The organism is Burkholderia sp. Bp9004 (assembly GCF_003858025.1).
Lineage (GTDB): Bacteria > Pseudomonadota > Gammaproteobacteria > Burkholderiales > Burkholderiaceae > Burkholderia > Burkholderia diffusa.
On record NZ_QTQD01000007.1, the window covers coordinates 171,540 to 229,210 of the forward strand.

A 57,671-nucleotide genomic window follows, 5' to 3' on the forward strand; every position below is an offset into this window, starting at 1 on the left:
TGGATCGATTCGCGGGCGGCGACGCGCATGCGTGGCCGGATGCGCGGCCGCTCGCGCGCCGGCTGCTCGATGCCGCGCCCGACCGGTCGATCTGGGGATCGGACTGGCCGCATCCGAACATCGAAGGCGCGGCCCCGGACGACTCCGCACTGCTCGCGTTCGTTCGCGCCTTGTGCGGCGACGCCGCGCTTGCGGATGCCGTGCTGGCCGGCAATCCGCGGCGGCTCTACGGCTGAGCCGAAGCAGTTCGCGAATCGCCGCTCGGCGGAAAAACAGAAAACACGTTCGACTCGCAGTGAACCTCGAGGAGGAGACATGAAGGAAAAATCGAACTGGCGCGCCTGGGCGGCCGCCACGGCGTGCATGACGTTCGGCGCGACATCGCCAGGCGCGCATGCGGAGAACATTCACGTATTGGCGACCGGCGCGCTGCATGGTGCGTTCGAACACCTGGTACCCATGTTCGAGCGTTCGTCGGGGCATCGTCTCGACATTGGATGGGGGCCATCGTATGGCACCTCGAGCGAAGCATTGCCGATGCGCCTGCGCAACGGCGAGAAGGTCGACATCTGCTTCATGATCAAGCCGGCGCTTCAGCAGGAAGTCGACGCCGGTCGATTCGACCGGGCCACGCTGTCGGACATCGCCGCGAGCGGAATCGGCGTCGCGGTGCGCAAGGGTATCGCCGTGCCCGACGTCAGTACGGACGACGCGCTGCGCCGCGCGTTGCTCTCGGCCAAATCGGTTGCTTTCTCCGAAGGGGCGAGCGGCACCTACATCGTCGGCACGCTGTTCAAGCGGCTCGGCATCGCCGAGCAGATGAAATCGAAGAGCGTGCTGATTCGCGGCAAGGAACTGGTCGGCACCGCACTCGCGCGCGGCGACGCCGAGCTGGGGCTGCAGCAGATCAGCGAACTGAAGGTGACGCCGGGCATCGACTTCGCGGGGGCGCTGCCTGCCGACGTGCAGAAGACCAGCGTGATCTCGTCGGCGATCGCCGTGAACGCGCAGGCCGCCGACGCATCGCGCGCGTTCGCGGCGTTCCTGAAGACGGCACCCGCCCGGGCCGTTCTGCAAGAAACCGGCCTCGATCCGCTTTGATCGCGACGGTTCGTATCGATTCACGAGGAGACAATGAAAGCAAACCAGATACTGACGCGGCTCGCGCTCGCCGCCGCACTGGCGACGTCGGTTGCCGCCTGCACCACGCCCGCCGCCGACGCGAACGCGGTTCAACGCACGCTCGTGTCGAAGGGCGACGTCCGGATCGAAACGCTCGCGCAAGGGCATGGCCCGGTGGTCGTGATCCTGCCGTCGCTCGCGCGCGGCGCGGAAGATTACGACGAGGTCGCGCGCATGCTCGCGCACGACGGATTCCGCGTATTGCGTCCCCAACCGCGAGGTATCGGCCGCAGCACGGGGCCGATGCGCGACCTCGACTTGCATGCATTCGCATCCGACGTCGCGCTCGTGCTCGATCACGAGCACACCGGGCCGGTCGTCGTCGTCGGGCATGCGTGGGGCAGCCAGCCCGCGCGCATGCTCGCGGTCGACCGCCCCGACCTCGTGCGCGGGCTCGTGATGGCCGCGGCCTCCGCGGGCAAGTTGCCGCCGGGATCGACAGAGAAGCCCTATGGACGCCTGCGCGAAGCGATCGACGGCGCCGGCGATCCCCGGGTGCCGGAACCGCAGCGGCTGACCTACCTGCGGCAGGCATTCTTCGCACCGGGACACGACCCGAGTGCGTGGCTGACCGGCTGGTATCCCGCGGTACACGCGGCACAGGCCCATGCACGCAACGTCACCCCGATCGATGCGTATTTCGGCGGCGGAACGGTGCCGATGCTCGATCTGCAGGCACAGTACGACGCCGTCGTCGTGCCTAACGTGTTCAAGCCGTGGCTGGGTGAGCGCGTGACCGTGCAGGTCGTCGCGGACGCCGGGCACGCGATGGCGCCCGAGCAGCCGCGCGCGATGAGCGATGCGATCGCGGGCTTTGCGCGCAAGGTCTACGGCACGCGCTGAGCTGTATTCGCACGGACAGCAAGGGGCGAATGCGTTCGTCAATCAACGAGGAGATTCAAATCATGAAGGTATCGAAGCGCGGCATCGTCGCCGCATGCGTGTTGTGGTGGGCGGCGTCCGCCTTTGCATCGTCCGGCGTGGCTGCGGTCGATCGGGAGATCGTCCGGCATGGCGACGTACAGATCGAGGTGATGCGCCAGGGGCAAGGCCCGCTGATCGTGATCCTGCCGTCGCTCGGGCGCTCGGGTCGGGATTACGACGTGGTTGCCGCGCGGCTCGTGGCGGACGGCTTTCGCGTGCTGCGTCCGGAGCCGCGCGGCATCGGACAGAGCAAGGGGCCGATGGAAAACCTGTCGGTCCACGATTTCGCGGCGGACGTAGCGACCGTGATCGAGAACGAGCATCGCGGGCCGGCGATCGTCGTCGGCCATGCATGGGGGAACTTCCCGGCGCGCATGCTGGCCGTCGATCGGCCCGATCTCGTTCGCGGGGTCGTGCTCGCGGCCGCGTCCGCGGGCAAGGTGCCGCCCGGTTCGACGGAAAAGCCGATCAGCGCGGAGATTCGGCAGGCGATCGACGGCGCCGGGGACCTCTCGCTGCCGGAAGCCAAGCGGATCGAATACCTGAAGAAGGCATTCTTCGCACCAGGCAACGATCCGCGGGTCTGGCTCGACGGTTGGCATGTCGCCACGCACGACGCCGAATCGCATGCGCGCGAGACGACGCCGGTCGATGCGTATTTCGCGGCCGGCACCGCGCCGATTCTCGACCTGCAGGCCGAGCACGACGCCGTTGCGCCGCGCCGGTTCTCCAACGTGTTGAAGTCGATGCTCGGCGATCGCGTGACGATCGTGAGGATTCCGGATGCCGGCCACGCGCTTGCACCCGAACAGCCGGACGCAATGGCTGACGCCATCGCAGCCTTTGCGCGGAAGATCAACGCCGCGCAGTGATGATCATGCATGGCGGCTCCGTCGAGCCGCCGTGCATGATCGAGGGGAGTGCGCTGTCCTCCCCCGCAAGCTTTCCACCTGACGTGTGCGGACCTGTCCGTATGCGCATCCCGATACGACTTCGCGTGTCATGTCACGCTCTCCACCCTCCTCAATTTCGATTGTTGCCGCGACAGGGGCGAGAAAATTGGTGCGTCGTGTCGTCACGTTGCGCGATGCCGGACCTTGGGCGGCACTGCGGAGAACCGTCAGGTATCCATATCGAATGTCGTGTGTCGCCATTGATCTCATGTGTCGAACGCGCAAGCGACGGCGATGTGCGAATGACGCCGATTAATTTACGCAACTACATAATAGTCAACGCCCTTGTTTCAAGGAATGAAACTGCGCCATTGAGAGAAATAAGGGATCGTTTATCGTTCTGACTCGAGCTGCGGTTGTCAGCAAATACAGTTCGAGTTCGACGTGAGTATCGTCCGCAGACTATAGATATGCTGCGCGCCGGCATCTCGGTGGATTGCGGTGCGGAGCGCACGTTCCGGAAACCGATGTCGCACCATGAACGGGCACGCGGTCGGCGAGCAGGGGCGAGCGACGTTTCGGCGGAGTTCGATGCCTGCGCCGGCAACTGCGCGACACCGGCCTGATCGCATGGTGATCGGATTCGATGGGGCGCAGATGGCATGTCCCTTGCGCTCGCAGATGCAGTGACATGGCCGATCAGGATCGGCGCACGGACCTCAAAGGTCTGCTGGCGACATCAGATCAATAAGTACAACGATACGAATTTCTGGGGATGGTCGATGAGAAGTCGAAGGATCGAGTTAATCGGAATGCTGATGATTTCAGGAGCTGCCGCCGCACAATCCAGTGCGACACTCTTCGGCGTGGCAGACGCGTCGGTCAGGCGCATTGGCAACGGGGCGGATGCCGCCTATTCGATCGGAAGCGGGGGACTTGCCGCGAGCCGGCTCGGCTTTCGGGCGGACGAGGATATCGGAGGAGGAACGAAGGTGCGCGCCTGGCTGGAGGGCACGGTGAACTTTAATGACGGCACGGGCAATCCGTCCCGCTACTGGAACCGGCGTTCGACGTTGAGCGTGATCGACCGCTACGGCGAACTGCGGATGGGCCACGATCTGACGCCGAGCTATACGTCGTTTGGGGAGTTCGACACGTTTGGCGTCAGCGGTCTGGCCGACCAGGGGAAATTCTATTCGACGGCATTCGGCAGTGGCATCGAGGCGACCGGGCTTTGGGCTCGTGCCGACAACATGATCGCGTATTACACGCCGCCCCGTCTCGGCGGATTTTACGCGCAGGCTGCCTATGCGCTGGGTGGAGGCGAGCGGGCGAAGCGGTATGCAGGCGGCCGCGTCGGCTATGCGAACGACACCGTCAACGTCACGGCGGCATTCGGCGTATTCGACGGTCTGCAGGGGCCGCTCAAGCGCATCGGCTTTGCGGTCAGCTATGACCTCAAGTACCTGACATTACTGGGGTCGGCGGTGCGCAACCAGTATCTGGAAGCGTCTCGGCTGATAGCGCAAGCCGGGGTGATCGTACCCGTCAATCCGTTTCTTTCCTTTCGCGCCAACTTCACGCGTGTGAGTGAATCCGGTGCATTGGGCAAGACCTCGATCGATGCAAATCACGCCACCCAGGTCGCTGTGGGCTACACGTACGCGCTTTCCAAGAGGACGAGCACGTATGGAACGGTCGTGCGACTGAGCAACAAGGGCGGCGATGCATTCGGCTTCGGCACGCAGCCGGTCGGGCGCCTGCTCGTCGGTGCGGAGCTCGGCGTCAGCCATCGCTTCTGAAGTACGGCGATCGATTGTCAAGGCGGCGCATATCGTGCCGGAGCGACTGGCAGGTTGCAGTCCACTTCGGCGAATTTCTCCTTCAGTACCTTTCGGAAAAGGATGAAATCCAGGTGATTCGATCAAGATCCATCTCTGGTGTAGTCGGCGTACTGTTGCTCTCCATTCTGGCAGTGTCCGGGTGCGGAACCTCGCACCCGGAATCCTCGAAGCAGGTCAAACTCGCCGGCGGTGCAATTCCGCTGATCCACGCCGACGGATTGCTGTTCCGCGATCTGGACCGCAGCGGCGTGCTGGAGCCGTACAAGGATTGGCGCCGGCCCGCGGCGGTGCGGGCTGCCGATCTCGTTTCAAGAATGACGCTCGAGGAAAAGGCCGGCGCGATGATGCACGCGAATCCACCGGCAAAAGAGGCGGCGGGCGTGCCGGGAGCCGGCTCGGTATGGGACATGGCTGCCGTCGGCCGCCTCGTGCTCGACCGGCACGTGACATTCTTTCTGAACCGGCTCAAAGCCGACCCGGCGAGCCTGGCGAATCAGCAAAACGCGCTGCAGGCGATTGCAGAGCAGGGGCGCCTCGGGATTCCCGTCACGATCAGCAGCGATCCGCGCAGCCAGTTCTCGTATGCACAGGGTGTAAGCGTCGACGCCGGCGCCTTCACGAAATGGCCGGATCCCGTTGGCATGGCGGCGACGGGCGATCCGGAACTGGTCCGTCGGTTCGCCGACAGCGTGCGCCGGGAATACCTGGCAGTCGGCATCCGGATGGCGTTGTCGCCGCAAGCCGATCTGGCCGTCAATCCACGCTGGCATCGCAGCAGCGGAACATTCGGCAGCGATCCGGCGGCGTCCGCTCGATTCGTTCGCGCCTATGTCGCCGGCATGCAGGACGGCGAATCCGGGATTCACCGGAGCAGCGTCGTGTCGGTCATCAAGCACTGGGTCGGCTATGGCGCGACGATGAACGACGGGGCGGACGCACATAACTACTACGGACGCCTGCTCGATATCGACGGGGTGAACATCGAGCGGCACATTATGCCGTTTACCGGCGCATTTGCCGCGCGGGTCGGCGCGGTGATGCCGTCGTACGGCATGCCTGCGGCGCCATTTCGCGTGCGCGGCAGCGCCGAACCGGTCGAACCGGTTGGCATGGGATTCAACCGAGCCATGCTGACCGATGTATTGCGTGGCCGCATGGGGTTCGACGGCGTCGTACTGTCCGACTGGCAGATCACTGACGACTGCACGCGGGTATGCCGGAACGGCGCGAATCCCGGCGAGAAGCCACAGTTCTCCGACATCGCGATGCCGTGGGGTGTCGAAGCACTCGACAAGGCCGGGCGCTACCTGAAGTCGATCGACGCAGGGGTCGACCAGTTCGGCGGCACGAGCGACCCGGAGATCGTCGTAGGTCTCGTCAGGAGCGGAAGACTCGACGTGTCGCGGGTCGATGCAGCGGTGCGGCGAATCATGACGCAGAAGTTCGAGCAGGGGCTCTTCGAGGATCCGTACGTCGATGCCGGCCGTGCCTCGTCGATCGTGGGAAATGCCGAATTCAGGGGGATCGCACTCGATGCGCAGCATCGCTCGCAGGTACTGCTGAAGAACGGCCGACATCTGCTGCCGGTGAGCCGGAGGATGACGAAGGTATTCGTGTACGGATTCGACGCGGAGGCAATGCGACGGCGCGGGTTCACGGTCGTGCAGCGTCCCGAGGAAGCGGATTTTGCCGTCGTCGGTATGGCGACGCCGTTCGAGATGCTGCATCCGAACTTTTTCTTCGGTGCACGGTACCGCGAAGGCAGCACGCGTTTCAGGGCGGACGATCCGGCGTTCGCCGTGCTTGAGAAAGCCGCCGCCGTCGTGCCGACCATCGCGTCGATATACATGGAGCGCCCGATCGACCTGTCCGGTATCGCGAACCGCGCGACAGCGATCGTCGCCAATTTCGGTGCGGCGCCCGACGCGATCGTCGATGTCCTGACCGGCGAGTCCGGTCCTGTCGCTCGCCTGCCGTACGACCTGGTATGGACCGATCGCCTTCACGAGCAAACGAACGAGCCGGTGTCGTATCGAATGGGTGAAGGTCTTAAGTACTAACCAATTTTGCATTGTTAGCGAGGAACGTATCGATGATATTCAGACATCTCAGACGATGCCGGACGCTGGCCTGCCTGGCGACTGCCGTGGCGATCACGTCCGCCGCAGGCGGTATGGCGTCGGCGGCGGAGTTCGGCCCGCAGCAGTTCATCCCGACGAAAGTCACGCGGCATGCGTCGTTCTATGTCGGCGGGCGGTATGTCGAGAAGGACGGCAAGACGACAATGGACGGACAAATGTATGTCGAGGGCTGGGCGCCCGCACGCATCACGCATCGGTATCCGATCGTGTTTCTTCACGGCCTCGGCCAGACGGCGACGAACTGGATGAGCACGGCGGACGGGCGAAAAGGGTGGGCCGACTACTTTGTCGATCAGGGTTACGTGGTCTACATGGTCGATCAGCCCGATCGCGGCCGCTCGTCCTGGTCGACGGACGCCGATCACCGGTTTCGGGTGACCGACGTCGCGATGGCGCAGCGCCTCTTTACGTCGCCGGAGCGCGACAAGGGGTGGCCGCAGGCGGAAAAGCACATGCAATGGCCCGATGCCGGGCGGCGTGGCGACCCGGTGTTCGATGCGTTCTATGCCGCACTCGTGCCGTCGCTTGCCGACAACGTGCAGAGTGAACTGCTCGTCAAAAATGCGGCGGCCGCGCTGCTCGACAAGATCGGACCCGCCATCCTGCTCGTCCATTCACAGGCGGGCCTGTTCGGCTGGTCGATTGCCGACGCCAGGCCGCAGCTTGTCAAGGGGATCGTATCGGTCGAGCCGTCGGGGCCGCCGTTCCAGAACGCCACGCAAGCGAAACCCGAACTCGCGTGGGGGCTGACGAACATTCCCGTTCAGTACGACCCGCCCGTCACCGATCCGGCGCAGCTGGCGATCGAACAGCAGGACACACCAGACGGAAGGGATCTGACGAAATGCTGGCTCCAGAAGGAGCCAGCCCGCAAGCTCGTGAATCTTCAGCATGTGCCGGTGCTGGTGTTGACCAGCGAGGCGTCCTATCACGCGCCCTATGACCACTGTACGGCGTCATTTCTCGAACAGGCCGGTGTGAAGACGACATTCGTGCGCCTCGACGCAATAGGCATTCACGGCAACGGGCACTTGATGATGCAGGAAAAAAACAACCTGGACGTCGCCGCCGTGATCCACTCGTGGATCGCGAAGACGATGCCATGATGCGTGCGCGCGTGCATTCGGGTAATGAAAGACCATTTGAGGAATCGATCATGCATCGTAAATTGGACAAGTTGCGTTGGCACCCTCTCGTCGGCGCGATACTGGCACTGGGCTGGAGCATCTCGCATGCGCAGGCGCTGCCCTCGCAGCGGGTCGGCGTCGACGGGAAGACGCTCGGGTCGATCCCGTTGAGCGCCGAGTTCCTGGCGGCGGCCGGCAGTCGCGAGCTGCGAATGCGCGAAGTCACCATACAGCCCGGCGGCGTATTACCGATGCACAGCCATCGCGATCGGCCGTCCGTCTCGTATGTTCTGAGCGGGACCGTGACCGAGTATCTCGACGGCGCCCCGGCACCGCGGGAAGCGCTGGCAGGTCAGGCCTACACCACTTCCGGCCCGCGCGCGCACGCGCTGCGCAATACCGGCTCGGTTCCGGCGGTGTTTCTCGAGGTCGACCTGCCGCCCGCCAAATAGCTCGACGTTTGCCGAGACGGTCCGCATACGGCAGATCTGTGCGGACCTATTCATTCCGGTTATAGGTTTCTATCGATAAAAGGTTTTGGTCAATCCCGGGAAAAGTGTTCACAGTGACTGGCATAAACAGGAGACGAGCTTGCACGATGCCACGACGCTGCCGAGCGCCATGTTGATGGTCATGATGGAACCACCGTCCGATCTCGAGGACGAGTTCAACGACTGGTATGACACCGAGCATTTCCCCCAGCGCCGATCGCTGCCCGGATGCATCGCGGCTTCGCGATGGGTATGTGTGCACGGGTGGCCCCGCTGGATGGCGCTTTACGATCTGGCGAGCGTCGACGTGCTGCGAAGCGACGCGTATCGCTCGATGTCGGGCAGGCAATCGACGCCCTGGACACGCCGGATCCTGTCGCGCACGGTGGGCCGACGCCGCGTCGTGGCCACGGCGCTTGCCGAGACCACGGCGACCCAGCATGCCGGATGGGAAACTTCGCGGCTCGTCGTGATGGGCATTCCGGTCGAGACGCATGGCGACGCGCTGGATGTCGCCGGGGGGCTGCAACGCCAACTGGCCTCGTCGAACGAGGTGCTTCAGCTTCGCGGATTTTTCGAATCACGCGCTCAGCCGACGCGCGACGGCCCGCATCAAAGCGCAGTACCGGCAGGCATCGCATGGTTCATTGTCGCGCTCGTCGCGCCCTTGGAGCACGCACTTCTCGACGCGACGCGCCGGGGCGCAGCCGGCCACTCCCTGACGGTATTCAATGTCTATGCGCCGTACCTGCGTGATGTCGGCCTGTCAGCCGACCCGTAAATGCAGATGGGGTTTGTGCCGGATCGGCGTGCCCGATCTGCAACCAGTTCGGCCTTGAAAACAGGATTCCGAACTGCCAGTCAAGACTTGATCGCACAGCTCGATCGCCTCGATCGGACACGCGCAATCTCGCGCCCGACTACGTGCGTATGAATGCCGGATTCGCACCACACGCGCGCGCCCAACGATGCGTTCTCCGGTGCGGTACCCATACCTTTCGCCTACCTTCAAGGAATCTGTCGACATGACCATGCCTTCTCCGAATTCCTCGGGGCATTCACTCAAGTTTTCTCCGCCGCCGCTGGCGGAACCGCGCCGCCCGGTCTTGCGCCTGCCGGCAAACAGCTGCGACGCGCATTGTCATGTGTTCGGGCCGTTCGACCGCTATCCGCTGCCCGACGACCGCAGTTTCGATCCGTCTGCGGCACCCGAAACTGCGTTGCGACGACTGCACGAGCGCATCGGCTTCTCGCGCGCCGTGATCGTACAGAGCCAGGGCCATGGGTTCGATCATCGGCCGATGCTCGACGCGTTGCGTGACGGAGCCGGGCGTTACAAGGGTGTCGCACTCGTTCGGCCGGGCGATTCCGATGAGCTCCTCGCGGAGTACGACGCGAATGGGGTGTGCGGTGCACGGTTCAACTTCCTTGCGCATCTCGGCGGCCGTCCGGATTTGAATGCAGTCGGGACGGTTGCCGCGCGCATCAGGCCGCTCGGCTGGCATCTGGCGATTCACGTGGCCGGGCAGGACATCATCGAGTTTTCGCCGTTCATCCGTTCGCTCGACATGCCGGTGGTCATCGATCACATGGCGCGTCTCGACATCGACGAAGGGGCGGACAGTCCGTCAGTGCGGGCGTTGTGTGCGTTGCTCGATACGGGAAACGTCTGGGTCAAACTGTCGGGCGCAGACCGGATGTCGAAGGCCGGGGCGCCATTCGAGGACACGCTGCCTGTCGCGCGCCGCTTTGCCGAACACGCGCCCGAGCGCGTTCTGTGGGGCAGCGACTGGCCGCACGTCAACCTGAGCCATCCGATGCCGGACGACGGCGACCTGGTCGATCTGATCGCACGGATCGTGCCGGACGAGACGCGCCGCATGCAGATGCTGGTCGACAATCCCGCTCACTTCTTCGGATTCAGGTGAACCCATGGCATCGACGCTCTCCATTGCGCACGACCGGCCGGATGTGACGAAAGACGCCGCGCTTCAGCGCGCGTTGCGCAAGAACCTGATCCGTCTCGTCCCGCTGCTGGCGATCGGCTATTTCTTCAATTACATCGATCGCACCAACATCGGCTTTGCTGCGCTGACGATGAACCGCGATCTCGGCCTGACCGGTAGCCAGTTCGGCATGGCCGCCGGTCTCTTTTTCGTCGGCTACTGCGTGCTCGAGGTGCCGAGCAATCTCGCACTCTATCGGTTCGGCGCGCGGCGCTGGCTGGCCCGCATCATGATCAGCTGGGGGCTGCTGTCGGCCGCCTGTGCGTTCATCCAGGGGCCGACCAGTTTCTACGTACTTCGCGTGCTGACCGGTGCGGCCGAAGCGGGCTTCTTTCCCGGCGTGCTGTTCTATCTGTCGTGCTGGTTTCCGAAAGCGTGGCGTGTGCGCGTGCTGGCGTGGTTTCTGGTCGCGATTCCATTGTCGTCGGTGGTGGGCGGCGTGCTGGCGGCGTTCGTCATGCAACTGGACGGGGCAGGGGGGCTCAAGGGCTGGCAATGGCTTTTCATCGTCGAAGGGTTGCCTGCGTGCCTGCTCGGCCTGCTGACCCTGTGGCTCCTGCGCGACCGACCGGAACAGGCCGACTGGCTGACGCGGGAGGAATCGGCGGCGCTCTCCGAAGTCCTGGCCCGGGAATCGGCCGAACTGCCGAAAAGGAACTTCGGCGCCGTGCTCCGCGACGCGAGGGTCTGGTTGATGGTCGGCATTCTCTTCTGCTATTGGATCGGCATCAACGGCATTGCGATCTGGTTGCCACTGATGCTCAAGGGGCACGGATTGTCGACGTTCTCGGTGGGCCTGCTGTCGGGAGTGCCGTATCTCGTCGCCGCGGTCGTCATGATCGTGTGGGCCAGGCTGATGGAGCGTCACGGCAGGCACCTGCTGCATCTCGCGCTGGCGTGCGTCGTCTCCGCCGCGGGGTTGATATTCGCCGTCGTTTTTTCGTCGCTGCTGCCTGCGCTCGTCGGCATGGTGTTCGCGGTGATCGGGTTGAGCGCGGCGCGGCCGGCGTTCTACAGCCTGCCGTCGCGGTATCTGACCGGGATCGCGGCGGCGGGCGGCATGGCGTTCATCAACTCGATGGGCAGCCTCGGTGGCTACGTCGGCCCGTGGATGGTCGGCGTGCTCAAGGACACGACGCATTCGTATGCACCGGGAATGCTGGCGATGTCGGTGTCGCTCGCGCTCGCCGCGCTTTTGACGTGGGGTCTTGCGGTCTATACGCGACATGAATCGTCCGGAGAGACGAACGGCAACTGACGCATATTCGGATGAAGCCTGCGTGCGCAGGCCTCGATTCAGAAGCGAACGACTGAAGGCGCGAAGAATCGGCATTCGCGTCTTCGCCGGAACCTCAGCGTTCCACCGAAACGCTGGCTTTCTCGCGATCCCACAAGGTTTCGGGGAATTCGGCCGCCTGCTGACGCAGTTTGAACTTCTCGATCTTCTGGCTTGCATTGAGCGGTAGCTCGGACGCGAATTTCACGTAACGCGGCACCATGTAATACGCCATCTTTGTGGCACAGAAGGCAATCAGCTCAGCATCGGGTAACGCATGGCCGTCTCTCAGAATGACACTCACGGCCATTTCGTCCTCGGAGAGATCGGGTTTCACCGCGTAGGCGGCCACGTCGACGACAGCGGGGTGCTGCTGGATAGGTGTTCGGTGGTGGTCGGTGGCGCGGCCACGACAGAGATGCCGATATTGAAACAACACGCTGCCATCTGCGCGCACCACGCGCCAGCTCTGAAGCCGGATTGCCCTGCCTATCCGCCCCCCGCGCCGCCGTGCGAACATGTATCACTCAACAAATCGACACAACCAACAATCTCGTTTCGAGAATATATCCAATTGGTCGCATTGATATCGATTCATTAAATCGACGTCACTTCATTTTCAATTTATAGAACAATAATCATTCTCAATCGAATATTTTTCTATTTATTTTTCGGCATGATTTTCGAACCGCATTTCAAACGGCAAACGTTTGCGCGGCACGATGCAATACCTTGTTCGACAATGCTCAGGAGGAACTCATGGCCGACCCTCAAACGTCTTCCAACCGCGCCGGCGATTTTTCGATTCCGCCCAACACCGATTTCCGCGCGATTTTCTTTGCGAATGCGGTTGAGCAACGGCACACCAAGCTGTTTATCGGCGACAGCAATGAACCGGCCGCGTATCACAAGCTGACGACGCGCGACGGCCCGCGCGAAGCCAAACTGAATTCCGGCAACGGCAAGCTCCGCTTCGAGGTGACGGTGAACGGCAAGCCGTCGGCCACCGACGCGCGGCTCGCGCCGATCAACGGGAAGAAAGCGGACGGTTTGCCGTTCACGGTCAACTTCGGGATCGTCGTATCGGAAGACGGCCACGACTGCGACTACAACGACGGCATCGTCGTGCTTCAGTGGCCGATCGGCTGATCTGACGCGCGATCGGCGGCCAGCCCGCCGGCCAGCGAGCCGGTGCGTCGTTCGACGGCGTGCCGCGCATCCACCTCAACAAATAATCACCGATCATCGGAGACTTCCATGCCTCTTCTTTCAGCGTCGATCACCAGCGCACCCGTGGTGACGTCCGAAACCTACGTCGACATCCCCGGCCTGCATATCGACATCGCGAATGCCGACATTCGCGACGGCAAGCTTCTGGTCACCCTCAACGTGCCGACGCCGTACGCGACCGGCAACAACTTTCCCGGCATCTATTTCGCGATCGCGACCGACAAGGGCGTCGTCGCGGACGGCTGCTTCAGCTACTCGTCGAAAGTGCCGGAAATTACGGGCCGCATGCCGTTCACGCTGGTCGCGACGATCGACGTCGGCAGTGGCGTCACGCTCGTGAAGGGCCAGTGGAAAAGCGTGCGCGGCAGTGCGATGCACATCGATTCGTATGCGAGTATTTCTGCGATCGGCTGCACGGCTGGGCAGTCGTCGTCGGCGGGTAGCGGCACGCCGGGCAATCCGGGCGGCGAAGGCGGCGGCACCGGCACGGGCACGGGTTCGGGCCCGGCCCCGGGCAACATCGGCGTCGGCGGCGAGCGCGACGGTGTCTTCAATCTGCCGCCGAACACCCGGTTCGGCGTTACCGCGCTCACCAATGCGGCGAACGACCAGACGATCGACATCTATATCGACGACAACCCGAAACCCGCCGCCACGTTCAAGGGCGCGGGCGTGGAGGATCAGAACCTCGGCACCAAGGTACTCGACTCCGGCAAGGGGCGCGTGCGCGTGATCGTGACGGTGAACGGCAAGCCGTCGCGGCTCGGCTCGCGGCAAGTCGATCTGTTCAAGAAGTCGTACTTCGGGATCGTCGGCTCGGAAGACGGCACCGACGACGACTATAACGACGGCATCGTGTTCCTGAACTGGCCGCTGGGCTAAGCGTTGGCCGCATTAGGCGAACATCGCCACGCCGTCCGGCGTGGCGATCCGCGGGAACGGCCGAGTCACGCAGGCGCCGTTCCCGCATCGAGCGTTCCGTACGGGTTTCGGCAGCTTGCGTTCCCAATCACCACGCCCATTGCCCCCAATTGGACGCCACCGTACGCCGCGGGAGGGGGCGTCCATACCATTTCCCTCAAGAGCTGTAGCCTCCACAAAACTCGGGGCGGCACACTCGAACCGGATTCGGTGATCTCCTGAACCATCTCATGTCGATGCGCGAAAGTGAGTCGGGCATTCTTATGCGTGTCCATCCGGCTGGGTTCCTGGAAGGTTGAGTGTTTGACGACTTCCAGGAACCCAGACTCAGTTCGGATGAACCATCGATACAACCTATTGAAGCTTCCCAGCTAGCGGGGACATGCGGCGCATTCGGGCGACACGTTGACCTGCGGCACGGCGTCCGGTTCGTGCGATCCATCCGCGACCCCGGCGCTGCTACATCGCCGCACTGTAAAGATGATGTGCGTCGGCCAGTGCGTCGGCGACGAGTTGCAAGCCGTCCCGACACCGCTCCCGATCCTGCGGCCCGCCAAGGCAGATGCGAATCGCCGCCGGCGGGTCGCCGTCCGTCGAAAATGCCGCGCTAGCCACGGCGGCGACGCTCCGACTCCGCAGATATTGCGCCAGGTCCGGCGCAGTCCACTGGCACTCGCGGGGAATCGGCAACCAGAGATGGAAACCGTCGGGATGCGCTTCGAAAGGCCATGCGCCGAGAACGCGGCTAGCGATCGCCTGCCGCGAATGCGCCTCGGATCGGATTGCGGCCAGCATCTCGCTTGCCGTGCCGTCATTGATCCACTGGGTAGACAGCAGCATCGTGAACGGGCTCGGCATCACGGTCGTGGCGCGCAATGCACCGGCAATACGCTGTGCTTCGCGCGCCGTCGGCGCCAGCAGGTAAGCGATTCGCAGCCCGGCGCCGAGGTTCTTCGACATGCCGGTGACGTAATAGGTCAGTTCGGGTGCCAACAACGCCAGGGGTGGCGGTGCGCTCTGCGGCAGCATCGCATAGGCGTCGTCCTCGATGATGGGCACGCTGTAGCGCATCGCGATATCGGCCAGCGCTTCGCGGCGCCTGAACGGTATCGTGAGCGTGCTCGGATTCTGCAGGGTAGGGTTGCAGTACAGCGCCGCGGGCTGTCCGCTTCTGCAGAGCGATTCGAATGCGTGCGGCAACGGACCGTCGTCGTCCCGAGGCAGCGGCTGCAATTGCACGCCCAGTTGCGATGCGATGGCCTTGATGCCGGGGTAAGCGAGTGAATCGAGGCAGATCGAGTCACCGCGGCGCGCAAGCCGGGAGACGAGCGCGACGAGGGCGCTGTGGATCCCCGGGCACACGAGCACGGTATCGCCGCTGCAGCCGGGCAGGCGATTGGCCAGCCATGCGCGGCCGGCGGCGCGATCCGCCGGTGTGCCGCCGAAATCCTGGTATCGCATCAGTTGGTAAGGATCCGCTGCGGCGAATAATGCCGCTGCCGATTGTTGCAGCCGGCCGACCATCTCGGCCGGTTCAGGGGGCATGTTCATCGACATCTCGACGCTGCTGCCGCCCGACAGCGGGACCGTTTGCGTTGGGCCGCGCACAAACGTACCGCTTCCTGCCCGTGTATCGAGCAAGCCGCGTCGGCGGGCTTCCGCATAAGCACGGGCGACCGTCGTGTAGTTCAGGTTCAGCGCGCCGGCGAGATCGCGCAGCCCGGGCAGGCGGTCGCGCGGTTTCAGCCGGCCGGCCGCGAGGTCTTCCTCGATGAGGTCGGGGATCAGCAGATAGGCCGGTTTCCTGCTTTCCAACAAGCGCTTCGACCAATGATGGATTGCGTAATCCATACCCGTTTCCATTTGACGATTCATCAAAACGTTAGCATGGCGCATTAATCGAAAATATATATATCGCCACGTCGAAGCCGACTGATTGCATTGATCGCATCGTGTATCGGATTGATGCATCGATGCACGCTAGACGCGCACCGGTTCACGCGCGCTGCATCAGTCAGGTGCGCCGTTCGGCCCGGACAGGCCTGTTCCAGTTGGATCCGAATTGGGGCACGCAAGGATCGGACCGACTGCAGCGGCATTTTTCGATTGAATGATTGGAGAGTGATTGCATCGGGTCTGCGCCTGGTTGGCATATGCGTTGCGTTAATGAGCTCGCCCGGATTCGAAAGCGTCCGGGAACCTCACTCAACTCATTTTCAGACGGAGCGTGCCATGCCCGCAGTCATTCAGCCTCTGCACAAGAAGGGAGATTTCCTCGTCGACTACGAGGAAAAAGTATTCGAAGACGTGAAGGCGGAACCGGGCGAGAAGGCGCTCGTGACGTTCCACACGGTTGCGTTCGAGGGATCGATCGGCTTCGTGAACCTCCTGCAGGCGACGCGCCTGCAGCGCAAGGGGTTCGAGACGTCGGTGCTGCTCTACGGCCCCGGCGTGACGCTCGGCCTGCAACGCGGGTTTCCGACCCTGGGCGACGAGGCATTTCCCGGTCACCTGAACTTCAACAAGCAACTCGTCAAGTTCATGGAAGAAGGCGGGAAAGTCTATGCGTGCCGCTTTGCGCTGCAGGCGCTTTACGGGCATGGCGAAGCGTCGCTGATCGAGGGCATTCGACCGATCAATCCGCTCGACGTGCTGGATATCCAGCTGCTTCACCGCAAGGAGAACGCGCTGATCATCCACACCTGGACCGTTTGACCGAATGACGGGTGCCATCATGTCCGACAAACGCATCGTCCGGGCGGCAGCCGTCCAGATCGCACCCGATCTGGACCGCGCCGGCGGCACGCTCGACAAGGTCTGCGCGGCGATCGACGAGGCCGCCGGCAAGGGTGTCCAGCTGATCGTCTTTCCCGAAACATTCGTGCCGTACTACCCGTACTTCTCGTTCGTGCGGACGCCGGTCGCGTCCGGCGCCGATCACATGCGGCTCTACGAGCAGGCCGTGGCGGTGCCGGGCCCCGTGACGCATGCGGTTGCCGAGCGTGCGCGCCTGCACGGGATGGTGGTCGTGCTCGGCGTGAACGAGCGCGACCACGGCAGCCTGTACAACACGCAGCTGATCTTCGACGTCGACGGGCGCCTCGCGGTGAAGCGCCGCAAGATCACGCCGACGTTCCACGAGCGGATGATCTGGGGACAGGGGGACGCTGCCGGACTCAAGGTTGCGCAGACCGGTGTCGGACGGGTCGGTGCGCTCGCGTGCTGGGAGCACTACAACCCGCTCGCCCGTTATGCGTTGATGACGCAGCACGAGGAAATTCATTGCAGCCAGTTCCCCGGTTCGCTGGTCGGCCCGATCTTCGCGGAACAGATCGAGGTCACGATCCGCCACCACGCGCTGGAGTCGGGGTGCTTTGTCGTCAATGCGACCGGTTGGCTGACGGACGCGCAGATCGAGTCGATCACGGGCGATCCTAATCTGCAGAAAGCCCTGCGCGGCGGATGCAATACCGCGATCGTGTCACCAGAGGGGCAGCATCTGGCCGAACCCTTGCGGGCCGGCGAAGGGATGGTGATCGCCGACCTGGACATGTCGCTGATCACCAAGCGCAAGCGAATGATGGATTCGGTTGGCCACTATGCGCGGCCGGAGCTGCTGAGTCTTGCCATCAACGATCGGCCGGCGACGACGGTGACCCCGATGGGGATCAGCGGGTCGGCCGCACGCGACTTCGAGGGACATTGCCATGAGCGCGAACGCGAAACCGTCGGTGCAGAGCCGGCAATTGATGACTGAATTGCAGTCGGTGGGGCTGCGCCTCGCGGATCCGAGGGTTGGCGCCGCGAGCCGGCGCGGCGGCGCCGGACCATCCGATCACAAGGCCGTGACGGTCGACGGCGTGACCATCATGGTGCCCGTGCACACGAGCACCGCGTGGGATTCGCCGTTCGTCGCGGCGGCGCCCGATGCGGCGGGTGTCAGCCTGCTCTCGCGCGGCACCATCCCGATCGCGAGCATCAGCTTTCCGTCGAGCCCGCGCTTCTACGCGTTGCAGACGCTGGAGGGCGTGCCGTACTCGCACATCGCGACGCTGCATGGTGCCGATGTGCTTGCGACCACGGTGTTGCAGACCTGCATTCGCTACGAAAGCCGGCGCAAGACCTGCCAGTTCTGCTCGATCGGCCAGTCGCTTGCGGCCGGCCGGACGATCGCACGCAAGACGCCCGAACAACTCGCCGAGGTTGCGCGCGCTGCGGTCCTGCTCGACGGCGTCAAGCACATGGTGCTGACGACCGGCACACCGCCGACGCCGGATCGCGGTGCGCGCGTGCTGTGCGAAAGCGCGTTCGCGATCAGGGCCGCGGTCGATCTTCCGATCCAGGCCCAATGCGAGCCGCCCGACGACGACGCCTGGTTCGACCGGATGAAGGCTAGCGGGATCGATACGCTGGGCATGCATCTGGAGGCCGTGACGCCGGCCGTGCGCGAACGAATCATGCCAGGCAAGGCGAGCGTGCCGCTGTCCCGGTATATGGCGGCATTCCGCGCGGCCGTCGCGGTGTTCGGCCGCGGACAGGTCAGCACTTACATCCTCGCCGGGCTCGGCGACAGCGCGACCGCGATTCTCGACATGTCGCGCGAACTGATCGCGTTGGGCGTGTATCCGTTCGTGGTGCCGTTCGTCCCGATCAGCGGCACGCCGCTGGAGAGTCATCCCGCGCCGTCGCCGGACTTCATGCGGGCGGTGCTCGAACCGCTCGGCGCCATGCTGCGCGACGCCGGCATGCGCTCCGCCGACATCAAGGCAGGCTGCGGAAAGTGCGGCGCCTGCTCGTCGCTTTCGACCTACGAGGGGTGAGCATGTACTGCGCAGAGATGGGACTGGCCGACAGCCGCGACACCTACCGGCCTGCCGAATACCGGATCAAATGGGCGGAGCTTCCTTGGGAAATCGATGAAGCGTACAAGCTGCGCCGGGCGGTGTTCTGCATCGAGCAGGGGATCTTCGCCGGCGACGATCGCGACGATATCGATCGCCACGCGCAATTGCTGGTCGCGGTCAGCTGCTGCGCCGGGCTGCCGGAGCAGGTGGTCGGCACGGTGCGGATTCATGAAACCGTGCCCGGAACCTGGATGGGTTCGCGGCTCGCGGTGCATCCGGCGTTTCGCAGGCAGGGCCGGATCGGCTCGATGCTGATCGCGCTGGCCGTCAGCAGCGCGCATGCCGAAGGTTGCCGGACCTTCGTCGCACACGTGCAAGCGCAGAACGTGCCGCTGTTTCGTCGGCTTCACTGGGACTCGCTCGGCGAAGAAACGTTGTTCGGACGTCCTCATCAACTGATGCAGGCGCAGCTTGCGCACTATCCGCCGTGCGGCACGCCGTTCGAGGGTTTCGTCCTGCGCTCGGAGGGGCGGCAATGAGTGTCGAAGATCGCATCGCAACGCTGCGCGCAAGCCGCGGCTTCCAGCACAAGCACGACATCTCCGGCGTGGTGGCGTCGCTCGCGGCAGCATTGCCGAACGGCGAACGGGATCTCGCACAGGCCGTTGCACTCGGCGACGACTGCGCGGCGATTCCCGACGCGGACGGCTACCTGCTATTTGCGATCGAGGGCATGGTCGGCGATTTCGTCGAGTCGATGCCGTGGTTCGCCGGTTACAGCGGTGTGATGGCGAACGTCAGCGACATCTACGCGATGGGTGGGCGGCCGATCGCCGTCGTCGACGCATTGTGGAGCGACGGAATCGACGCCGCGCGCCCCGTGCTCGCCGGGATGGCCGCGGCGGCGTCGGCGTATGGCGTGCCGATCGTCGGCGGCCACAGCAACACGCGCAGCGCGCAGGGGCAACTGGCCGTATCGATCGTCGGCCGGGCGCGCGCGCTGCTGTCGAGCTTCAGTGCGCGGCCGGGCGATCGCCTGATGATGGCGGTCGACCTGCGCGGCGCATTCGAGGAGCCGTATCCGTTCTGGAATGCGTCGGTCGCCGCGCCGCCGGCCCGGCTGCGTGGCGATCTCGAGATTCTGCCGACGTTGGCTGAAGACGGGCTGTGCGATGCCGCGAAGGATATCTCGATGGCGGGCGTGCTCGGTACGGCGCTGATGCTCGTCGAATGCTCGCGCGTTGGTGCGCGCATCGAGCTCGACGCGATTCCGCGTCCGCCCGGCGTCGACTTCGATCGCTGGCTGACGGCCTTTCCGAGCTACGGATTCCTGATGTCGGCCCGGCCGGCGCATGCCGACGCGATCGCGGAACGCTTCGCGGCGCGCGGGCTCGCGTGCGCCGTGATCGGCGATATCGATGCAACGCGTGAGGTCGTCGTCGAAGAAGCGGGCGAAACCGCGATGATGTGGGATTTCCGGATCGAACCGTTCATGACCGGCGTCGGCGGAGGTGTGCGATGAGCGGCGATACGTTGCGCATAGCGCTGCTTACCCACTCGGTCAATCCGCGCGGCGGTGTCGTGCACGCACTTGAACTCGCCCGTGCGCTGCACGAAACGGGAAGCAACGTCACCGTGTTCGCGCCGGCCGCGCCGGGCGAGGCGATGTTCCGCGAGGTCCCGTGCCGCGTCGTGCTGGCACGCGTCGATGGCCATCCGCGCAGCGTCGCTGAAATGCTGCGCGCGCGAATTTCCGCGATCAAGCACACCTTGCTGGAGAACGACGCAAGCAGGTTCGACGTTCTGCATGCACAGGACAGCATCACGGGCAATGCACTGGCCGAGCTGAAGCAGTCAGGGGCAATCGATGGATTCGTACGGACCGTACATCACCTCGACGTATTCGACGACCCGCAGCTCGAACGCTGGCAGGAGCGCGCGTGGCGAGAGGCGGATCAGGTGCTGTGCGTGAGCGCCGCCTGGGCCGCCACGATGCGGAACACGTTCGGGGTCGACGCAAGCGTCGTGTCCAACGGTGTGAACGTCGCCCGGTTCGCTCGTGCGCACCAGGCGGACATGCAGGCGGTGCGGCAGCGATTCGGCCTGCACGGCGCGCCGGTTGTCCTGGCGATCGGCGGGATCGAGCAGCGGAAAAACTCGATCGCGTTGCTCGAGGCGTTCGCACGGCTGCGCGGCACGATGCCCGAGGCACGCCTCGTGATCGGGGGCGGCGCGAGTCTGCTCGATCACGATGCATATGCGCGCCGTTTCGTCGCGCGCGCCGCCGCGCTCGGGCTGGGGATCGGTGTCGACGAACCCGTCGTACCGACGGGGCCGCTGGACGACGCGGCGCTGATCGCGCTGATGCACTGCGCCGACGTGGTGTCGATGGTGTCGATCCGGGAGGGGTTCGGTCTGGTCGTCCTCGAGGGGCTCGCCTGCGGAAAGCCCGTCGTCGTGTCGGAAATCGCCCCCTTTACCGAGTATCTGGACGAGCGCGCGTGCATCTGGGCCGATCCCGACGACGTGGATTCGATCGCCGACGCGCTGTGCGATGCGTTCTCGGGACGGCGTGCTCCGGATTTTGCACATGCCGTCCCCGCGCTGCTGAACCGCTTCACATGGGAAGCGAGTGCGCGCAGGCATCTGGACATCTACCAGGACAGGCTGGCGCAGCGTGCGCAAGCATCGTCCGCCGAGTGAGGAGGAATCATGCCGGTCATGCATTTTCGGGTCCGTTGGCCCGACCAGTCGGAAACCAATTGCTATTCGCCTTCGACCGTCGTGTCGGAATTCTTTGCGCCCGACACGCAGTACGCGCTTGACGATTTCGTCGAGCGGGCCCGCCGCGCGCTGGGCATCGCGTCCGATCGCGTACGCGAAAAATACGGGTTCGCTTGCTCGGCCGCGATGGACGAGCTGGCACGGATTGAAGCGCACGCGGAACGATTTGCGCCGCAGGGCGATGCGACCGTGACCGTCATCGAGCTCGTTTGAGGCGTCCGGCATACGGAAATCCATTGTCGTCTTCAACACACATTCAGGACTGCATCATGTCAAGCGAAAGCGTTGTTTCATCCAGCCTCCCGGATATCGATTCCCATCTCGGCGTAGCCGTCATCGGTGGCGGGCAGGCGGGATTGTCGATCAGCTACTACCTGAAGCAGGCAGGCATCGATCATCTCGTATTCGAAAAGGAAACCGTGACGCACACGTGGCGCAAGCAGCGCTGGGACGCGTTCTGTCTCGTGACGCCGAACTGGCAGTGTGCGCTGCCGGGCTATCCGTATCGCGGTGCCGATCCGCACGGCTTCATGACGAAGGACGAGATCGTCGAATATCTCGACGGCTTCATCCGCAGCGTCGATGCACCGGTGCTGGAACATACCGCGGTCGAGCGCGTGGCGCGCGACGCGGACGGACGCTATCGCATCGCGACGTCGCGCGGCACGTACACGGCGGATCGGGTCGTCGTTGCATCGGGTGGCTACCATCGGCCGATCGTGCCGCGCATGGCCGAGCGGCTTCCTGCATCGATCGTGCAGATCCAGTCTTCGGAATACCGGAATCCGGCCGCCTTGCCGGACGGACCGGTTCTCGTGGTCGGATCGGGACAATCGGGTGCGCAGATCGCGGAAGACCTCCACCTCGCCGGACGAAAGGTGTTCCTCGCGGTGGGCGATGCCCCTCGCTGTGCCCGTTTCTACCGGGGCAGGGACGTCGTCGACTGGCTGGCAGACATGCAGTACTACGACATGCCGGTCGATGCGCATCCGCTGCGCGAAGGTGTGCGCGACAACACCAATCACTATGTGACCGGCCGCGACGGCGGGCGCGACATCGATCTGCGCCGCTTTGCCGTCGAAGGGATGGAACTGTATGGTCGGCTGGAGGATTTTACGGACGGACAGTTGCGATTTTCCGCGGATCTGTCGGCGCGGCTCGACAGCGCGGACGATACGTACAACCGGATCAACGCCGGCATCGACGCCCATATCGAGAAGAACCGGATCGCGGCGCCGCCGGCGACGCGCTACGAACCCGTGTGGCGTCCGGCCGGCGAGCGCACGGCGCTCGATCTCGCGGCCAGCGGCATCGCATCGGTCATCTGGTGCATCGGCTTCACCCCGGATTTCAGCTGGCTGGATGCGCCCGTCTTCAACGGTCGCGGCTATCCCGCGCACCGGCGCGGCGTGACGCCGGTTTCGGGGCTCTACTTCGTCGGGCTGCCCTGGCTGTACACGTGGGGTTCGGGTCGATTCTCCGGGGTTGCGCGCGATGCCGCCCATATCGTCGACCAGATCCAGGCAGAGATGACGGCCGGGCGGTGCTCGGCCGAAAGCCTGGCCGCCTGATGCCGATGCATACCGCCATCCATCGCTATCGGGCCGGCATGCCGCAACTCGCGCACACGGGGCTCGCGGAAAACTGGCTGCTCAAGGAGTGCGGGCAACGCCACTGGGACGCGCTGGCCGCGCATAGCGGCCGCGACGTGCCCGAGTTCTTCGACGATGAGGGGCGGCGTGCCTACGCGTCGTTCGTTGCGGTGCGCGTGGACATGAACCGCCGCCAAGCGATCTGCGAGAACGACACGTTCGCGCTTCATGTCGCGCTTCACCGGGTCGGCCCGATTCGCCATTTCAGCGAACAGCGGATCCGGCACGGCGACGAAGAAGCCGGAGTCGTGCGGATGATGTCGACGTTCGTGACGCGCGAACATGCCGGCAGCAACCGTTCGGTGATGAAGGCGCGAATGACCGGCGTCGACGGCCGCACCGGACCGGTCCCGGCCGATGCGCTGTCGATGGCGGAACGGGCGAAGAAGGTGCGGGTGCGGGATTTGTCGATCGTACCGGCGCTCGCCGGCCTCACCGAGGACGATGGCGCAAGCGTCTCGTTCCTGCCGTGCCCGAACATGGATTTCAACGGCGCGGACCTGCTGTACTTCGCCAGCTTCCAGGCATTCGTCGACCGCGCGGAATGGCAGCATTACCGCTTCGCGCACGCACCGGTGCTGGCGGCGCGTCAACTGTACTTTCACGGAAATCTCGACATCGGCGATGCGTTGACCGTGCGTTTCTTGCGTGCCCGACCTGATGCGGGGGGCTTGCTGCACTGGAGCGAAATCGTGCGCGACAGCGACGGGACGAAGATTGCCGACGTGATCACGCAAAAGCACTGGAGCCGGGCATGAACGAAGCGGCAATCATGGAGCCGGGCGCTGACGTGGAGAGCGTCGCGCGGAACGACCGAGGCGCGCGGACGGTGCCGCTGCGCACACTCTACACGCAGCGCGATCTCGAAGCGGTCGCGCATCTCGACGGCATGCCCGGCGCATGGCCTTATGTGCGCGGGCCGTACGCGTCGATGTATACCGATCGCCCATGGACGATCCGGCAGTACACGGGGCACGCGGACGCGACCGATTCCAATCTTGCGTTTCGCACGGCACTCGAGCAGGGCGCGCAGGGGCTGTCCGTGGCATTCGACCTGGCGACGCAGCGAGGCTACGACTCGGATTGCGCCGACGCGCGGGCCGATGTCGGTGTGGCCGGCGTCGCGATCGATACGGTCGAGGACATGGTGCGACTGTTCGACGGCATCGCGCTCGACCGCACGACCGTGTCGATGACGATGAATGGCGCGGTCCTGCCGATCATGGCGGCGTTCGTCGTGGCCGCCGAGGAGCAGGGTGTGCCGCCCGCCCGGATCGGCGGGACGGTTCAGAACGACATCCTGAAGGAGTACATGGTCCGCAATACGTGGATCTTCGAGCCGGCGCCGTCGATGCGGATCGTCGCAGACGTCGCGTTGTGGCTGGCGGAGCACGCCCCGCGCTTCAATGCGCTGTCGGTGTCGGGATATCACTTCCAGGAAGCCGGCGCCGATGCCGTGCTCGAACTCGCGTTGACGCTGTCGAACGCGCGTGCGTACGTCGACACGCTGGCCGCACGTGGCATGCCTGCTGATGAAGCGTGCTCCCGTCTGAGCTTTTTCTTCGGCGTGGGCAGTGATTTCTATACGGAAATCGCCAAGCTGCGCGCGGCGCGTCTGCTGTGGGCGGAGATCGCGCATGCGTGCGGCGCGCGTTCGCCCCGGGCGTGCGCACTGCGCATGCATTGCCAGACATCGGGCTGGTCGTTGACGGCACAGGAGCCGGAAAACAACATCGTTCGCGTGACCGCGCAGGCGATGGCCGCGGCGTTCGGCGGCACGCAGTCGCTGCACACGAATGCGTACGACGAAGCGCTTGCACTGCCCTCGGCGTCGGCCGCGCGCCTCGCTCGCAACACGCAGCTGATTCTGCAGCATGAAACGGGACTGTGCGACACGGTCGATCCGTGGGCCGGTTCGTACATGATGGAGTCACTGACGGACGGCATCGCGACACGTGTGCGCGCCGAGCTGGCTGCCATCGACGCGCAGGGCGGCGTGATCGCCGCAATCGAGTCCGGCTGGGTCAAACGGCGCTTGCTGCGTGCCGCGGCCGCGACGCAGGCGCAGGTCGATTCCGGGCGCCGGACCGTGGTCGGCGTGAACCGTTTCGTCGCGAGCGATCCGACGGACGCGTTCATGGTGCGCGAGGTGGACGGCCGTCATGTTCGGGCCGGGCAGGAACGGCGAATCGCAGCCGTCAAGGCCGCGCGCGATCCGGTGCGGGTTGCGACGGCGTTGCGGCGGCTGGCCGATGCGGCGCGCGACGGCACCGGAAACCTGCTCGCACTGGCGATCGACTGCATGCGGGCACGTGCGACCGTCGGGGAGTGTACGCGCGCGCTCGAATCGGTATGGCCGCGGCATGCCGCGGCGGTGGAAGCGGACGGCGAGGGTGTCTACGGCGACCATCGGCAAGGCGACGCCGCATGGCGGGCGGCGAAGGGCCGCGTCGACCGGCTGGCGAAACGGGCCGGTCGCCGGCCGCGCATCGTGATCTCCAAGCTCGGCCAGGACGGACACGACCGCGGTGCGGCCGTCGTCGCAGCTGCGCTCGAGGACGCCGGATTCGACGTCGTTCGCCTGCCGCTTTTTCAGCAACCCGCATCCGTGGCGGCAGCAGCGCAGGCGCACAGCGCCGATATCGTCGGCATTTCGTCGTTGTCGGGCGCCCACCTCGAGCTCGTCGAAGAACTGCTCGACGAACTGGCATCGCATCGCGCCGAGATTCCGGTGGTGTTGGGCGGCATCGTTCCCGCCGCGGATGCGCGACATCTGAAGGCGAAGGGTGTCGCAGCGACTTTCGGGCCCGGCGTATCGCTCGACGCGATCGCCGAAGCGCTTTGCGCATGTATCGAGCGGGCTCGATGCGCACACCCGGCGGACGGCGCGAGCTGACGCGGGACGGCCGGCCGTTCATGCGACAGCGGTTGCGTCGCACGAACGATCGGCCGCAGCCGCGTCAAGCGAGCACGGCAACGCCGTCGGCCGCTCGCACGCCTTGGCCGGCGTCGAGCACGAACAGCGGATTGATCTCGGCTTCGACGAGCCGCTCGCCGAGCTGAAGCGCCATCCGCGAGAACGCCACGAGCGCGGCGGCGAGCGCTTCGACATCGGGCGCGAAGCCGGCCGCGATCTCGACGTCGCAGCGCATGCGCGTGAGACGCCCGCCGATCCCGCCCGCGCTCAGGCCGACCGCCACGCCGCCGACATTGCTCTTGTGCGTGATGCGGTTCGACAGACGCTCGAGCACGACGCGATCGTCGAAGTCGCGCGCAGCCTGCTCCGCATCCGCGGCGGTGCGGACGATGCGTTCCCGCGCGGGCGGGATGCCGAAGCGCGCGAACAGCGCCCTGTCCTGCGCTTCGTCGAGCGCCTCGGCCGGCAGGTCGGCCAGGTCGACCGCAATTGCTTCAACTACATTGATCGCACCAACATCGGCTGCGCGGCGCTGACGATGAACCGCGATATCGGCCTGACCGTCAGTCAGTTCGGCATGGCGGCCGGGCTGTTCCGGAGGGCGGGTGCAATCCACGTGGATGCGGGCACCCATCAGGCGCGGCGCGGCGGAAAGTCCGAAGCGATGAGCGTCCCGCGCGCACCGCTCCGGATCATGACGCCGACAACCTCATCGACACCCCCGTCGCCGTATAAACCGGCGTCGCCTTGAACCCGTCGACCGTCACGGTCGAGAACTTCGCTGAAGCCGCCGCGCCGTCGATCAGCGCGATCGTGTCGCCGGCCTTCGGCGCATAGCCGTTCACGAACTTCACGTGCAGCGTGCCGCCCGCGACGGTGAGCGGGCCGCCGACACGCAGCCGTCCGCCGCCGTTGCCGTCGATATCGAGTTCGAGCGTCGTGTTGTCGAGCTGCGTGTAGCGTGTCGCGACCGTCACGGGCGACGCGGCCGCGATCCGTACGCTGCCGCCCGAGCCGACATAGACGTCACCGGTGCCGAACGCGCTCGCCGATGCAGCGGCGAGCGTGCCGCCGCTCACCTGCGTGCCGCCCGTATAGCTGTTGTTGCCGGCGAGCGTCAGCGTGCCGGTGCCTTGCAGCGTCAGCTTGCCGGCGCCGGCGATGTCGTTGCGCCACTGGTCGGCCGCATTGAGCCCGCCCTGGGATGCATCCATCGACACGACGACGTTGCCGCTGAACGCGCCGTAACCGTCGGCCGCGGCGAACAGGTTCAGGCGGCCCCAGCCTTCCGCGTCGTCCATCACCGGGTAGCCGGACTGCACTTCGGTGGTCTTCAGCACGACGCGCCGCTGATCCGCGCTCAGATACGGGAAGCGCGTCTGCAGCAGAATTTCCGCGCCCTTCGGCACCACGGGCGGCGCGCCGGTCGATTCGATCGTGCCGAAGCCGAACGTCATGCGGCGCGCGAAGGCCGTCTTGTTCGTCGCGTAATCGGCAAACCGGTCGGTGGTCGGCGTGCCCGAGTGCGCGAAGGCGGCGAACGTCGTATCGGTCGTTCCCGTGAGCTGCTGCAGCGTCTGATGGGCCTGCGCATACGCGGCCTGCGCGTCGCTCGCGTACGCGGTCAGGTTCGCCGCGCTGATCGCGAGCGCGAGCATGCGGCCGCCGATCACGTCGAGCGGCGAGTGCATGCCGGCGAGGATCCGGTTTTCGCCGAGTTCGAGACCGCGGCTGACCATCTCCTGGAAGCGCTCCGGCACGAGCCACGCCATCGTCATCGCGTCGCGCATCGCTTCGGCCGTGTGGCCGCTGATGAAGCCGCCGTCGGTGGCGGGCGTCGTGCTTTCCGCCGGCACGAGCGTCGGCGCGACGACCACGCTCGTGCTCCAGCGGTACGGCCGCGCATACTTGTAGAAGCGCTTCGACGGCTCGGTCGACGCGTTGTTGCCCATCTCGTTGAGCAGGTCGACGACCTTGCCGAAGTTCGTGTTCGTGCTGCTGCCGACACCGACGTTGTTGCCGGAATCGTTGTACAGCACCGTCGTCGCGTCGGCGGGCACGCTGGTGATGCTGGTCGTCTGCTGGGCCGCGGTGCGCCATGCGTCGGTGAGCGGCCCCATGCCGTCGGTCACGCTGTAGCCCTTGCCGCGCCGGTCGTCGAAGTAGGCGGCGTCGGCCTGTTGCTGCGTGCGGGCGGTGGTTGCGTTGATCACGTACTGGACATTGGCGTTGAGCACCGTGTCGTTCAGGATCGTGCCGCAAGGCGTGCCGCTGCCGGGCAGGCCCGAGCAGGTCGACGGCGAGATCGCCGGAAACGCGCCGTTGGCGGGCGCGCTCACGCCGGCATCGACCAGCATCGTCGCCGGCTGCCACAGGTCGAGGAAGCGGCTCACCACGCGCACGGCGGCGTTGGTCGACAGCGTTGCATAGCGCGCGTCGCCGCGCTGGTTGGTCGCGATGTTGTCGACGAAGGCCGGCACGCTCGGCACGGGCGCGCTGTCGACGAAACCGGGGTCGGCCGGCGGTGCCGGCATGGCCGCGCTGGTCGCGGTGGTCGACGCGACATCGTCGCCGCCGCCGCATGCGGCGAGAACGATCGCACTCGACAGCGCTGCGACGTGCAGCGGGAAACGGCTTCGTGACGCAAACATGCGAGACTCCATCCTGAGTGTTGAAGATGGCGGATTGTCGTGGGCGATCGTGACGCAGCCGTTAAGGATTTGTTTCGGGTCGCGGACGATGCGCCCGAATGTTCACTATGTGGTGAATTCGTGATGCTGAACGTTTGCGGCCCGATCGATTCTGCCGTCGGCCGATGTTCTGCAGCGTGCGGATACGGGCAGGCGGTGCTCGCGCGGGTGCTTGAAGGGGAGCGGAACCGGCACGGTCAAGCCGGTTGAGCCAGCGACTTCGCGTCGGCGTGGCACACGCGATTTCTGCCCTGGCGCTTCGCCGCATAGAGGGCGAGGTCCGCCTGATGCGACAACGCGTGCACGGACCTCGGGTGCGCGCGGTGCCCGGTCGCGCAGCCGATGCTGACCGTGAAAGCCGGAATCGTCGCGTCGAACCCGTCGAGCCCGTTGCGCTCCACGGCGCGGCGAATCGCCTCGGCGACCTGCGCGGCGCCGCCTTCGTCCGTGTCGGGCAACACGGCGACGAATTCCTCGCCGCCGTAGCGCGCGGCGAGATCGCCGCGCCGCCGCGTATGCGCACGGATGCACTCGGCGAGAAAGCGCAGCGCGATGTCGCCTTGCGCATGGCCGTACCGGTCGTTGTACTGCTTGAAGTGGTCGGCGTCGATGAACAGCACCGACAGGCTGCCGTCGCTGCCGCGCTGCAGCCGCTCCCATTCGTCGGCGAGCGCGGCATCGAGCGCGCGACGGTTGTGCAGGCCCGTGAGCGGATCGGTGCGCGTCAGGTCGGTGAGCAGCGTCTGCTTGCGCAGGTTGTCCCGCAGCGCGAACGCGAGCAGCCATACCACCGCGCAGAACAGTGCACCGATGACGGACGCAGACACACCGACCGTCCACGCGAGGTGCGTGGTGCCGGCCAGCACGTCGCGCTCGGCCGGCGCGACCACGGCAATCAGCGGCGTTCCGGGCACACGCTGGAACGTATAAAGCCGCACGGTGCCGTCGATGCTCGAGCGCGCCACATAGAAACCCGATTCGCGGTTCACCATCCGTTCGAACGACTTCGAGCGGCGCAGGCGGACCATCTGGTGATCGCTCAACGGCGGGTTGCGCGCGAGGATCGTGCCGTCCGCGCGCAGGATCGCGCTGACGCCGTGCGGCCCGACGTTCAGGCGGGACAGGAGGCGATCGAAGTAGGCGAGGTCGATGGCGACCACCGCGATCCCGTCGAACGTGTGATCCGCCCGCTCGATGCGCCGCGACAGCGCGATCGATTCCGTGTCGCCGCGCGAACGCGCGCGATACGCCTCGGACACGTAGAGGCCGACGTTGTCCGCATCGCGATGGACCTTGAAGTAGTCGCGATCGCTGAAGTCCCAGTTGTGGGTCGGGCTGCAACAGCCGTCGATCAAATGGCCGTAGCGGTCCGTCACGCCCATGCCGGTCACGTATTGCGCCGCCGTGCGCTCGAACAGCACGTCGTGACGCAGCCCGGCGTCCATGCGTGCGACGGCGGGATTGCCGAGATCGATGGCCAGCGCGACGAGCGCATTGTTGGACGTTTCGACGGTGCGCGCGATCTCGCTGACCAGGACGGCCGCGACATTGCGCGACGTCTCGTGCGCATGCTCGACGACTTCGCTTCGCGCGGCCCACAGCGTCGCTGCGCTGATGCCGAACGCCGCGAGCGACATCAGCGTGCCCAGCACACCGACGATCAGATGGTGGCGGCCGGCCCAGTCGGCAATTTTCTCGATCGAAGTGAATGCAGGCATTGCTCGCGTTCGTGCGGGGAGCCGGCTGCGACCGCAGCGGCGCGGGTCAAATCCGGGTTAACGGCACCGTTAACCGGAAATCGAGGCCGACATGCGAAGCGATGACTGCATGGGTGCCGCAAACGTGTGCGGCCGGAGCGCGCCGGTCGCGGCGCGCCGCGCAACGGAACGCAGCGGCCGCGGATGCGGGCGGCTGCGCGGGATCAGTCGAGCCCGCCCTGGCACAGATACTTGATCGACAGGTAATCGTCGAGGCCGTAGCGCGAGCCTTCACGGCCGTAGCCCGATTCCTTCACGCCGCCGAACGGCGCGGCTTCGCTCGCAAGCGCGCCCTCGTTGATGCCGACGATCCCTGTTTCGAGCCGGGCCGATACGCGCGCGATGCGGCGCACGTCCTGCGTGTAGAAATATGCGGCAAGCCCGAACGGCGTGTCGTTCGCGGCGTCGACGGCTTCGTCCTCGGTAGCGAACCGAAACAGCGCGGCGACCGGGCCGAAGGTTTCCTCGCAGGTCAGCTGCATGTCGGCGGTGGCGTCGGCGAGCACCGTCGGCGCGTAATAGTTCGGCCCGAGTTCGGGCAGGCGCTTGCCGCCCGTGAGCACGCGTGCGCCGCGCTCGATCGCGTCGCCGACGTGGCGCGCGATCTTGTCGATCGCGCGCGCGTTGATCATCGGGCCGATCTGCGCGGCCGGGTCGGTCGCCGGCGCGACCTTCAGCGCGGCGACGCGCGCGGCGAGTTTCGCGGCGAAGGCGTCGTAGACGCCGGCCTGCACGTACACGCGATTCGGCGACACGCAGGTCTGGCCACCGTTACGGAACTTGGCGGCCATCAGCCCGTCGACCGCGGCGTCGAGCTCGGCATCGTCGAACACGATGAACGGTGCATTGCCGCCGAGCTCCAGCGACAGCTTCTTCAGCGTCGCGGCCGATTCGCGCGCGAGCAGCTTGCCGACGGGCGTCGATCCGGTGAACGTGATCTTGCGCACGCGAGCGTCGGCGAGCCAGTCGGCCACCGCGTCGATGCCGCGGTCACGCGACGCGGCGATCAGGTTCAGCACGCCGGGCGGCACGCCGGCTTCCTGTGCGAGGAAGGCCAGCGCGAGCGCCGTGAGCGGCGTGTCTTCCGCCGGTTTCGCAACGACCGTGCAGCCGGCCGCGAGCGCGGGTGCGATCTTGCGCGCGATCATCGCGAGCGGAAAATTCCACGGCGTGACCGCGGCGACGATGCCGATCGGCTCCTTGACCGCACTCAGCCGCTTGCCGCGCTGCTGCTGCGGAATCAGGTCGCCATAGGTGCGCGTCGCTTCCTCGGCGAACCACAGCACGTACGACGCGCCGTACGCGACTTCGCCGCGCGCTTCGGCGAGCGGCTTGCCTTGTTCGCGCGACATCAGCGCCGCGAGATCGTCGGTGTGCGCGACGATCGCCGCATGCCACGCGCGCAGGATGGCGGCCCGCTCGCGAGCGGGCGTTGCGCGCCATCCGGGCAGCGCGCGCGCTGCCGCGTCGGTCGCGGCGCGCGCGTCGGCGGCGCCGCTGTCGGGTGCGTGGGCAACGATCTCGAGCGTCGCGGGATCGGTGACGTCGAAGCGGCGGCCGTCGAGCGCATCGCGCCAGGTGCCGTCGATCAGGTTGGCGGTGCGAACGAGTTCGGTTCGGGACAGCGTAAGCGGCATGACAGATCCTTGGATGGGGCGATTCGGTGACGACGGCAGCGGCGCGGGCGCGCGACTACCCCGCGCGGACGGCTAGCCGCCGCGTTCGTGGATGCCGCGCGCTGTCCGTCAGTGACGCTCGCCGAACAGCGATTCGAGCGGGTAGTGCCGTTTGACGAACGGCGACTTGATGATGACGTAACTGAAATACTTCTCGATGCCGATGTTTTGCTCGAGCAGCCCTTCGACGATCGTCTGGTAATGGCTCACGCTGCGCGTGATGAACTTCAGCAGATAGTCGTAGCCGCCGCTCGCGAGGTGGCACTCGACGATCTCGTCGACGTTGCGGATCGCCGCGACGAAACGGTCGAAGTCCTCGCGCCGGTGGTCGGCCAGCGTGACTTCGGTAAACACGACCTGCACGTCGCCGAGTTTCTCGAGCTGGATGTGCGCGCCGTAGCCGCCGATGTAGCCGGCCTTCTCGAGCCGCTTCACGCGGATCAGGCAAGGACTGGGCGACAGCCCGACCGCATCGGCCAGTTCGACGTTGGTCATGCGGCCGCGCTTTTGCAACTGGGAGAGGATGCGCAGGTCGATGCGATCCAGCTTGCTGTCCGTCATGTTCACGTGAGAGGGAAAAAATGGAATGTCCGGTTACTTTAGAGTCGAACGATGGCCGCCACAAGCCCGGCTTTCCCTTGGCCGGTCAGGCCGGCTGCGCGTGCGCGGTGTCGAGCGCGCGCTGCACGCCCGCGTCGGCCAGCACGTCGTCGAGCGTCTTGCGCACGCGTTCGAACATCAGGTCGAACTCGCCCGCGCTGAAGCTCAGCGCCGGCGCGAAACCGAGCACGCCGTCGCCGAATGCGCGAAACACCACGCCGTTCGCGTACGCGGCGGCGGCAATCCTGTCGGGCACGTTCAGCGCAGGGTCGAAGCGCGTCTTGCGTGCCTTGTCGGCGACCAGCTCGAGCGCGCCGAGCAGCCCGACCGAACGGGCGTCGCCGACGAGCGGATGCGCGCGCAGCGCATCGAGCCCCGCGGCGAAACGCGGCGCCATCGCCTGGCCGTTCGCGAGCAGCCCGCCTTCGTGATAGAGCTTCAGCACCTCGAGGCCGATCGCCGCGCTGACCGGATGCGCGGAATACGTATGGCCGTGCCCGACCGCGGGCGAATCGGCGCGGCTGCCCGCGATCCCTTCGTAGATTTCATCGGACATCAGCACGGCACCCATCGGCGCATAGCCGGCGGTCAGCCCCTTCGCGACGGTCATCAGGTCCGGGTCGACCTGCTCGGTCTCGCACGCGAACAACGGGCCCGTGCGGCCGAAGCCGGTGATCACCTCGTCGGCGACGAACAGGATGCCGAGGCGCCGGCACGCGTCGCGCATCGCCTTCAGCCAGCCGGCCGGCGGCACGATCACGCCGCCGGAACCCTGCACGGGCTCGCAGAAGAAGGCCGCGACGTTGTCCGCGCCGAGTTCGGCGACTTTCGCTTCGAGCGCGGCGACCGACGCGGCGATCAGCGCCTGCGAATCGTTGCCGAGCGGATGGCGATACGGGTAGGGCGACGGGATGTGGTGCTGGTCCGCGCGCGGCAGGTCGAAGTGACGGTGGAACGCGGGCAGCGCGGTGAGACCGGCGCCGATCGACGACGAGCCGTGATAGCCGCGCTCGAGCGCGATCATGTGCTTTTTCGTCGGGCGGCCGGTTGCGTTGAAATAGTGCGTGATGAAACGCACCGCGGAGTCGATCGCATCCGAGCCGCCGAGCGTGAAGTACACGCGATTCAGCGACGGCGGCGCGAGCGCCGCGAGGCGTTCGGCCAGCTCGATCGCGGGTTGTGAGCCGAAATGGAAATAGCCGGTCGCGTAGGGCAGCTTCGCCATTTGTTCGGCGGCGGCCTTCACGATGCTGTCGCGGCCGTAGCCGACGTTCACGCACCACAGGCCCGAGAACGCATCGAGCAACGTGTGGCCGTCGGCGTCGCGCAGGAACACGCCTTCGGCGGATTCGAGCACGGTGACGCCGCGCGCCTCGTGCGCACGATAGTTGACGACAGGGTGGATCAGGTGTTGACGATCGGCTTCGATCAGCGCGGCTTGGTTCATGGCAGGGCGGGACTCTCGTCGGGTGTCAGCGTGAAGTCATGCTACCGGGCGAGAAATCCGCATGCGTCTTCAATTTGCGGCCTGAAACGTACGAAAGCGGTGTTTGCACGGGGCGCTTCGGCATTTTCTGCTGCGCGCCCCGCGGGGCCGGGCGCGCGCGTCAGTAGCCGCGTGCGCGATCGACGACGCCGATCATCGGCTGCCCCGCGCGATGGCGCGCGAGGTTTGCGAGCACGGCGTCGGCCGCGGTGTCGGGCCGCGTCGCGCTGGCGATGTGCGGCGTGATGCGAACGCGCGGATGCGTCCAGAACGGGTGGCCGGCCGGCAAAGGCTCCGGGTCCGTCACGTCGAGGATCGCGCTGTCGAGGCGGCCGCTGCCGAGCGCGGCGAGCAGCGCGGTCGCATCGAGCTGCGGGCCGCGCCCGACCTGCACGAGCGATGCGCCGGCCGGCAGCGCGTCGAACACGCGCGCGCCGAGCAGGCCGCGCGTGTCGTCGGTGAGCGGCAGCAGGCAGATCAGGATGTCGGTGCGGGCAAGGAACGCGTCGAGCGCCGCGTCGCCCGCGTAGCAGTCGATGCCGTCGAGCGTGCGCGGCGTGCGGCTCCAGCCGGCGCACGGGAAGCCGAAGCGCAGCAGCGTGTCGAGCACGGCCTGCCCGAGCGTGCCGAGCCCGAGCACGCCGACGCGTCGCGACGCGGCGGCGCGCACCGGCTTCTCGCGCCACACGTGCTCGCGCTGCTGCGCCGCATAGTCGAACAGGTCGCGATGGATCGTCAGCACGGCCTGCGTTACGTATTCGACCATCCCTTCGACGATGCCCGGCTCGATCATCCGCACGACCGGGATGTGCGCGGGCACGCACGACAGGTCGAACTGGTCGATGCCGGCGCCGACCGAAAACACGATCTCCAGATTCGGCAGCAGCGCTAACGGATCGTCGGGCGGCTGCCACGCGGCGAGATAGCGCACGGCCTTGGGGTCGCCGATGTCCGGCCAGATCCGGAACGCGAGGTCGGGCGCCTGTTGCGCGAAGCGCTGCGCCCATTGCGCGCCGCGCACCGGGTCGGCCTTGTAGAGAAAGCTCATCGTGCGTGCGGTTCAGCCGAGCGCCTGGTTGACGATCGCGAACGCGCGCAGTGCCGGATCGCGGGCAGGCGCCGCGCCGCGCGCCATCGCGACGACGGTGTCGACGCGCGGCAGACCGAGCCCCTGCAGCCAGTCCGACAGCCCGCTGTCGCCCGGCACGTCGACGCGCACGAACATGCCTTCGTGCAGCGCGAGCCAGTGGCTGATCAGTGCCTGCGCGCGCAGCGCGTCCGGTGCGATCACAGGGCCGATCACGTGGCCGCGACCGAAACGGCGAAAGAGCGCGAAGCCGAGCAGTTCGCCGTCGCGGTCGAGTGCGATCCCGTTGGCGACGCCGAGCAGCGCATCGATCACCGCATCGCGCGGGTAGCCGGCCGCGCGCGATGCGAGCGCGGCGAGACGCGGACCGTCGTTGGTGCCGAGCGGGCGCAGCCGCTCGCCCGGCGGCAGGGAGATCAGCGGCGGCTGGAACGCGGCGCCCTGGTGCTGGTCGATCGTGCCGATCGCCGCGAAGCCGAACTTCACGTAGAGCGGTTCACCGGACGGTGTCGCGTGCAGGAGGATCGTGCGCGTGCCGAGGCTGTCGACGACGCGCGCAAACAGTTCGCGGCCGATGCCGCGACCTTGGCGCTCGGGCGATACGATCACCATGCCGAGCGATGCGTGCGACTCGCCGAAGCGCCAGCCGAGCGCGGTGCCGACGATGCCGGATTCGTCTTCGGCGACGAAGCCGCTGCCGAGCTGGAATGCGAAGCGCCAGTCGTCGAGCCGGTGCGGCCACTTGACTGCTTCCGACAGCCGCAGCGCGGCAGGCAGGTCGGTTTCGGCGAAAGGACGATAGGTAAGCGTGCTGGAAGAATTGAGGTCGGCCACGCCGGACTCCGGATGGGTAGGAATGACATGTCGACTGTGCCAGCGCCACCACGGCGCGGATAGGACGATTCGCCTGTTTTCCGGCGGCGACGAGCGCGCGAGAGAGATCGACGCAAACCCGCTCGATCGGCGTGCGCGAACGCGCGGATCGTGCCGCCTCGGACCGTCTTCCCGGCAGCTTCTGCTGCATGAACGCCAGTACGATGGAAGCGGGGTGGCGCGCCGCTCGCTGCCGCGCCGAACCGCGTGGCGGCCACGCCGGGGCACGCGCGTCGCGGTTTTGCGAGACCCGTCGGCCGGCCCGAGCGCACCGCCCGGAATCGCACCGCAGATCGTGCCGTGCAGCGCGCCCAACACGCGGTGATTCTGCGTTTTGACCGGCGTCGAACGATGCGCGAAGGACTTTTTGCCCTGATTCAATTTCGTACAACCCAGCCCGTCCCCGGCCCTGCCGGGGCTTCACACCGACAGGACGTCACCATGATCCAATTTGAACCGAAGTTCATCACGTTCGACTGCTACGGCACGCTGACCCGCTTCCGGATGGCGGAAATGGCGCGCGAGGTCTACGCGGACCGGCTGTCGCCGGTCGCGATGGAGGAATTCGTGCGCGCGTTCGCCGCCTATCGGCTCGACGAGGTGCTCGGGGCGTGGAAGCCGTACCGCGACGTCGTCGTCAATGCGATCCGGCGCACCTGCGCGCGCATCGGCGTGCAGTTCGACGAGGCCGAGGCCGAGCGTTTCTATCATGCGGTGCCGACGTGGGGTCCGCATCCGGACGTGCCGGCCGGGCTTTCGCGGCTGGCCACGAAGTACAAGCTGGTGATCCTGTCCAACGCGTCGGACGACCAGATCATGAGCAACGTCGACAAGCTCGGCGCGCCGTTCCATGCGGTGTTCACCGCGCAGCAGGCGCAGTCGTACAAGCCGCGGATGCAGGGCTTCGAATACATGTTCGGCAAGCTCGGCTGCAAGCCGGAGGACGTGCTGCACGTGTCGTCGAGCCTGCGCTACGACCTGATGACGGCCGAGGACCTCGGCATCAAGCACAAGGCATTCGTGAACCGCGGCCACGAGCCGGGCACGCCGTTCTACAACTACTACGAGGTGTCGGACATCGGCCATCTCGCGACACAGCTCGGGCTGTAAGCGACGCCGCGCCGGCGTGGGGCCGTGTGCCCCGCGCGCGCGGCCGTGCCCGTCGCGATCGACCGGGGTGGCGCGACGGCCGTTCCGCCTTGCGCGTACGATCACCGCACGAATCGAGGGTAATTACCGATACAGAGCCATTCAAGGCAGGGGCGCCGGGGCCGATATATGTACCGAACGGTTAATATATCGAGGCCCTCCGCATGAAGTTGTCCACGAAACTGCTGATGCTCGTCGCCGCGGCGCTGCTCGGCGTTGCATTGCTTGCCGCGATGTCGCTGTATACGCTGCGCGACGCGCTGATCGACAGCCGTCGTGAAGAGATCGTCATTCTTCTGACCAAAGCCGAGCATCTGGTCGACGCGTATCGCGCGATGCAGGCGAACGGCACGCTCACGCCAGATCAGGCCCAGCAGCAGGCCAAGGCCGCGTTGTCCGCGCTCAATGCGAATTCGAAAAGCTACTACTGGGTGACGACGTCCGACGGCGTCAACCTCGTGCATCCGAACGCGAAGTTCATCGGCACCCGCGCCAAGGGCAACCGCACGACCAGCGGCATGACCGACAGCGAGGCGTACCGCGCCGGAATGGCCCAGGCGCATTTCGCGCTCGTCGACGTGCTGATCAAGCGCAGCCCGGACGCGGACGTGGAGCCGAAACTCCAGGGCGTGGTCGCCGTTCCGGAGTGGGACTGGTGGATCGGCACGGGATTCTTCTACGACGACATCAATGCCGCGTTCACGCGGCTCGCGCAGGTGCTGGGCGCCATCACGCTCGTCATCGCCGCGGCGCTCGCGGCGATCGCGTGGGGGGTGTTGCGCAGCGTCCGGCGCACGCTCGGCGGCGAGCCGGCGCATGCGACGCACATTGCGGCCCGCATCGCCGCTGGCGAACTGGACGTGCAGTTCGATACGGCGAACGCCGCGCCGGGCAGCCTGATCGTCGCGCTCGCCGACATGAAGGCCCGACTGACCGAGACCATCGCCGAAATCCAGACCACGACCCACTCGATTGCCGTCGGCACCGGCGAGATCGCGCAAGGCAATCTGGACTTGTCGCAGCGCACGGAGGAACAGGCCGCGTCGCTGCAGCAAACGGCCGCCAGCATGGAGCAGATCACGTCGACGGTCAAACAGAATGCCGACAATGCACGTCAGGCGAATGCGCTCGTGACCCACGCGAAGGAGGCGACCGAACTCGGCGGCGCCGCCGTGCGCGAAGTCGTCGAAACGATGCGGCAGATTTCGGACGGATCGGTGCGGATCGCCGACATTACCGTCGTGATCGAAAGCATCGCGTTCCAGACGAACATTCTCGCGCTCAACGCCGCGGTCGAGGCCGCGCGGGCCGGCGAGGAAGGGCGCGGGTTCGCGGTCGTGGCCTCGGAGGTCCGCTCGCTCGCGCAACGCAGCGCGGCGGCCGCGAAAGACATCAAGGGATTGATCGAGGCGTCGGTCGAGCGGGTCGGCAGCGGCAGCCGGCTCGTCGAGACAGCGGGCGCGCGCATGACGGAGATCGTGCGGTCGATCGACCGGGTGGCCGACATCATGGGCGAGATTTCAGCGGCATCCGCCGAGCAAAGCACCGGCATCGAGCAGGTCGGCCTGGCGGTCGCGCAAATGGACGAAGTGACCCAGCAGAATGCCGCGCTGGTGGAGCAGGCTGCCGCTGCCGCGTCCTCGCTGGATGAACAGGCGGCACGCTTGCGGGCCGCCGTATCGGTGTTCAGGCTGGCTGCCTGACGGCCGCGTGCCGGCATCTGCCGGCAACGACATCATCGCGTCTCCCTCACGCCACGCCGGCATGTGTCCGACGTGCGCGCCGACACGCCGGCATCGACCGCATCGACCGCATCGCGGCAGGGAATCACGGCCTGGTGGCCCGTCACGGGTTCGTTCCCGGCGTCGGGCAACCCGGCCGTCTTCCCGTTATCCGGCACAGCCGCTTCGACGTCGCCGCAATCTCCCGATCTTTCAGGCTCAAGGCGTCCTCACGGCTGGCACCCGCTGTCGCATGTGCACGCGGCGTTCCGGTCGTTTCGGGCACTGCGGGCCGCGAGTGCGCATTCCACGCAAACATGCTGTTTGAGGGAGCCGAACGCGCTTCGGATGCCGAACGGCCAATTTTGTCGGCGCAATCTGCCGCGTGCATCACTTTACGATTTCCTTCGTCGCGCACGCGCTGCGCAGCCGTCGCGACGTGGCATCGAGCAAACGGCGGCGCGCGTGGTCACGCAGCAAATCATGCTGCGCAGGTGGCCCAAAACGGTCGAATCGTGTCGTGCAGCCGCCCCGAATCGCGACAACCCGCATTTTGGCGATGCTTAAATGAACTCAATGCGCACGACGTCGTGTTCGCCACCAGCAGGCAGGCGCGGCGGGTTTTCTCGAACCACGCTGGATCCCAGGACCCCACTTTCCACAGTCAGGAGCAGTTCGGATGAGCGACGATATCGACAACGGCGGCAAGGGCGGCATCACGCGCCGCGACATGATGCGGGTCATGGCGGCGAGCGGCATGATGGCCGTCGGTGGCGGCGGCCTGCTGACCGGCATGCAATCCGCGTTCGCCGCGCCCGCGCCGAAGCGCGGCGGCAAGATCCGGGTCGCGAACGAATCGAGTTCGACGGCTGATACGCTCGACCCGGCCAAGGGCTCGACGGGCGCCGACTACATTCGATTCTTCATGTTCTACAGCGGCCTCACGCAGCTCGATGCGAGCCTGACGCCGCAGATGAATCTCGCCCAGTCGTTGCAGACGACCGACGCGAAAACGTGGGTCATCAAGCTGCGCAAGGGCGTCACGTTCCACGACGGGAAACCGGTCGGGCCGGCCGACGTGGTGTTCTCGCTGATGCGCCACAAGAACGCGGCCACCGCCTCGAAGGTCAAACCGCTCGCCGATCAGTTCGCCGATGCGAAAGCGAGCGGCCCGGACGAGGTCACGCTCACGCTCGCCAGCGCGAACGCCGATCTGCCGGTGATTCTCGCGACGCCGCAGCTCGTGATCGTCAAGGACGGCACGACCGACTTCAGCACCGGCATCGGCTGCGGCCCGTACAAGCTGAAATCGTTCAAGCCGGGCGTGTCGACCGTCGGCGTGCGCAACGACAGCTACTTCAAGCCGGGGATGCCGTATCTCGACGAGATCGAGCTGATCGGCATCAGCGACAGCGCCGCGCGCCTGAACGCGCTGCTGTCGGGCGACGTGCACCTGATCAACGCGATCGATCCGCGCTCGACGCAGCGAGTCGCGTCGACGCCCGGCTATGCGCTGCAGGAAACCAAGTCGGGGCTCTATACCGACCTGATCGTGCGTAGCGACAACCCGATCACCGCGAACCCGGATTTCGTCGAAGGGATGAAGTACCTGTTCGATCGCGAGCAGATCCGCTCGGCGGTGTTTCGCGGCTACGCGGTGATCGGCAACGACCAGCCGATCCCGCCGGGGCATCGCTACTTCAACGCATCGCTGCCGCAGCGGCCGCACGATCCGGACAAGGCGAAGTTCCTGTTCCAGAAGGCGGGCGCGCTGGGCGCCACGCTGCCGCCGATCTATGCGACGTCCGACGCGAACGGGTCGATCGAAATGGCCGTGCTGCTGCAGCAGGCCGGCCAGAAGATCGGGCTGAACCTGCAGGTGAACCGCGTGTCGCCCGACGGCTACTGGTCGAACCACTGGATGAAGCATCCGCTCGGCTTCGGCAACATCAACCCGCGCTCGAGCGCCGACGTGTTGTTCACGCAGTTCTTCAAGTCGGACGCGCCGTGGAACGAGTCGGGCTGGAAGAACGCGAAGTTCGACCAGTTGCTGCTCGCCGCGCGATCGGAAACCGACGACGCGAAGCGCAAGCAGATGTACGGCGACATGCAGGTGCTCGTCGCGCAGCAGTGCCGGGTCGGCATTCCGGCCTTCATCAGCTTCCTCGACGGCTACGACAAGCGGCTCGCCGGTCTCGGCTCGATTCCGACCGGCGGAATGATGGGCTTCATGTTCGCCGAGCACGTGTGGTGGAACGCCTGAGCACGACGCGTGCCGCCGCCGCGCGACCAGTGCGGGCCCTCGCCCTGGTCGCGCGCGAATTTTTCCGGAGTGCCGCTTCATGAATGGAATCCTGCTCGGGCTGATCGGCCGGCGCATCGCGGTTACCGCGCTGACGCTGCTGATCGTGTCCGCGATCATCTTCACGATCACGAACCTGCTGCCGGGCGACGCCGCGCAGGCCGCGCTCGGCCAGTCCGCGACGGCGGAGACGGTCGCCGCGCTGCGTCAGCAGTTCGGCCTCGACATGCCGGCCCACGTGCGCTACCTCCACTGGCTCGCGGGGCTGCTGCACGGCGATTTCGGCCGCTCGCTGTCGGGCGACATGCCGGTGTCGGAGATGATCGGCGGACGTCTGCCGAAGTCGCTCGCGCTCGCGGCGATCACGACCGCCGTGTCGGTGCCGATCGCGCTGCTGCTCGGGATCCTGGCGGCGGTCAAGCGCGAGTCGGTGGTCGATCGCGTGATCAGCCTCGGCACGCTGTCGCTCGTCGCAACGCCGGAATTCCTGATCGCGACGGTCGCCGTGCTCGTGCTGGCCGTGAAGCTGCACTGGCTGTCTGCGCTGTCGTACAGCGGCCCGATCGAAAGCCTGCACGATTTCCTGCGCGCGTATGCGATGCCGGTGCTGACGCTGTGCGCGGTCGTGATCGCGCAGATGGCACGGATGACGCGCGCCGCGGTGATCGAGCAACTGAGCGCGTCGTACGTCGAGATGGCCGTGCTCAAGGGTGCGAGCCCCGCGCGCGTCGTGCTGCGCCATGCGCTGCCGAACGCGATCGGCCCGATCGCCAATGCGGTCGCGCTGAGCCTGTCGTATCTGCTCGGCGGCGTGATCGTCGTCGAGACGATCTTCAACTATCCGGGGCTCGCGAGCCTGATGGTCGATGCCGTCGGCAACCGCGATTTCCCGCTGGTCCAGGCGTGCACGCTGATCTTTTGCGTCGCCTATCTGACGCTCGTGCTGTTCGCCGACCTGTGCTCGATCGTGTCGAACCCGAGACTGCGGACCTGAGCGTCCCGTCCTCCTTCCGAGATGCCGCCCATGCACCCGACCGAACCCGTTCAACGCAGCAGCGCGCTGCCGCCGTCCGGCGATCAGCCTCCGCCGTGGAGCGGCGCGACGCCGCCCGCCGCGCCCGCCCCCGACCAGCCGCGCAAGCGCCGCGCCGCGCGCGTGAAACTGACGACCGGCGGCCGCGTCGGCCTGTCGATGGTCGGCCTGATGCTGTTCATCGCGGCGTTCGCGCCGCTGCTCGCGCCGCACGACGTCGGCGCGATCGTCACGCCCGACGTGTTCGCGCCGTTCAGCGCGAAGCTGCCGTTCGGCTCCGACTTCCTCGGCCGGGACATGCTGAGCCGGATCCTGTACGGCACACGCCTGACCGTGCTGCTCGCGCTCGCGGCGGTGTTGCTCGCCGCGCTGACCGGCACGACGCTCGGGCTGCTCGCGACCGTCTCGGGCCGCGCGGTCGACGAGACGATGAGCCGGCTGCTCGATGCGCTCACGTCGATTCCGTCGAAGATGTTCGCGCTGATGTTCGTCGCCGCGTTCGGCTCGTCGCTGCCGCTCCTGGTCCTGACCGCCGCGGTCAGCTACATGCCGGGCTCGTACCGGATCGCGCGCGCGCTGGCGGTCAACATCAGCACGCTCGAGTTCGTGCAGGTCGCGCGGGCCCGCGGCGAGAGCGCGCTGTACATCGCGTGCGTCGAGATGCTGCCGAACATGATCCACCCGATGCTGGCCGATACCGGGCTGCGCTTCACGTTCGTCGTGCTGCTGCTGAGCGGCCTGAGCTTTCTCGGGCTCGGCGTGCAGCCGCCATACGCGGACCTCGGCTCGCTGGTGCGCGAGAACATCGCGAGCCTCGGCGACGGCTCGGCCGTCGCGATCATGCCCGCGGTCGCAATCGCGATCCTGACGGTGGGCGTCAACCTGTTGATCGACGGCCTGCCGCATCGCGGCCGCCGCAAGGGCGCGGCCGCTGCCGCGGGAGAACACTGATGCGAGATGAATCGACTCCGCTCGTCGAGGTGCGCGGGCTGCGCGTCGTCGGCGGCCGGCCGGGCGGCGAGGAAACGACGATCGTTCACGGCGTCGACTTCGAGATCGGGCGCGGCGAGGTGCTCGCGCTGATCGGCGAGTCCGGCTCCGGCAAGACGACGATCGCGCTGTCGCTGATGGGCCATGCGCGTGCCGGCTGCCGGATCGCCGGCGGGTCGGTGAAGCTCGGCGGCGTGGACGTCTGCACGTTGCCAGCGCCGGCGCTGGCCGCGCTGCGCGGGCGCAAGGTCGCGTATATCGCGCAGAGCGCGGCCGCCGCGTTCAACCCGTCGCGCACGATTCTCGACCAGGTGATCGAGAGCGCGCTGATCCACAAGACGATGACGAAGCGCGATGCGCAGGCGAAGGCGGTCGAGCTGTTCCGCGCGCTCGCGCTGCCCGAGCCGGAGACGATCGGCAGGCGCTATCCGCACCAGGTGTCGGGTGGCCAGCTGCAGCGGCTGATGGCCGCGATGGCGCTGATCACCGATCCGGAGCTGGTGATCCTCGACGAGCCGACCACGGCGCTCGACGTCACCACGCAGATCGACGTGCTGCAGGCGTTCAAGAGTGTGATCCGGCGCTGCGGGATGAGCGCGGTGTACGTGTCGCACGATCTGGCGGTGGTCGCGCAAATGGCCGACCGGATCGTCGTGCTGAGCGATGGCGTGATCCGCGAATCGGGCGACACCGAACAGATCCTGCATGCGCCGACACATCCGTACACGCAGAGCCTGATCGCGGCGGTCACGCCGAGCGATCCCGAACGTGATGCGCTCGCGGCGAGCGCCGCGCCGGCGCCGCTGCTCGACGTGCGCGGCGCGGTCGCCGGCTACGGCGGCCGTACCGCGAAAGGCTTTCCCGCGAAGGTGATCCTTCACGAAGTGGACCTGCGCATCGGGCGCGGGCAGACGGTCGGCGTGATCGGCGAATCGGGCTCGGGCAAGACGACGCTCGCCAAGGTGATCGCGGGCCTCGTGCCGGCGACGGCCGGGCAGATCCTGCTCGACGGCGAGCCGCTCGCGCTCGACATCGGCAAGCGCACCAAGGAGCAGCACCGCCGCGTGCAGATCGTGTTCCAGAACGCCGATACCGCGCTCAACCCCGTGCATACCGTCGAGCGCACGCTGGCGCGGCCGCTCGCGTTCTATCACGGGTTCAAGGGCGCGCGTGCACGGCAGCGCGTCGCGGAACTGCTCGAACTCGTGCGGCTGCCGCAGGCGGTCGCCGCGCGGCGTACCGGCGAGCTGTCCGGCGGGCAGAAGCAGCGCGTGAACCTCGCGCGCGCGCTGGCGGCCGAGCCCGACCTGATCCTGTGCGACGAGGTCACGTCGGCACTCGACACCGTGGTCGGCGCCGCGATCATGGACCTGCTGCGCGACCTGCAAGCGAAGCTCGGCGTGTCGTACGTGTTCATCACGCACGATATCGCGAAGGTGCGCGCGATCAGCGACGACATCGTCGTGCTGTACGCGGGCCGCCGCGTCGAAACCGGCAGCCGCGATGCGCTGTGCGCGCCGCCTTACCACCCGTATTCGCACCTGCTCGTGTCGTCGGCACCGGAGTTGCGCGCGGGCTGGCTCGACGATGCGGCCGAGCGCTGCCACCGGCCGCTGGTGCCGATCGGCGCGAGCGCCAACGATGTCGAGCTGTGTCCGTTCCTGTCGCGCTGCGCGATGCGGGTGGACGGCGTGTGCAACCGCACCGCGCCCGCGCTGCGCACGCTCGAGAACGGCGCGCAGGTGCTGTGCCATCGCAGCGAGGAAGACCTCGCGCGCTTCCAGGCCGAGCCGGCGGCGGGCGTCGCGCCGGTGCAGCCGGTGCGTCTGTAGCGCGCCGCGCGGCCGTCCGCATAGTGTGCTGCGGCGGTCGTGCAAAACGGTGGATCGTGCGCGCGTCGTGCGCGAATACGCGGCAACTGCGCTTTTTGACGGTGATTAAATGACATTCAACGGGCGATCGCCAATCGCTGTCGCCGGAATGCTCGACAAGGATCCGATGAAATTCGAATCGTACTGGCTGGATACCCGCCCCGCGTTTCGTGCCGGCTGCGAAGGGCCCGTGGAAGGGCGCGCCGACGTGGCCGTGATCGGCGGCGGCTTCACCGGCCTGTCGGCGGCGCTTGCGCTGGCACAGCGCGGCGTATCGGTGGTCGTGCTGGAAGCTGCGCAGATCGCGGGCGAAGCGTCCGGCCGCAACGGTGGCCAGTGCAATACGGGTGTCGCGCAGGACTACGCATCGCTGGCCGCACGCATCGGCGCCGAGCCGGCGAAGCAGTTCTATCGCGCCTACGAAAGTGCGGTGAAGAGCGTCGAGACAATCGTTGCCGAGCATGCGATCGACTGCGACTTTCGGCGGGCGGGCAAGCTGAAGCTCGCGGCGAAACCGCAGCATTTCGCGGGACTCGCGAAGACGTTCGACGCATTGCGGCGCGACGTCGATCCGGATATCGAACTGATCGAGCCGTCGCGAATCCGCGATGAAATCGCGTCCGACGGTTTCCACGGCGGGCTGTTGCAACGCAATGGCGTGCAGATGCACATGGGCAAGTTCGGCGTCGGGTTGGCGCAGGCGGCCGTGCGAGCCGGCGCACGCATCTACGAGCACGCGGCCGTTACGCGACTCGATCGGATCGACGGCGAGCGCCACACGATCACCAGCACACGCGGCACGCTCGTCGCCGATCGCGTGCTGGTCGCGACCGGCGCGTCGCAGCATGGCCCGTTCGCGTGGTTCCGGCGGCGCATCGCGCCGGTCGGCAGTTTCATCGTCGTCACCGAGCCGCTGCCCGACGCGCAGTTGAACCGGCTGTTCCCGCATCGCCGCGCATACGTGACGTCGCGCCAGATCGGCAACTACTTCCGCGTGACGCCCGACAACCGGCTGCTGTTCGGCGGCCGCGCGCGCTTCGCGATGTCGAGCCCGCGCTCCGACGCAAAAAGCGGCGAGATCCTGCGCGCCGGCATGGCCGGCTATTTTCCGGAACTCGCGAACGTGCGGCTCGATTACTGCTGGGGCGGGCTGGTCGACATCACCGCTGACCGGCTGCCGCGCGCGGGTCAGCACGACGGGCTCTATTACTCGATGGGCTACAGCGGCCACGGCGTGCAGATGTCCGTGCACATGGGCCGCGTGATGGCCGACGTGCTGTACGGCGCGGCCGCGTCGAATCCGTGGCGCGAACTCGACTGGCCGGCGATGCCCGGCCATTTCGGGCAAGCGTGGTTCCTGCCGTTCGTCGGCGCGTATTACCGGATGCAGGATTTCCTGCACTGAAGCGGCTGCCTCGGGAAGATTCGATATGAACGCACGACTCGTTTGCCTGCTCGCCGCCGAAGAACGTCGCCACGACGGGACGGGCGTCGGTGACACGATGGCCTCGTTGATCGAGCGATGCTCGATCGCGCATTTCGCCGCACAAGGCGCGACCGTTGAGACGATTGCATGAGGACGGCGAGCATGGCCACCGTGTTCCACGATTTGCCTGATGGCGCGACGCCGCGCGCACTGCGTATTCCGCAGCCCGTCTCGCCGGCGATCGGCGACGTGCTGCGCACGATCGATGCATCGTTCGCGCAGCCGCTGAACCTCGACACGCTCGCGGCGGTGGCCGGACTGAGCGTGTCGAGGTTCACGGCGCGCTTTCGCAGCGAAGTCGGCTTGTCGCCGCACCGGTATCTGTGTCTCGTGCGTGTGCGGCGTGCGCAGGATTTGCTGCGCGCCGGTCTGGCGCCGTCGGTCGTCGCGACCGAGGTCGGCTTCTTCGATCAGAGCCATCTGTGCCGGCATTTCCGGCGGGTGCTCGGGATTACGCCGCGCGATTACGTGGTCGCCCGGGCGGGTGATGCGCCGGCGCGAACGTCGTCGATGCGCACGCATGCCGAACGCAACGAAGCGTCGTGTCACGCCGCGTAGGCGCGGCACGGGCGACGCCCGCGAACAACGATTTCCGATACCGCGCGACGGGTTGTCGACAACATCGCCGCGCACAGGCAGGAGCAGAAATGACCGCAGTTTTCGTGTTGCATCGTGCCGACGGCACGGCCAATACAACGGCCTTCCGCAAGCAGGCATTCGGTGAGCGTGATCCTTTCGCGCGACATCGGGAGATCGCGTGGGAAGGGCCCGATTCGATGGCCGCCGGGCGTATCCGTTTCGTCGGCGAGCTCGATGTCACCCGTTATCCGCACATCGAGACCCTCGTCGTCGTCGAAGGCGAGCTGACGCTGGAAGCAGCGGGCGCCGCACCGTTGGTGCTGGGGCCGGGGGAGGGGGCAGTGATCGGCGGCGGCACGGCGCTTCGCGTCACCGCGGAATCGCGCGTGCTCGTCACGTTCTGCGCGGCTGCATGCGCGCAACCGACGAAGCGCGGCCTGTTCCCGCTGCGTGCCGACGCCGACTTCAAGCCGTCCGCATCGCTGCCGGCAGAGGTGCTGCTCGGCCCCGCACCGCAATGCCGTAGCGACAACGTGTTCATCGACGACGGCGCCGAGTACTGCGCGGGCACGTGGGATTCGACGCCCTATCACCGGATCGTTCGCCCGCATCGCGTGAACGAGTTCATGCTCCTGCTCGCCGGCAGCGTACGGTTCGCCGCACCCGACGGCAGCGTGCTGTCGCTCGGCGCCGGCGACGCGCTCTTCGTGCCGCGCGGCGCATCGATCGGATGGGAAAGCAGCGAACGCGTGGCGAAATTCTACGTCGTGCAAAACATCCACGTATCAACCGAACGAGACTGAACATGTCCCCTCCGTTGCGCCAAATCGAAACGCCGTCCACGCCGCCGGCTTCGGCCGATGTCGTCGTGATCGGCGGCGGCATCATCGGCGTCTTCACTGCCTACTACCTGGCCCGGCGCGGCGTGTCGGTCGCGCTGGTCGAGAAGGGCCGAATCGGGGCCGAGCAGTCGAGCCGCAACTGGGGCTGGTGCCGGCAGCAGAACCGCGACGAACGCGAATTGCCGATGGCGAGCAAGAGCATCGATCTGTGGGAACGATTCGCCGCAGAATCCGGCGAAGACACCGGCTTTCACCGCTGCGGACTGCTGTACCTGAGCAACGACGAGGCCGAGCTGTCGCGCTGGGCCAGCTGGGGCGATTTCGCGAAGACCGCGGGCGTAACGACGTACATGCTCGACAGCAAGCAGGCCGGCGAGCGCGGGCACGCGACCGGGCGGTCGTGGAAGGGCGGCGTGTTCTCGCCGAGCGACGGCACGGCCGACCCGGGGAAGGCCGCGCCGGCCGTGGCGGCCGCGGTCATGAAGCTCGGCGGCAGCATCAACCAGCACTGCGCGGCGCGCGGCATCGAGCTTGAGGGCGGGCGCGTCAGCGGCGTCGTTACCGAGGCGGGCGTCATCAAGACCAGGACGGTCGTGCTCTCCGGCGGCGCGTGGGCGTCGTCGTTCTGCCGACAGTTGGGGATTCGTTTTCCGCAGGCGTCGATCCGTCAGTCGATCCTGAGCGTGTCGCCTGTCGAGCATCCGCTGCCGGATGCGCTGTATACGTCCGGCGTGTCCATCACCCGCCGCAGCGACGGACGCTACGCACTGGCGATCAGCGGCCGCGCACGCGTGGACCTCACGCCGCAGTTCCTGCGCTTCGCGCCGCAGTTCGTGCCGATGTTCGCGAAGCGCTGGCGCAATCTTCTGCCGGGCGGCCTCGAAGGCATGCGCGGCGGACACGAAACGCTGAAGCGGTGGCGGCTCGATGCGCCGACGCCGATGGAGGCGGTGCGCATCCTGGATCCGAAGCCAGACATGCCGACGGTCGCCGAAACGTATCGACGTGCCGTCGAACTGCTTCCTGAACTTCGCGAGTCGACGATCACGCACGCATGGGCCGGGTTCGTCGACAGCACGCCGGACGGCGTGCCGGGTATCGGCGAAGTGCCGGGCGTGCCGGGATTGATCCTGGCGGCAGGCTTTTCCGGGCACGGCTTCGGCATCGGCCCCGGCGCCGGTCACTTGATCGCGGATCTCGCCACGGGTGCGCAACCGATCGTGGACCCGGTGCCGTATCGGCCGAGCCGGTTCGGCGATTCCGCCTGGGGCAAGGTTGCCGACTTCTAGTTCGCGGTCGTCACTGGAACGACGGTGGCGGCCTCGGGACGATGCGTTTCGATCCGGACGGCGCGCGAGCGACCGGATCGGTGCGGTGAATGCTCGCCGCGCTGTGTAGCCTGGTGCTGCCGACATTGGAGTGCGTGATGCGTTTCGGATCCTACTGGCTCGATACGTCCGAGCCGTTCATGAGCCGCTCGACCGAGCGGCCTGACGGAAGTTGCGACGTGGTGGTGGTGGGCGGCGGGATCACGGGTTCGGCGGCGGCGCTCGCGCTGGCGAAGAAGGGCGCGCGCGTGGTTGTCTGCGAAGCGGGCACCGTGGGACAGGCGGCGTCGGGACGCAACGGCGGCATGTGCAACAACGGCTTCGCGCAGGATTACGCGTTCCTGTCGCAGCGCATCGGCACGGAACTGGCGAACCGGTTGTATCTCGCATTCGACGCGGGTGTCGATACGGTCGAGCGGCTGGTCAGGGAGGAGGCGATCGATTGCGACTTCGCGCGCCGCGGCAAGCTCAAGCTCGCGGCGAAGCCCGAGCACTACGACAAGCTCGTGCGAAGCCAGGCGCTGCTCGCGGCAAGCGTCGACCCCGACACGCGCCTCGTGACGAAGGCGGAGCTGCACGACGAGATCGGTTCGAACCGCTATCACGGCGGGCTGATCTTCGAGAAGAGTGCCGGGATGCACGTCGGCCGCTATGTGCGCGGCCTGGCGAACGCCGCGCAAGCGCGCGGCGCGCACATTCTCGAGCATGCGCCGGTGCTCGGCATGACGCGGGAGGCGGGCGGCGCCTACGCGGTGCGAACGCCGCTCGGCGAGATCCGTACGCGCCAGGTGCTGCTCGCGAGCGGCATTTCGCAGATCGGCCCGTTCGGCTGGATCCGGCGCAGGATCGTGCCGGTCGGCGCGTTCATCATCGTTACCGAGCCGTTGCCGCGCGAACTGCTCGACCGGTTGCTGCCGACCCGCCGGATGGTCACCGACACCAAGAACTTCGTCAATTTCTTTCGCGTCACGCCCGACAACCGGATGCTGTTCGGCGGGCGCGCGCGGTTCGCGACGTCCAACCCGCGTTCGGACGAAAAGAGCGGGCTGATCCTGCGACAGCAGATGTCTGCCGTGTTTCCCGAACTGGCTGCCGTGCGCATCGACTATTGCTGGGGCGGGATGGTCGACATGACGGCCAACCGCCTGCCGCGCGCGGGCCAGCGCGACGGCGTGTATTACTCGATGGGCTATAGCGGCCACGGCACGCACATGGCGACGCTGATGGGCACGCTGATGGCGGAGATCATGGACGGACGCGCCGATCTCAATCCATGGAAAAGCTTCGACTGGCCCGCGATTCCCGGCCACTTCGGCAAGCCGTGGTTTCTGCCGTTCGTCGGCGCATGGTATCGACTCAAGGACACGCTGCAATGAATTCACTGGTCAATTCACCGGTTCGTCATCTGATGGAAGCCGGCAGGCTCGATCGCTTCTTCATCGACGGCGACTGGGTTTTACCCGACGGCGTCGAGCGCTTCGCGGTCGTCTGCCCGTCCACCGAAGACGTGCTGTGCGACATCCCGCTCGGCAACGCACGCGATGCCGACCGCGCGGTGCGCGCCGCGCGCAACGCGTTCGAACGCTGGGCCGCGACCTCGCCGCAAGAACGCGCCGCGCTGCTCGACCGCGTGCACGCATTGATGCAGGAGCGCGCGGAACGGTTCGCCACGGCGCTTGCGCTCGAAATGGGCGCGCCGATCAGCTATGCACGCGGCGCCCATGTGCCGCTCGCGGCCGAACATATCCGCGTCGCGCGCGACAATCTGGCCCGCTACCCGTTCGTCACGCGGCGCGGGACGACCGCGGTCGTGCGCGAGCCGATCGGCGTATGCGCGCTGATCACGCCGTGGAACTGGCCGATCTATCAGATCACCGCGAAGGTCGGCCCGGCGCTCGCGGCAGGCTGCACGGTGGTCTTGAAACCCAGCGAGCTGTCGCCGCTCAGCGCGCTGCTGTTCGCGGAAGTGATTGCCGATGCGGGCGTGCCGGCGGGCGTCTTCAACCTGGTGAGCGGCAGCGGCGAGGCGGTGGGTGGTGCGCTTTCGTCGCACCCCGAGGTCGACATGGTGTCGATTACCGGGTCGACGCGCGCGGGCGTGCTCGTGGCGCAGGCGGCGGCCCCGACCGTCAAGCGCGTCGCGCAGGAGCTGGGCGGCAAATCGCCGAACATCGTGTTGCCGGATGCGGACCTGCAGCAGGCCATCGGGCCGGGCGTGGCCGCCGCGTTCCGGAACATGGGGCAATCGTGCAGCGCGCCGACCCGCATGATCGTGCCGCGCGACGTGCTCGGCGCGGTCGAGGAACTGGCCGTCGCGGCAGCGCAACGGCTGATCGTCGGCGATCCGTTCGACGGCGCGACGACGCACGGGCCGCTCGCCAATCGCGCGCAGTTCGGTCGCGTCGCGCAGATGATCGACGCGGGCATCGACGAACGGGCGAAGCTGATCGCCGGCGGCCCCGGACGGCCCACGGGATTCGACCGTGGCTTCTATGCGCGGCCGACGATCTTTTCCGACGTCCGCACCGACATGGCGATCGCGCAGCAGGAGATCTTCGGTCCGGTCCTGGCGATTCTTCCTTACGATACGGTCGACGAAGCCGTCGCGATCGCGAACGACACGGTCTATGGGCTCGGCGCGCATGTGCAGGGCGCCGACAAGGAACGGGCACGTGCGGCGGCCGCGCGCATCCGGTCGGGGCAGGTGCATCTGAACTACCCGGCATGGGATCCGCAGGCGCCGTTCGGCGGCTACAAGCAGTCGGGCAACGGTCGCGAGTACGGGATCGAAGGGATGGAGGAGTATATGGAGATCAAGTCGATCGTCGGCTTTTACGACTGACGCAGCCGTCTATTTTTCGAAGGTGCCGAAATTGGAAAACCCCGTCATCCCCGACACGTCGCTTCAAGCGCATCACGCGCACTGGGCGAAGCTGCGCCGGGACCTGCATGCGCATCCCGAGCTGCGATTCGAAGAACACCGGACGGCCGACGTCGTCGCCCGCGAGCTCGAAGCGCTCGGCTATGCGGTGTCGCGCGGGCTGGGCGGTACAGGCGTCGTGGCGAGCCTGCCTGGCGCGGATCCGGGCCGCGGCATCATACTGCGTGCCGATCTGGACGCGTTGCCGATCCACGAAGCCAACGACTTCGCGCATGCATCGTGCACGCACGGGATCATGCACGCGTGCGGCCACGACGGCCATACCGTGATGTTGCTCGGCGCCGCACGCGTGCTGAAAGCGTTGCCGCAGCTGCCGGGCACCGTCCATTTCGTGTTTCAGCCCGGCGAGGAGGGCGGCGCGGGCGCGCGGAAGATGATCGACGACGGACTGTTCGAGCAATGCCCGGCGGAAGCGGTATTCGGCATGCACAACTGGCCCGGCTTGCCGGCCGGGCATTTCGGGTTGCGCACGGGCCCCATCATGGCCGCGGGCTGCCGGTTCAGGATCACGGTGACCGGCAAGGGCGCGCATGCGGCGCAGCCGCACCTGGGCATCGATCCCGTCCCGCTCGCCTGTTCGATGGTGCTGCAGTGTCAGACCATCGCCGCGCGCCACAAGGATCCCGTGGATCCCGCCGTCATTTCCGTCTGCATGTTCCATGCGGGAACGACGGACAACGTCATTCCGGACACCGCCGAGCTGCGGGGGACGATTCGCACGCTGTCGTCGGCATTGCAGCAACAGTTGCAGCGCGACGTCCGGCTCATGTGCGAGGCGCTCGCCCGCGCTCATGGCGCGCAAGCCGACGTCGAGTTCTTTCAGTACTATCCGGCGACGGTCAACACGCCGGCCGAGACCGCGCTCTGCGAAGCGGTGATTCGCGACACCTTCGGCGACGCACGCGTTGACGCCAACGTGCCGCCGAACATGACGTCCGAAGACTTCGGCTTCATGCTCGAGGAGCGCCCCGGCGCTTATGTGCTGATCGGCAACGCGCCGGCCGGAACGGCTGCGCCGGCGCTGCATCACCCGAAATACGATTTCAACGACGACATCATTCCGGCCGGGGTACGGTATTGGGTCGCGTTGGCGCAGCATTACTTCAGGCGATCGCCGTGAGTGCGTGCGCGATGTCCGAGCAGCGGGCGGTGGAGGTGCAGCCCCCGCGACACGCATTCGGAGCCCCGGCGCGCATCACGCGCCCTGAGCGGGCGCCCTCACCTGAGCGGCCGACATCGCGCCGCGATGGATGCGGAATTCGTCGATCACGCCGTTGAAGAACGGGTCGCAATGCACTATCAGCTGCATCACTGGCGGCTTGCGTCGAATGTCGCGAACCTGTTCGCCCGGTGCTACGTCAGCGGCCGCAAATCGTACGCAGTATGCGTGTTCGGCAACGAGCGAACGGTGCTGGCGAGCGCGAAATACAACCGGCAGCTGCGGCCGCCGTGTTTCGATACGGCGGTGGTTGCCGATTTCGAGAGATCACGCATCGCGCGCGTGCTGCGGGAGCACCCAGAGCATCCGGCCAACCGCCTCGGCCTGATTCCGCGAATGCGTCTTCTCGTAGATCGCGCGCAACTGGGTGCGAACGGTCGAGAGCGACACGCCGGCAATGGCCGCGCATTCCTCCGGCGTCTTGCCGCCGATCAATGCTTCGGCGACGGCGGCTTCGGCGCTCGTCAAGCCGAATGCCTGCCGAAGTTGCTGAGCGACGACGAGCGGAGCGGCGCTGCGGCGCCTGGCGGTGATCAGTATCGCAGCGTCGCCGAGTGCGCCATCGCGTGCTTGTCCGGATAACGAAGCGATGCCGATAAAGATTTCGTGCGCGGCGCTCACGGTGCCGGCCAAGGCAAGGTTCTCGCTTTTGCGGGTCTTCGCGACACGTGCCACGGCCGCCTTGAGTGCATCGTTCTGCGGCGCGCTCGCCGCGCTCAGATGCCCGTGCTCGAGCTTGAGGCAAGTGGTGGCGCGCAACATCGACTCTGCCGCCCGGTTGACGAATATGACGCGCGAATGCCGGTCGAGCGTGAAGACGGACAAGCCCAGTTCCTCCATCAGTTCGCGGCCGAGCGCAGCGTCCCGACGCAGCACGCTTGCATCCTGCCAGAGGTTGATCGCGCGTTGCAGATGCCCGGCCATGCCCGTCAGGTTCGCGCGTTCCTCTGACGAATAGGGCGGTCGGCCGTGCGCTCTCAGCAAGCCGAGCAGGATGTCGTCGCTGCCCGGGCGCGCGAAGCGCATTCCCATCAGGTAGCGAATGCCCGACGGAATCTGATAGTCCTGAAAGAATTCGCTGCGCTCGACATCGCGTTCGGTCAGATGATCCTGGCAGCAAACGAATTCGCCGAGCGGTGCATTCTCGACGAAGCCGCGGCGCGGATCGAGCGCGCCGTAATACTGGTCGTAGAGTGCGACGATCGTGTCGAATTCCGCACGCGGCGAATAGATCGAGAATTTCGGTGCATTGCGCGCGGCGTCCCAGCTGAACATATGAAAGACGTTTGCGCCGAGCGATTCGGATACCCGATGGAAGACTTCGAGAAAACCATCCGGGCATAGGGCGGCCTCGTAGAGGTCCCCGATGAGCTGGTCCCGTTGCATGTTCCACCCCGCCGCGTAATGATTTTGTATGCGGATTTTGTCTGACGATATTGATTCGAATACCGAATTTGTTTCAGGCTAACACAGGCTATTTGCCTTCCGTACCGCATTGTTTCTGGATTTTCATTCACTTGAATGATGATCGCAAAAATCGCCTTTGCGAGAATTCCGGTCAGCGTGCATGCGCGTTGCGTATCGCACCTGACAACCAGAAGACTCGCGGGGGAAAAACAATGAAACTCAAACCTGTCGTGTGGGGTATCGCAGCGCTGGTGGTGTCTGCTTGTGGAGGCGGCGGCGGTTCATCTTCGTCACCATCCGAACCGGCCGCACAGACGGTCAGCGGCGTCGCGGCCGCCGGCGCGGCCATGCAGGCCGCGACGGTCAAACTGATGGATGCGACCGGCAAATCGGTCGACTGTCCCGCCGACGCTACGACCGGCGCGTTTCATTGCGCCGTGACCGGACTGACCGCGCCTTTCGCGTTGTCCGCTTACGGCAACGTCGCGGATTCTCAGGCCACGCTGATCGCACTCAGTGCCACGGGCGGCACGCAGACGATCAACATCACGCCGATCACGAATGCGATCGCCGCCACGATCATCGGCGACGACCCGACGAAGCTGCTGGCCGACACCGGATTGCTGCAGAGCAAGGTCACCGCCCAGGCGGTGGCCAGCACGGTGCAGGCCTATTCGTCCGCACTGGCCGACCTGCTGACCGCAACCGGCAATACGGGCGTCGACCTGATTTCCGGCCCGCTGACGGCCGGCGGCCCCGGCCTCGACCGGCTGCTCGACCAGGTGAAGATCAACGTGTTGCCGGACGGTGGGGTTCAGATCAGCTCGGTGGCGGGCGCGTCCAGCGATACGCCGGTGCAGCTTCAGCTCGCGCCCGGTGTCGCGCCGCAGCCTAGCGACAAGGCCAGCCTGCCGGCCGCCGCGACCATCAACGGCACGGTGGTGTCGAACCTGCCGAGCGCGAGCGACCTGGCGGGATTGCAGAGTGCGCTCAATCAGTGTTTCGCCGGTTCGACCGGCGCGGCGCGCGCGGGCGGCAACGTATCGGCGTGCGGCCGGATCTTTGTCGACGGCGTCGCGCCGGGCGCGCTGAACGCAGGCGTGCCCGCTGCCTATCTCAACAACGGCATGTCGGCCGACCAGGAATTCGGCGCGCATGCCGGCGGCGCGCCGGGCATCGTGGCCGACGATGCGATGAACAATGCCAGCTTCAGCTTGCCGGAAGTCATCCGCGTTATCGCCAGCGACACGATGTGGGTCAAGCTCGCGTGGACGCGCATCGACGGCATTCGCGACGGCATGCAGCAGCATGTGCAACTCGCGGTGCAGGCGAGCAGCCTCGCGAGCGGCGATACCGGCTGGCGCGTGGTCGGCAATCAGCGAGCGGTGCTGAGCAAGGTGAACGCGAATGCGCAGAAATGGGACTGGCTGAATCCGGCCAATCCGTCGACGGGGACCAATGCGTTCGTCGATTTGCTCAACCTGCAGGTCGGCACCGTCGATGCATCGGGCACCGCGGTGGATTTCGCGATCGTCAATGGCCCGGGATTGCGAAACGGCGTGTTCCTCCAGCCGTCGAGCGGTACGTGCGACACGCTGAACATCCGCGCGCAGATCGCGAGCGGGCAGACGCCGGCCCAGCTCGCCGCGCTGACGAAGAATGCGCAGTGCCGCAACAATTTCCGCCTGGCCGGTGTCGCGCAGGACCCGGCCAGCCAGAGCCTGTTCACGTGGCCCGGCGATGCGCCGCGCAACAACACCGCGTGGGCGAAGCCGCAACTGAGCGCCGCCGAGCTGGCCGACATCAAGCCCTTCAGTGCCTATACGATCGACGTCTACCAGAACGGCGACACGTCGGCGCCGGCCAGGCACTATACGGTCAGGCTGCGTACACCTTCGCCGTTGCCCGACGCGCTGCGCCAGTATGCGTGGCACGATCTGGCGCAGTCCACGCGCGATAGCCTGACGCCCGGCACCGCCAGCACGTTCGCGGGCGGCGCGACGTTCCCGCTGAGCTGGACGTCGAAGGCAGGGCTGCCGTTCGTCAAGCGCGGCAACGTGCAGATTCGCGCGACCGCGTCGGGGCAGCCCGCGCCGACGTTCGTCAACGGTTCGGCACAGGCGTCGCCGGTCCTGCCGGGAGCGGCGGTGACGCTCAACGTGCCGGGCGACCAGGGCGTCGCGTTCCCGTCGGTGGCCGGCTGGACGGGCAGCACCGACTTCTCGTTCGTGAACCTGAACTGGTCCGACACGGTCGACACGCTCTTTACCGAGTCCTTCGAGTACGACCGGTGACGGAGGCCGGGCAGATATGCCCGGTGAGAATGGGGCTGGCGGGGTGATTTTTTATCCCGCCGGCCCTTTTTGCGTCATGGCGTGGCGAGACGATGCGCGCCATGTCCT

At 66.4% G+C, this 57,671-nt stretch carries 48 protein-coding genes and 1 pseudogene (1 of these 49 only partly in view); 37 read left to right on the forward strand and 12 right to left on the reverse strand.

Annotated features, from left to right (window positions below; all coding sequences use genetic code 11):
- The 11 genes from DIE08_RS11015 to DIE08_RS11065 form a co-directional block, all read left to right on the forward strand.
- On the forward strand, positions 1-236 hold the 3' end of the coding sequence (locus DIE08_RS11015) for an amidohydrolase (protein ID WP_124901903.1). 601 nt of this gene lie to the left of the window's left edge; only the last 236 of its 837 coding nucleotides appear in the window; the start codon falls outside the window, past its left edge; it ends in the stop codon at positions 234-236.
- Between the two features lie 79 nt (positions 237-315).
- Entirely contained in the window at positions 316-1,101 is a 786-nt protein-coding gene (locus DIE08_RS11020; RefSeq protein ID WP_124901904.1) for a substrate-binding domain-containing protein, read from the forward strand.
- Positions 1,102-1,134: 33 nt separating this feature from the next.
- Positions 1,135-2,025, forward strand: a complete 891-nt coding sequence (locus DIE08_RS11025) for an alpha/beta fold hydrolase (RefSeq protein WP_124901905.1) — start codon at positions 1,135-1,137, stop codon at positions 2,023-2,025.
- 62 nt (positions 2,026-2,087) lie between these two features.
- Complete coding sequence (locus DIE08_RS11030; protein WP_124901906.1) at positions 2,088-2,978, forward strand: alpha/beta fold hydrolase; 891 nt, start codon at positions 2,088-2,090, stop codon at positions 2,976-2,978.
- Positions 2,979-3,661: 683 nt separating this feature from the next.
- Entirely contained in the window at positions 3,662-4,801 is a 1,140-nt protein-coding gene (locus DIE08_RS11035) for a porin (protein ID WP_124901907.1), read from the forward strand.
- 155 nt (positions 4,802-4,956) lie between these two features.
- On the forward strand, positions 4,957-6,903 hold the full coding sequence (locus DIE08_RS11040; protein WP_124901908.1) for a glycoside hydrolase family 3 protein: 1,947 nt from the start codon (positions 4,957-4,959) through the stop codon (positions 6,901-6,903).
- Positions 6,904-6,989: 86 nt separating this feature from the next.
- Complete coding sequence (locus DIE08_RS11045; RefSeq protein ID WP_260436509.1) at positions 6,990-8,090, forward strand: alpha/beta hydrolase; 1,101 nt, start codon at positions 6,990-6,992, stop codon at positions 8,088-8,090.
- Positions 8,066-8,563 carry a cupin domain-containing protein gene (locus DIE08_RS11050; protein ID WP_260436510.1) on the forward strand — a complete coding sequence of 166 codons (498 nt, stop codon included), beginning with the start codon at positions 8,066-8,068 and terminating at the stop codon, positions 8,561-8,563. The genes DIE08_RS11045 and DIE08_RS11050 overlap by 25 nt, the downstream gene beginning before the upstream one ends.
- 139 nt (positions 8,564-8,702) lie before the next feature.
- Entirely contained in the window at positions 8,703-9,383 is a 681-nt protein-coding gene (locus tag DIE08_RS11055) for a hypothetical protein (protein ID WP_124901909.1), read from the forward strand.
- A 187-nt stretch (positions 9,384-9,570) separates the two neighbouring features.
- A complete protein-coding gene (locus DIE08_RS11060; protein ID WP_260436511.1) occupies positions 9,571-10,530 on the forward strand; it encodes an amidohydrolase in 960 nt (319 codons plus the stop codon).
- 4 nt (positions 10,531-10,534) lie between these two features.
- Positions 10,535-11,866 carry an MFS transporter gene (locus DIE08_RS11065; RefSeq protein ID WP_124901910.1) on the forward strand — a complete coding sequence of 444 codons (1,332 nt, stop codon included), beginning with the start codon at positions 10,535-10,537 and terminating at the stop codon, positions 11,864-11,866.
- 94 nt (positions 11,867-11,960) lie between these two features.
- On the opposite strand, the gene DIE08_RS11070 is transcribed toward DIE08_RS11065, so the two are convergent.
- Positions 11,961-12,344: an AMP-binding enzyme gene (locus tag DIE08_RS11070; protein WP_185715852.1), complete on the reverse strand. Its 384-nt coding sequence runs from the start codon at positions 12,342-12,344 to the stop codon at positions 11,961-11,963.
- 299 nt (positions 12,345-12,643) lie between these two features.
- Between DIE08_RS11070 and DIE08_RS11075 the strand changes: the two genes are divergently transcribed.
- Both DIE08_RS11075 and DIE08_RS11080 read left to right on the forward strand, forming a co-directional pair.
- Positions 12,644-13,033, forward strand: a complete 390-nt coding sequence (locus tag DIE08_RS11075; RefSeq protein WP_124901912.1) for a fucose-binding lectin II — start codon at positions 12,644-12,646, stop codon at positions 13,031-13,033.
- A 108-nt stretch (positions 13,034-13,141) separates the two neighbouring features.
- Positions 13,142-13,996: a fucose-binding lectin II gene (locus DIE08_RS11080; protein ID WP_124901913.1), complete on the forward strand. Its 855-nt coding sequence runs from the start codon at positions 13,142-13,144 to the stop codon at positions 13,994-13,996.
- Positions 13,997-14,494: 498 nt separating this feature from the next.
- Here DIE08_RS11080 and DIE08_RS11090 read toward each other — a convergent pair whose 3' ends face one another.
- Positions 14,495-15,886, reverse strand: coding sequence for a PLP-dependent aminotransferase family protein (locus DIE08_RS11090; protein WP_059599616.1), 1,392 nt, complete (start codon positions 15,884-15,886; stop codon positions 14,495-14,497).
- Positions 15,887-16,267: 381 nt separating this feature from the next.
- Here DIE08_RS11090 and DIE08_RS11095 point away from each other — a divergent pair, with 381 nt between their 5' ends.
- From DIE08_RS11095 to scpA, 10 genes are read left to right on the forward strand one after another with little or no spacing between them, the layout of a single operon-like run.
- Positions 16,268-16,750 (forward strand): MSMEG_0572/Sll0783 family nitrogen starvation response protein, encoded by a 483-nt coding sequence (locus DIE08_RS11095; RefSeq protein ID WP_124901915.1) that lies wholly within the window; start codon positions 16,268-16,270, stop codon positions 16,748-16,750.
- Positions 16,751-16,769: 19 nt separating this feature from the next.
- Entirely contained in the window at positions 16,770-17,792 is a 1,023-nt protein-coding gene (locus tag DIE08_RS11100) for a Nit6803 family nitrilase (protein WP_059599702.1), read from the forward strand.
- On the forward strand, positions 17,785-18,855 hold the full coding sequence (locus tag DIE08_RS11105) for an MSMEG_0568 family radical SAM protein (protein ID WP_059599701.1): 1,071 nt from the start codon (positions 17,785-17,787) through the stop codon (positions 18,853-18,855). The genes DIE08_RS11100 and DIE08_RS11105 overlap by 8 nt, the downstream gene beginning before the upstream one ends.
- A gap of 2 nt (positions 18,856-18,857) precedes the next feature.
- Positions 18,858-19,418: an MSMEG_0567/Sll0786 family nitrogen starvation N-acetyltransferase gene (locus DIE08_RS11110; protein WP_124901956.1), complete on the forward strand. Its 561-nt coding sequence runs from the start codon at positions 18,858-18,860 to the stop codon at positions 19,416-19,418.
- On the forward strand, positions 19,415-20,401 hold the full coding sequence (locus DIE08_RS11115; protein WP_124901916.1) for a sll0787 family AIR synthase-like protein: 987 nt from the start codon (positions 19,415-19,417) through the stop codon (positions 20,399-20,401). Before DIE08_RS11110 ends, DIE08_RS11115 begins: the two co-directional genes overlap by 4 nt.
- On the forward strand, positions 20,398-21,582 hold the full coding sequence (locus DIE08_RS11120; protein WP_124901917.1) for an MSMEG_0565 family glycosyltransferase: 1,185 nt from the start codon (positions 20,398-20,400) through the stop codon (positions 21,580-21,582). The genes DIE08_RS11115 and DIE08_RS11120 overlap by 4 nt, the downstream gene beginning before the upstream one ends.
- Before the next feature lie 9 nt (positions 21,583-21,591).
- The gene (locus DIE08_RS11125; protein WP_059599611.1) at positions 21,592-21,876 is read left to right on the forward strand and encodes an MSMEG_0570 family nitrogen starvation response protein; all 285 of its coding nucleotides are present in this window, start codon (positions 21,592-21,594) and stop codon (positions 21,874-21,876) included.
- Between the two features lie 56 nt (positions 21,877-21,932).
- Positions 21,933-23,234 carry an MSMEG_0569 family flavin-dependent oxidoreductase gene (locus DIE08_RS11130; RefSeq protein ID WP_124901918.1) on the forward strand — a complete coding sequence of 434 codons (1,302 nt, stop codon included), beginning with the start codon at positions 21,933-21,935 and terminating at the stop codon, positions 23,232-23,234.
- A 5-nt stretch (positions 23,235-23,239) separates the two neighbouring features.
- Positions 23,240-24,073 carry a Pnap_2097 family protein gene (locus DIE08_RS11135; protein WP_124901919.1) on the forward strand — a complete coding sequence of 278 codons (834 nt, stop codon included), beginning with the start codon at positions 23,240-23,242 and terminating at the stop codon, positions 24,071-24,073.
- Positions 24,070-26,211: a methylmalonyl-CoA mutase gene (gene scpA / locus DIE08_RS11140; RefSeq protein WP_124901920.1), complete on the forward strand. Its 2,142-nt coding sequence runs from the start codon at positions 24,070-24,072 to the stop codon at positions 26,209-26,211. Before DIE08_RS11135 ends, scpA begins: the two co-directional genes overlap by 4 nt.
- A gap of 64 nt (positions 26,212-26,275) precedes the next feature.
- Here the strand turns inward: scpA and DIE08_RS11145 are convergent.
- From DIE08_RS11145 to DIE08_RS11180, 8 genes and pseudogenes are all read right to left on the reverse strand, one after another.
- Positions 26,276-26,704, reverse strand: a pseudogene (locus DIE08_RS11145) (acetate--CoA ligase family protein); the annotation flags it as partial.
- A 220-nt stretch (positions 26,705-26,924) separates the two neighbouring features.
- On the reverse strand, positions 26,925-28,883 hold the full coding sequence (locus DIE08_RS36705; RefSeq protein WP_124901922.1) for a phosphatase PAP2 family protein: 1,959 nt from the start codon (positions 28,881-28,883) through the stop codon (positions 26,925-26,927).
- Between the two features lie 236 nt (positions 28,884-29,119).
- Positions 29,120-30,640 (reverse strand): sensor domain-containing diguanylate cyclase, encoded by a 1,521-nt coding sequence (locus DIE08_RS11155; protein WP_124901923.1) that lies wholly within the window; start codon positions 30,638-30,640, stop codon positions 29,120-29,122.
- Between the two features lie 203 nt (positions 30,641-30,843).
- A complete protein-coding gene (locus tag DIE08_RS11160) occupies positions 30,844-32,316 on the reverse strand; it encodes an NAD-dependent succinate-semialdehyde dehydrogenase (RefSeq protein ID WP_124901924.1) in 1,473 nt (490 codons plus the stop codon).
- A 108-nt stretch (positions 32,317-32,424) separates the two neighbouring features.
- Entirely contained in the window at positions 32,425-32,916 is a 492-nt protein-coding gene (locus DIE08_RS11165) for an Lrp/AsnC family transcriptional regulator (RefSeq protein WP_006749694.1), read from the reverse strand.
- 85 nt (positions 32,917-33,001) lie between these two features.
- Positions 33,002-34,402 (reverse strand): aspartate aminotransferase family protein, encoded by a 1,401-nt coding sequence (locus tag DIE08_RS11170; RefSeq protein WP_124901925.1) that lies wholly within the window; start codon positions 34,400-34,402, stop codon positions 33,002-33,004.
- A 160-nt stretch (positions 34,403-34,562) separates the two neighbouring features.
- Entirely contained in the window at positions 34,563-35,489 is a 927-nt protein-coding gene (locus DIE08_RS11175) for a glyoxylate/hydroxypyruvate reductase A (protein ID WP_124901926.1), read from the reverse strand.
- Between the two features lie 12 nt (positions 35,490-35,501).
- Positions 35,502-36,362, reverse strand: a complete 861-nt coding sequence (locus tag DIE08_RS11180) for a GNAT family N-acetyltransferase (RefSeq protein ID WP_124901927.1) — start codon at positions 36,360-36,362, stop codon at positions 35,502-35,504.
- Between the two features lie 480 nt (positions 36,363-36,842).
- On the opposite strand from DIE08_RS11180, the gene DIE08_RS11185 reads away from it, so the two are divergent.
- From DIE08_RS11185 to DIE08_RS11250, 13 genes are all read left to right on the forward strand, one after another.
- Positions 36,843-37,511, forward strand: coding sequence for a haloacid dehalogenase type II (locus DIE08_RS11185; RefSeq protein ID WP_059599594.1), 669 nt, complete (start codon positions 36,843-36,845; stop codon positions 37,509-37,511).
- Positions 37,512-37,714: 203 nt separating this feature from the next.
- On the forward strand, positions 37,715-39,253 hold the full coding sequence (locus tag DIE08_RS11190; protein WP_124901928.1) for a methyl-accepting chemotaxis protein: 1,539 nt from the start codon (positions 37,715-37,717) through the stop codon (positions 39,251-39,253).
- A gap of 697 nt (positions 39,254-39,950) precedes the next feature.
- On the forward strand, positions 39,951-41,534 hold the full coding sequence (locus DIE08_RS11200; RefSeq protein ID WP_059599589.1) for an ABC transporter substrate-binding protein: 1,584 nt from the start codon (positions 39,951-39,953) through the stop codon (positions 41,532-41,534).
- A 79-nt stretch (positions 41,535-41,613) separates the two neighbouring features.
- A complete protein-coding gene (locus DIE08_RS11205; RefSeq protein ID WP_124901929.1) occupies positions 41,614-42,567 on the forward strand; it encodes an ABC transporter permease in 954 nt (317 codons plus the stop codon).
- Between the two features lie 30 nt (positions 42,568-42,597).
- Positions 42,598-43,557, forward strand: a complete 960-nt coding sequence (locus DIE08_RS11210; protein WP_124627518.1) for an ABC transporter permease — start codon at positions 42,598-42,600, stop codon at positions 43,555-43,557.
- Positions 43,557-45,428, forward strand: coding sequence for an ABC transporter ATP-binding protein (locus DIE08_RS11215; protein ID WP_124901930.1), 1,872 nt, complete (start codon positions 43,557-43,559; stop codon positions 45,426-45,428). Before DIE08_RS11210 ends, DIE08_RS11215 begins: the two co-directional genes overlap by 1 nt.
- A 166-nt stretch (positions 45,429-45,594) precedes the next feature.
- Complete coding sequence (locus DIE08_RS11220) at positions 45,595-46,872, forward strand: FAD-binding oxidoreductase (protein WP_124901931.1); 1,278 nt, start codon at positions 45,595-45,597, stop codon at positions 46,870-46,872.
- A 183-nt stretch (positions 46,873-47,055) separates the two neighbouring features.
- Positions 47,056-47,511 (forward strand): helix-turn-helix domain-containing protein, encoded by a 456-nt coding sequence (locus DIE08_RS11225; protein WP_124901932.1) that lies wholly within the window; start codon positions 47,056-47,058, stop codon positions 47,509-47,511.
- A gap of 89 nt (positions 47,512-47,600) precedes the next feature.
- Positions 47,601-48,335, forward strand: a complete 735-nt coding sequence (locus tag DIE08_RS11230; RefSeq protein WP_124901933.1) for a cupin domain-containing protein — start codon at positions 47,601-47,603, stop codon at positions 48,333-48,335.
- 2 nt (positions 48,336-48,337) lie between these two features.
- Positions 48,338-49,663 (forward strand): FAD-binding oxidoreductase, encoded by a 1,326-nt coding sequence (locus DIE08_RS11235; protein WP_059599580.1) that lies wholly within the window; start codon positions 48,338-48,340, stop codon positions 49,661-49,663.
- A 137-nt stretch (positions 49,664-49,800) separates the two neighbouring features.
- Entirely contained in the window at positions 49,801-51,078 is a 1,278-nt protein-coding gene (locus DIE08_RS11240; RefSeq protein WP_124627528.1) for an FAD-binding oxidoreductase, read from the forward strand.
- Entirely contained in the window at positions 51,075-52,544 is a 1,470-nt protein-coding gene (locus tag DIE08_RS11245) for an aldehyde dehydrogenase family protein (RefSeq protein ID WP_124901934.1), read from the forward strand. Before DIE08_RS11240 ends, DIE08_RS11245 begins: the two co-directional genes overlap by 4 nt.
- A 31-nt stretch (positions 52,545-52,575) precedes the next feature.
- On the forward strand, positions 52,576-53,763 hold the full coding sequence (locus tag DIE08_RS11250) for a M20 aminoacylase family protein (protein ID WP_124901935.1): 1,188 nt from the start codon (positions 52,576-52,578) through the stop codon (positions 53,761-53,763).
- A gap of 75 nt (positions 53,764-53,838) precedes the next feature.
- On the opposite strand, the gene DIE08_RS35915 is transcribed toward DIE08_RS11250, so the two are convergent.
- Positions 53,839-53,955: a LamG domain-containing protein gene (locus tag DIE08_RS35915; protein ID WP_221622504.1), complete on the reverse strand. Its 117-nt coding sequence runs from the start codon at positions 53,953-53,955 to the stop codon at positions 53,839-53,841.
- A 174-nt stretch (positions 53,956-54,129) separates the two neighbouring features.
- Positions 54,130-55,248 (reverse strand): helix-turn-helix transcriptional regulator, encoded by a 1,119-nt coding sequence (locus DIE08_RS11255; RefSeq protein WP_124901936.1) that lies wholly within the window; start codon positions 55,246-55,248, stop codon positions 54,130-54,132.
- Between the two features lie 233 nt (positions 55,249-55,481).
- Between DIE08_RS11255 and DIE08_RS11260 the strand changes: the two genes are divergently transcribed.
- A complete protein-coding gene (locus DIE08_RS11260; RefSeq protein ID WP_124901937.1) occupies positions 55,482-57,563 on the forward strand; it encodes a hypothetical protein in 2,082 nt (693 codons plus the stop codon).
- Positions 57,564-57,671: the final 108 nt, after the last annotated feature.

What these genes read in the sequence shown, in the direction of transcription:
- DIE08_RS11020 (WP_124901904.1), top strand. Translation starts at nt 316, where the DNA reads ATGAAGGAAAAATCGAACTGGCGCGCCTGGGCGGCCGCCACGGCGTGC.
- DIE08_RS11025 (WP_124901905.1), top strand. Translation starts at nt 1,135, where the DNA reads ATGAAAGCAAACCAGATACTGACGCGGCTCGCGCTCGCCGCCGCACTG.
- DIE08_RS11030 (WP_124901906.1), top strand. Translation starts at nt 2,088, where the DNA reads ATGAAGGTATCGAAGCGCGGCATCGTCGCCGCATGCGTGTTGTGGTGG.
- DIE08_RS11035 (WP_124901907.1), top strand. Translation starts at nt 3,662, where the DNA reads ATGTCCCTTGCGCTCGCAGATGCAGTGACATGGCCGATCAGGATCGGC.
- DIE08_RS11060 (WP_260436511.1), top strand. Translation starts at nt 9,571, where the DNA reads ATGCGTTCTCCGGTGCGGTACCCATACCTTTCGCCTACCTTCAAGGAA.
- DIE08_RS11065 (WP_124901910.1), top strand. Translation starts at nt 10,535, where the DNA reads ATGGCATCGACGCTCTCCATTGCGCACGACCGGCCGGATGTGACGAAA.
- DIE08_RS11075 (WP_124901912.1), top strand. Translation starts at nt 12,644, where the DNA reads ATGGCCGACCCTCAAACGTCTTCCAACCGCGCCGGCGATTTTTCGATT.
- DIE08_RS11080 (WP_124901913.1), top strand. Translation starts at nt 13,142, where the DNA reads ATGCCTCTTCTTTCAGCGTCGATCACCAGCGCACCCGTGGTGACGTCC.
- DIE08_RS11090 (WP_059599616.1), bottom strand. Translation starts at nt 15,886, where the DNA reads ATGGATTACGCAATCCATCATTGGTCGAAGCGCTTGTTGGAAAGCAGG.
- DIE08_RS11095 (WP_124901915.1), top strand. Translation starts at nt 16,268, where the DNA reads ATGCCCGCAGTCATTCAGCCTCTGCACAAGAAGGGAGATTTCCTCGTC.
- DIE08_RS11100 (WP_059599702.1), top strand. Translation starts at nt 16,770, where the DNA reads ATGTCCGACAAACGCATCGTCCGGGCGGCAGCCGTCCAGATCGCACCC.
- DIE08_RS11105 (WP_059599701.1), top strand. Translation starts at nt 17,785, where the DNA reads ATGACTGAATTGCAGTCGGTGGGGCTGCGCCTCGCGGATCCGAGGGTT.
- DIE08_RS11110 (WP_124901956.1), top strand. Translation starts at nt 18,858, where the DNA reads ATGTACTGCGCAGAGATGGGACTGGCCGACAGCCGCGACACCTACCGG.
- DIE08_RS11115 (WP_124901916.1), top strand. Translation starts at nt 19,415, where the DNA reads ATGAGTGTCGAAGATCGCATCGCAACGCTGCGCGCAAGCCGCGGCTTC.
- DIE08_RS11120 (WP_124901917.1), top strand. Translation starts at nt 20,398, where the DNA reads ATGAGCGGCGATACGTTGCGCATAGCGCTGCTTACCCACTCGGTCAAT.
- DIE08_RS11125 (WP_059599611.1), top strand. Translation starts at nt 21,592, where the DNA reads ATGCCGGTCATGCATTTTCGGGTCCGTTGGCCCGACCAGTCGGAAACC.
- DIE08_RS11130 (WP_124901918.1), top strand. Translation starts at nt 21,933, where the DNA reads ATGTCAAGCGAAAGCGTTGTTTCATCCAGCCTCCCGGATATCGATTCC.
- DIE08_RS11135 (WP_124901919.1), top strand. Translation starts at nt 23,240, where the DNA reads ATGCATACCGCCATCCATCGCTATCGGGCCGGCATGCCGCAACTCGCG.
- scpA (WP_124901920.1), top strand. Translation starts at nt 24,070, where the DNA reads ATGAACGAAGCGGCAATCATGGAGCCGGGCGCTGACGTGGAGAGCGTC.
- DIE08_RS36705 (WP_124901922.1), bottom strand. Translation starts at nt 28,883, where the DNA reads ATGTTTGCGTCACGAAGCCGTTTCCCGCTGCACGTCGCAGCGCTGTCG.
- DIE08_RS11155 (WP_124901923.1), bottom strand. Translation starts at nt 30,640, where the DNA reads ATGCCTGCATTCACTTCGATCGAGAAAATTGCCGACTGGGCCGGCCGC.
- DIE08_RS11160 (WP_124901924.1), bottom strand. Translation starts at nt 32,316, where the DNA reads ATGCCGCTTACGCTGTCCCGAACCGAACTCGTTCGCACCGCCAACCTG.
- DIE08_RS11165 (WP_006749694.1), bottom strand. Translation starts at nt 32,916, where the DNA reads ATGACGGACAGCAAGCTGGATCGCATCGACCTGCGCATCCTCTCCCAG.
- DIE08_RS11170 (WP_124901925.1), bottom strand. Translation starts at nt 34,402, where the DNA reads ATGAACCAAGCCGCGCTGATCGAAGCCGATCGTCAACACCTGATCCAC.
- DIE08_RS11175 (WP_124901926.1), bottom strand. Translation starts at nt 35,489, where the DNA reads ATGAGCTTTCTCTACAAGGCCGACCCGGTGCGCGGCGCGCAATGGGCG.
- DIE08_RS11185 (WP_059599594.1), top strand. Translation starts at nt 36,843, where the DNA reads ATGATCCAATTTGAACCGAAGTTCATCACGTTCGACTGCTACGGCACG.
- DIE08_RS11190 (WP_124901928.1), top strand. Translation starts at nt 37,715, where the DNA reads ATGAAGTTGTCCACGAAACTGCTGATGCTCGTCGCCGCGGCGCTGCTC.
- DIE08_RS11200 (WP_059599589.1), top strand. Translation starts at nt 39,951, where the DNA reads ATGAGCGACGATATCGACAACGGCGGCAAGGGCGGCATCACGCGCCGC.
- DIE08_RS11205 (WP_124901929.1), top strand. Translation starts at nt 41,614, where the DNA reads ATGAATGGAATCCTGCTCGGGCTGATCGGCCGGCGCATCGCGGTTACC.
- DIE08_RS11210 (WP_124627518.1), top strand. Translation starts at nt 42,598, where the DNA reads ATGCACCCGACCGAACCCGTTCAACGCAGCAGCGCGCTGCCGCCGTCC.
- DIE08_RS11215 (WP_124901930.1), top strand. Translation starts at nt 43,557, where the DNA reads ATGCGAGATGAATCGACTCCGCTCGTCGAGGTGCGCGGGCTGCGCGTC.
- DIE08_RS11220 (WP_124901931.1), top strand. Translation starts at nt 45,595, where the DNA reads ATGAAATTCGAATCGTACTGGCTGGATACCCGCCCCGCGTTTCGTGCC.
- DIE08_RS11225 (WP_124901932.1), top strand. Translation starts at nt 47,056, where the DNA reads ATGGCCACCGTGTTCCACGATTTGCCTGATGGCGCGACGCCGCGCGCA.
- DIE08_RS11230 (WP_124901933.1), top strand. Translation starts at nt 47,601, where the DNA reads ATGACCGCAGTTTTCGTGTTGCATCGTGCCGACGGCACGGCCAATACA.
- DIE08_RS11235 (WP_059599580.1), top strand. Translation starts at nt 48,338, where the DNA reads ATGTCCCCTCCGTTGCGCCAAATCGAAACGCCGTCCACGCCGCCGGCT.
- DIE08_RS11240 (WP_124627528.1), top strand. Translation starts at nt 49,801, where the DNA reads ATGCGTTTCGGATCCTACTGGCTCGATACGTCCGAGCCGTTCATGAGC.
- DIE08_RS11245 (WP_124901934.1), top strand. Translation starts at nt 51,075, where the DNA reads ATGAATTCACTGGTCAATTCACCGGTTCGTCATCTGATGGAAGCCGGC.
- DIE08_RS11255 (WP_124901936.1), bottom strand. Translation starts at nt 55,248, where the DNA reads ATGCAACGGGACCAGCTCATCGGGGACCTCTACGAGGCCGCCCTATGC.
- DIE08_RS11260 (WP_124901937.1), top strand. Translation starts at nt 55,482, where the DNA reads ATGAAACTCAAACCTGTCGTGTGGGGTATCGCAGCGCTGGTGGTGTCT.